The organism is Gemmatimonadota bacterium, assembly GCA_009838845.1.
Lineage (GTDB): Bacteria > Latescibacterota > UBA2968 > UBA2968 > UBA2968 > VXRD01.
On sequence record VXRD01000139.1, the window covers coordinates 1 to 57,671 of the forward strand.

Genomic DNA, 57,671 nt, shown 5'->3' on the forward strand with positions numbered 1-57,671 from the left:
TATCACAGGCTTGAAACACAAGCCCTAAACTCTCCACCGAAGCGGGGTAACTCCACTGAGTTTCCAATTACAGACGAAAGTAGTCTGGGGAAAGCCACTGGCATAGTCAAAAACCTGGCATAATACGGTGCAGAAAGGGAACAACAATGTCACTTGATACTGAAGAAATGCGTATCAGACTCAGCGAATTTCTTGAACACTCGCAGTCCAATCCCTTATCGTCTGACGATTCTCCATTACGCCAAATGTGTCTGGAAGTTGAGACTGAAATTGATTCCTACTTGACGCCAGAGTTAGTTCACTTAGCCGACGACATCTACAGATATTTGGGACAGGACGGATTGGAAAAACGCATTTCTCTTCATCGAACATATATCGATGCTGCGCCCAATGTAGAGGAGCGATTCTGGTCAAACTGGCATTTGGTTGATACGCTCGCAGTTATGAGACGGAACAGCGAAGCAATTGAGGAACAGAAAGCATTTTACAAATGGGCGCGTGCGGAACTGACCATTGGTCACATGGTAAAAACCCTATTTGATAGTACTCAAGCCAGATGCTGGGTAGTAGAAAACCAGGGCGAAGATTGGTTTAAGCTCTACTACAATGTTTTGGGAAAAACGGAATCTGCCCAAATTGACCGGCAGGATCTTTGCATATTTATACGTACAGGATCTGAGGTCGCGACAATGGCAGAGAAATTTCCTGAAGCTATGACGGAAGCCAATCGACTTGGCGAGATAAACCAGGATCCCGAATGGAAGCATTACATACAATTCTGGCTTGGAGCAATTACGACAAAACTTGAGGTTTATCGCAAGCAGAGCTTTTGGGATCAATATGACCAGCTTTCTGAGGAGACAATTTCTCTCGTTGAGAGAAATGTCATAAACCCTAAAAAGAAAATATCCGCATCTGACCTTGCCTGGATAGCCCATGATTTGGGTGCATGTCTCATGTGGGCAAAAAGATATAAACAAGCCAAACGGCTTCTGGAAATAGCTATAGAGCAAGATGATAGCGGTGGGTCACATTTTTTTCTTGCCGCCTGTATCTGGGCTTCCGAAAAAGATCGAAGTCAGACTTTGTATCACCTGAGATATGCTCAACAAACAACAAAGCGCAATGTTTTAAATCGAGGAGGATATTATAAATTCTTCCTTAACCTTCCTGAATTTGAAGACGTAAAAGATGATGCGGATTTTCTTGAGATTTTAGGACAGAGACCAGAAGATTAACCAGTTAGCCTGCGTCCTGTAAGCCTACCCAACCTATAGGGAGGATGTGATGTTCAAGAATTACTTCACAACTGCGTTGCGTAATTTCTCGCGACAGAAGACGTATTCGCTTATCAACATGGCGGGGCTTTCTGTTGGGCTGGCCTGTAGTTTTTTGATCTTTATGTGGGTAAAGCATGAGATTACGTATGACCGATTTCATGAACAGGGCACGCAGATTTATCGGGTGATGCGTAATTTTCCTACAAATGACAAAATCTATACCTGGTCTGCTATTCCCATGCCACTGGCCAACGTTTTAGTAGAAGAATACCCAGAGATTACCCACGCTATTTTAATAACCCGGCAAAAACTTCTCCTATCTAAAGACAATCAATTATTTCGAGAAACTGGTATATATGCCAGTTCTTCTTTTTTTCATGTTTTTACATTCCCACTTTTGCAAGGTGATGCTCGAACGATATTGGCAGAACCCAATGCCATTGCGATTTCAGAAAAATTGGCTGGCAAATATTTTGGACCAGATTGGGCGAGTCAATCAATTATCGGGCAAAGTTTAACGGTTGACCATCGCAAAGAATTTACCATTAAAGCAGTATTTCGAGATGTACATAGCAATTCCTCTCTGCGCTTTGAATTCGTGCTTCCAATAGAAGATTATGTCGCCGAAAACAAGTGGCTCGAGCATTGGGGCAATAGCAGTTTACGACTTTATGTGAAACTGCGAGAGGATACTGTCCTGGAAGATGTAAACGCAAAGATCGAGCGTGTTCTCTTAGACCATTACAAAGGGACAACTGCCACGATTTTTTTGCAGCCCTTGTTGAATATGCACCTGTATTCTAAGTTTGAAAATGGCAAGTCAGTTGGGGGACGTATTGAGTATGTGCATATGTTTACATTTGTTGCACTATTCATTTTATGCATTGCCTGTATTAATTTTATGAATTTGGCTACGGCGCGATCTACTCAGCGCGCACGAGAGATTGGCGTTCGTAAAACCATAGGAGCCAGTAAGCGGGAACTCATAGGTCAATTTATGGGCGAGTCGATGTTGATAACGGTTTTTGCCTCAATTTTGGCTTTGGGTTTGGTGGAAATTTTCTTGCCCGCATTTAATAGTCTAACAGACCAGGAACTTGCACTTAATTGGTTGGATACACACATTTTGCCGGTTTTTTTGGGTATTACATTAGTAACAGGTCTAATCTCAGGGAGCTATCCGGCGTTTTATTTGTCGGGTTTTAACCCAATCGGCGTATTGCGAGGTTCGTCAAAATCGGGATCGGGTGCTACTTTCTTTCGGCGAAGCCTTGTGATTTTTCAGTTTGTATTGGCGATTTTGATGATTATTGGCACACTGACGATTTATGAGCAGATACATTATATCCTCAGCAAAAATCTGGGACTGGACCGTAAGAATGTGGTGTCTATAGGTTTGGAAGGGCCAATAAAGCAACAATTAGAAACAGTTAAGCAAGAACTTCTGCGCCAACCCGGCATTCAAAGCGTGGCGGCATCCAGCCAAAATCCACTATCCGTTAGCCATTCAACGAGCGATCCCGAATGGAATGGAAAAGACCCAGAGTCCCAAATTGTATTTCACATTATCAATGCCGATTTTGATTTTGTTGAAACTATGAAAATGAAAGTAGTACATGGCAGAGCGTTTTCTGAGGCGGTTGCAACCGATTCCTCAAATTATGTTGTAAACGAACAAATGGCACAGGTGATGGGAATAGACAATCCGATTGGCGAAACGCTGAAATTTTGGGGAGATGAAGGTGAGATAATTGGCGTGGTTGAAGATTTTCATTTTCGTTCGATACATACGTCAATTGAGCCATTGATTATTCGTATTGATCCAGCCTCTTGCAACAAGCTTTATATACGCACCAGGGCAGGGCAAACAGCCGAGGCATTGGCAAATTTGGAAAGGGTTTTCAAAAAATTCAACCCCAACTATCCACTTGAATATCGATTTATGGATGGGGACTTTGAGCGAATGTATAGCAGAGAAAAAATGCTGGGACAATTGACCACCACTTTTGCTGCTTTGGCAATTTTTATTTCTTGTTTGGGGTTGTTTGGTTTGGCGTCTTTTTCAGCGGAACAGCGCACCAAAGAGATTGGAATTAGAAAGATATTGGGTGCTTCCGTTACCAATTTGATTTTACTGCTGTCCAGAGAGTTTATCAAGTTGGTGGTGATTGCGTTTGTATTGGCCATACCTTTAGCCTATTACTTTACGACAATGTGGTTGAACGCGTTTGCCTATCGCATCAATATAGGGTTAGAAGTCTTTGTTTTTGCAGGTGGGGCATCATTTATTATTGCCTGGTTGACCGTGAGCTATCAAGCGCTCAAAGTGGCCTCTGCCAATCCTGTCAATGCCCTACGCAATGAATGAAAACAGAAATAACAAGAGCCATTGTCAAATGTTATCGCTTCGTGATACCGAGTGTGCCAAGTTTCAAACAGCCATAAACTCAAAAGGAAATTTTTATGACTGGGCATTGGGACGTTAAGCTTATTATTCTTCTACGAGACGCAAGGCTTCTGCTTTTAATGCAGCGCTGATATAGAATCCTGTATCATCCAGATTTTGAAGTACAGGCTTGACGGTGGACAGAATACCTCTTTGCTTGGCGAGAATCAAAATACCTACTGTTCCTATAACCCTGAGTCCCATATCTTGACCCACACGACGCGCCTGTCGATCGTCCAGGATAATTCGACACTTCTGCGCTTGGGCCAGGGCGATAGCCTCTGCTTCGCCATCATCAATCATCATTTTTAATGTAACCACCAATGCCTGATCAGAAAGTCCTTCTACCTTCAGCCAGGGTAAGGAGATTCCAAATTCTTGTGCCACAGCCGGAGGTATTAACACAGGCTCAAAAAGGGCTGGCATAATCTCCATCTGACCGATGCGTTCAAGCGCAATTAAGCATGTGCTATCCGCTACGACGCGCTCACTCACAGATTGATCTCCTGCCGCAACTCTTCAGGAGGATAATCAAAGACAGGAACCTCGTAGTGCCCAAGAATCTCCATAAAGGCGCGTTTGGAGTGTCCAGCAATTTTCGCTGCCTGACCAAGCGACACTTTGCCAACTTCGTAGAGTTTTATGGCAAGGAAAGTTTTTGCCTCATCTCCGGAAAGATTCGAAGGTAGCTCAACTTTTAGATTAACTGCACCCATGAAAAATATCCTCAGGTTTTATGGAAGTCACAAAACATAATACGGCCCATATCCATCGCTGATTAAAAATATAAGAGACTTTTTATTAAAACGCAAAATGTTCGGGGGAAAGGCCAAAAAATTTGAATCAATGGACAATTTCGAGTGTATGCAATAGATAGAAGATTCGAAAATATTAAAGGAGAAAAACCAGTGCCAAATTTTGGAGCCAGTGCAGTCGTTGTCTCGGACGGACAAGTCCTGCTCATTAAGCGGAGGGATGTCGAGGTCTGGGCATTGCCCGGTGGTGCAATTGATTCAGGCGAATCAACTGCACAAGCAGCAGTACGCGAAGTCAAAGAGGAGACGGGAATCGACATCGATCTCGTACGCCTGGTTGGTATATACTCGAGTCCAAACTGGCGCTCTGGCGGTGATCATGCGATCGTTTACGCGGCCATTCCGAAGAATGACAAACCTGTTGCTCAAGTGAACGAGGTTTTAGATGTTGGCTATTTCAATCCAGATCAGTTGCCCGAACCGTTTACGTGGTGGCATCGTCGAAGAATTGCTGATGCCATGCGTGGGGTCACAGGCGTTTCTTGTATACAGGACAGAGTATGGACACTGGGTCCGAATCTGAGCCGTCGAGAGATATACGACCTGTTGACCCATTCAGGTTTATCGCCCAGTGACTTTTATGAACAGTATTTCACTGAAATAGGACAGGTCGGAGAGAAAATCGAAGTTGACGGCGTTTCGGTAATAAGAGAATAGCCCAAGGAACTGTGTATGAGAGTCGCCATTTTTTCTGATATTCACGGAAATATCATTGCTCTTGATGCCGTTCTCAAGGACATAGCAAACTCGGGATCATTTGATGAGTATTGGATCCTTGGGGATCTTGTAGCACTGGGTCCTTGTCCAGTCGAAGTTCTCGAATGCGTTTCCGCATTACCAAACACCAGGATCATCCGTGGCAACACGGATCGTTATGTCTTCGCTGTTGACCGTCCCCCACCGTCGATGCGGGAAGCCGCGAAAGACCCCAGCAAATTGACAGCGCTTGTAGAGTGTGCAGCAACTTTTTCGTGGACCCAAGGTGCCATAACAAATGCAGGCTGGTTGAACTGGTTGTCTAAGTTGCCTCTTGAGATAAAAGCCAATCTGCCAGACGGAACGCGAGTCCTGGCTGTTCACTCTGCACCCGGACGAGATGACGGCCTGGGTATCAAGGCAGGTCTAAGCGAAAAGGAACTCGCGCTTGTGCTGGGCGACTGCGATGCAGACTTGATCATAGGAGGCCATCACCACCGCACCTTAGATGTAATGGTCAATGGCCGTCGAGCAATTAACATCGGCTCTGTGAGTAATCCACATCCTCCAGACCTTCGTGCAAGCTATGTGATTTTGGAATCAGATGAATCAGGTTACCAGATCCATTTTCGGCGTGTGGACTACGACCATGCAGCGGTTATTGATCAACTGATCCAGCTCAGACACCCGGCGAGTGAATGGATAATCAAACACTTTCGGGAGTAGCTAACTCTAAGTGTGAGAATCAGCAATTTTTAAGTTAACACGCTGCGTTATAAGTGAACGGAGAGGCTAAGAATTCTTTGAAGATCAAGTCCCTCTACCCCAGGATGAAAGGGCTACTTTTACACATGGACAACATTCTATCTGAATCAGAACCTGAACTAATCTCGCACGCTACGGAGAACAATCTATACGATTTATATATCGAAATAGGAAAACTGGACAAAGGGGAGTTATTCGTACAGGAAGACATTGAATGGGTTATTGCCAGACCTTATTGGCCCAACTTCATTTTCAGACCACAATTTAAACCACAGTCCATATCTCTTCGTCTCTCACAGATTATCAAAAAAATTAGGGACTTAGACGCACCACCAGTCATGCAAGTAGGCAATCAGGCAAAACCAAATGATTTGGATGAATGTCTAAAAAGAAACGGCTTCCAGATGCTGGTTGAGAGATCTCGTATGGCTCTTGATCTAAAAGCAAAACACCTTAGCTCTGCAACGCCGAATAAGCTGGATATTTTTGAAATAAAGAACCAGGAAGATTTTGGAATATGGATTGACGTCGCGTTAAGATCGTTCAATTCCTACTTAGGTATATTTGATTCTTTATTGAATGGGGAAAAAGTGAAACTTTATTCTGGTGTACATAATGGCCAGGTGGTAGCTACTTCTATGACCTTCTTATCCTCGGGTGTGGCTGGGATCTATTTTGTATCTGTAATTCCAGAATTGAGGAATCGTGGCCTGGGCAAAGAGATGATGTTAAGATGCATATACGAAGCGCAAGAATTGGGATACAATTATTGCATCTTGCAAGCGACTGACATAGGTGAGCACTTATACAGAAGTCTGGGATTCAAGCTCTATGGCACATTAAAATACTTCTTCTTTCCCGATGTGAGCGTACAAGCATTTTTACAAAATAACAGGCAATGCGCCTGACTCTGTTCACAGGAAACTCCAATGCTCAAAAACTATTTAACGATCGCCATCCGAATCCTGTTTCGGTACAAGGGATATTCGCTCATCAATATATCGGGATTGGCTATCGGCATGGCGTGTGCTGCGCTGATACTGCTTTACGTTCAAGATGAACTCAATTTTGACACACATCACATCAAACGCGACCGCATTTACAGAGTACTCCGCGAACTGAAAAGCGGAGGTAACAGCATATTCAGCTATCGTACATCAGGCGCCCTGGCACCTGCTATTTTACAAGACATTCCCGCAGCTGAACAGGCCATTCGAACCTTTTGGTTTAAAACATTTGTTCGTTATGAAGACACACTGTTCGATCTCCAATATTGTATTGCCGACCCTGAAATTCTAAATATGTTCACCATTCCCTTTCTCAAAGGAGACCCAAAAACAGCTTTGCAAGGTGCAGGGACAGCGGTTTTGACAGCATCTGCCGCGACCAAAATTTTCGGTAGGGTCGATCCCATAGGCAAGCAACTTCGGATCGATGGAGATCGAGATGGCACCATCTACACCATAACGGGCATTGTCTCAGATCCCCCCACGAATAGTTCATTGCATTTTGAATTGCTCACGGCGCACGTCTCGCGCATCATACCTAATTTTCTCAGGCATTGGACAGAATGGAGCCCTGTGTCACAGTATCGCGCTGTTGAAACCTATGTTTTGTTACGTGAAAAGGCAGACCCAGTAGCATTTCAAATGCAGCTTGGTGAAATTATGAAACGCTACATGGGCGATACAGTTGCGGAAAACAATGCGTATCACTTGCAGGCAATGAACAGGATGCATTTGTATTCAGCACAGGATTTTGGCATGCGCGACCACCTCTCGCAAGACGCAGGCAGGCCAGCCTATGGCGATATCAATCAAATTTATCTGCTATCCATTATTGCCCTGATCGTACTCGTTATAGCCTGCGTTAATTTTATCAACCTGACGACATCGCGAGCGATTTCTCGGGCAACCGAAGTCGGCGTTCGCAAAGTAGTAGGCGCGCATCGAGGGTTGCTAATATTCCAGTTTTTCTTTGAAATCATGCTCTTAACACTGGTAGGCAGTATCATTGCTCTTGCTTTAATTGAACTGATACTGCCCGGGTTTAATGCTTTTGTTGCCAAAGACCTCACCCTGAACCCACAACGCAATCCAATCCCCTATGTCATCGGACCTGTAGTCGTATTGATAATAGGCATCGTGGCTGGCGGCATCCCGGCGTTTTACCTGTCTTCCTTTCAACCTATCCAGGTACTTTCGGGAAAATCTACAACTGGACTAAATCAAAAATCCAGATTTCGGCAAGGGCTTGTGGTCTTTCAATTTGGGTTGGCGGTAATTCTAATCGCATTTACCTTTATCGTTCACAAGCAACTCAAATACATGCAAATGAAAGACCTTGGATTTCTCAAAGAACAGGTGATTGAATTAGATATATTCTGGAAGGCACGAGATGTACAGGACAGAAATTTAGTGGCTCGCTACCAGGAAGTGAAACAGATCTTTTTACAACACCCAAATGTCCTATCAGCCACAGCGACGCGGTTTCCACAGGACCGTCCTGCGCCCTTAAATGCATATCAGGCCGAAGGCTTATCAGAAGAATGGCGATTTGGGGAGTTTGACATAGACGAATCGTATGTTGACTTCTTTGGGGTAGATGTCGTTCAAGGTAGGAATTTGTTCATAGGAGACCGCTATCAAGACAGAGACTTACCAGTCAAATATTTGCTGAATGAAACCGCCGTAAAAATGATAGGCTGGGACCAACCTGTCGGCAAGCGATTTGGCCGTGCAGGCAGAATAGACGGTGTAATTGTGGGCGTAATCGGTGACTTTCATTTGGGTAGCCTGCACCATCAAATCCCTCCCCTGGTCTTCCGACAGGGTTCGATAAAATTTTTGTATCTCAAAATTGCCCCTCAAAATATGCCAGAAACCCTTCAATTTATCGGACAAATGTGGAAGGAACTACTACCCGAACGGCCTTTTACCTATGCATTTTTAGACGAAAAACTGGACCGCACAAACTATGCGAAAGAAATTCAGTTGAGTCAGGTTTTCAGTGCATTCTCTGCATTGGCCATTCTCATCTCTTGTTTGGGGCTACTTGGCCTGGTCTCATTCATGGTTGAGCGACGCACAAAAGAAATCGGAATACGCAAGGTATTGGGTGCATCAGAGTACAATATCTTGCGCTTGTTCTTAAAAGAATTTTTGTTCCTGGTCGTTATATCAAATGCGATTGCTCTCCCCATCGCCTACTGGGGCATTCACCAATGGTTAGAATCATTTGCCTATCGAACACAGGCGGAAATCACCCTGTTTGCAGGCACGGGATTGTTAACCCTGTCCATTACTGGGATTACCGTGGGATTTCTCATCTTAAAAAATGCGCGCAGAAATCCGGTTGACGCGCTGCGTTATGAGTGAACGGAGAGACAAAGACTTCGAGAGCATTTTTTCTCACCTGCTTGACCAATAAAAATTATGCGTGATGTACATCCCAACACAAGAGTAATTCTCATTGGAGGCTCATCTCACTCCGGAAAGTCGGCCCTGTCCGAGTCAATAGCTGCAAACCTGGGATGGAACCGAATCTCCACAGACACACTTGCCCGTCATCCCGGCCGGCCTTGGAGACCCGCACCAGAAAAGATCCCAGACCATGTAGCGGAACACTATCTCTCCCTATCAGTTGACGAACTGATGGTAGATGTACTCCACCACTACAGGGTCAATGTATGGCCAAAAGTTGAGGAAATTGTCGCGTCTCACATCGACGGTCCTTCTCGGGCTGGATTAATCATAGAAGGGTCAGCACTATGGCCCGAACTTGTAGCAACCCTGAACTTCGACACTATCGCTGCATTATGGCTTACTGCGAGTGAGGCGGTTTTTAGGCAGAGGATTCACAATGAAAGCCAGTATCATTTGGAGTCACTTCGGGAACGAAGAATGATCGATAAGTTTCTGCAACGCACACTCGTCTATAATGCGCAGATGATCGAGCTTGCTAACCAGCAGGGGTTCATTCTCGTAGATGTTCAGCAATCCAATTTAGCAGAGCTAACCCAAAGATGTTTATCAATACTCAGCATAAACTGATATCTCAAAACCCTATTGTCGAAGATGCGTTCATACTCCATCCACAACATCTGACAATATCTCTTTGGACATAAAAACGCTTCTAAAAAAATTCAGCCTTGAAAAACGGTTATTATTGACTATTTTATAGGAAAATAGCCGTATTGCGCCGCAAACATCAAGAGGTCTATCATGAAAATCACGATGGATATTCCCGATGATCTGGCCGCGCGGTTGCGCGATAGAGAAGATCACGCCGAAATTATAGAACTTGGACTTCGCAAAATTGATGCAAATACGCATTCGACCTTTGAAGATGCTTCGGATATCTTAGAAAAGCTGATCGCCCTGCCTTCTGCCGAAGAAATTATAAAGCTTCGACCATCAGATAGCTTACAAAAACGGATTGACGTTTTGCTAAAGAAAAATCGTACTGAAGGATTACAACCAGAAGAAGAAAAAGAGTGGACGCATTATGAATACCTGGAACATCTGGTTCGCTTAGCCAAAGCCAACGCTGCCTTAAAGCTCAAGACCAAATGAGTTCATCATATATTCCCACCAATCTGCGTAGTCAAGTCATTGAACGCGCAAACGAACTATGCGAATACTGTCTCATTCCACAATCATTTTCATTTTCTACACACCAAATTGATCACATCATTGCCCAAAAACACGGTGGGCAAACAATCTCTGAAAACCTCGCGCTTTCATGTTCATTATGTAATAAATACAAGGGAAGCGACATAGCATCTATTGATCCACAAACAGGGATTATCACTTCGCTGTTCAATCCTCGCCAGGATATTTGGGATGATCATTTCGCATTGCAGGTATCTGGAAATATTCATCCGCTAACACCAAAAGGTCGCGCAACAGCTCGCCTGCTCCAATTCAATAAATCCTTTCGCATTGCAGAACGAAGACTCCTCATCCTATCAAGGGTTTAATCACCTTTACTATGGAAACGAAAATGATTCAAATTCGTGTTAGTTCTGAAGCCGCTCAAGCCTATGAAATAGCTTCCAAAGCGGAACAGCGCAAGTTGGATGCCCTACTTAGTCTCAAACGCAGTGAAGTAGGGCGAGCGAAAAGGCCTCTTGAAGTAATTATCAGTGAGATTAGTCGTAAGGCACAAGAACGAGGCATGACGCCGAAAATTTTGGAGTCCATCCTCAATGAACGGTAGTACTCGTTATGTTTTTGACACCAATGTGCTTGTCAATAAAAATATGAGTTCCCGCTGGATAGTCTTTTTAGCGGGAATCTTTTATTATTAAGAGACCTGTCGGCTAACATCTCAACAAACAAAAGGAACAGAAAATGATTTTAGAAGTTGCAATATTGGACGTTAAGCCAGGGCGCGAGAAGGAATTTGAAACTGCTTTTGGCGAGGCGCAAAAAATTATATTGCGTAAGGAGAAAGATCATGTATTCAAGATTCATTATGAGAACTCTGGGAAGTTTTTCAATTCTCTTTTTTTGTAATACACAAAATATAATGGGGAGTGAGTTGAATATCGCGGCGCAGATGGGAGATAGCACCAAAGTAAAAAACTTACTAAAAAAAGGCGTAGATATAAATGAACGAGATAACTTCGGACGAACATCCCTCATCTATGCGGCTCTGAATGGCCATAATCGCATCATAAACCTGCTACTTGAATCTCATGCGGATATTCATGCCAAAGATGATTTCGACCAAACAGCATTCATTGCAGCAGTCAATAGAGGACATGTGAACAGTGCTGAAATTTTGCTAAAAAATGGGGCTAATTCATCGGCTCCCAATGGTGAGGGTGTGCCTCCTATACTTATAGCCCTGGGACGGGAAGACTTCGAAATGGTAGATTTATTATTAAAATATGGAATCGAAATCAATAGCATAGACGAAAGAGGAAGGACAGTTCTTCAGAGAATTATTGAATCAAATGACACAGAACTCGTGCGAACAATTTTGAGACGTAGTGTAGATGAGAGATATATCGTACATCTGGCTGCTGGCGTGGGTGACACAACATTATTAAAGACACTGTTAAAAAACAAAATAGATATCAATCAAAGGGATGCTTTGAGAAGAACTCCATTGCTATTCGCGCTATTATATGACCGCACGCAATGTGCTAAAATGCTATTGGACCAGGGTGCAGACTTTTCGCTTAGCGAAATCAATATTATATACGAAAATGAAAGAACAGTTCTTCAGAAGATTATTGAATCAAATGATGCAGAACTCGTGCGAACAATTTTGAGACGTGGTGTAGATGAGAGATATATCTTACATTTGGCTGCTGGCGTGGGTGACACAACATTGCTAAAGACAGTGTTAAAAAACAAAATAGATATCAATCAAAGGGATGCATTGGGAAGAACGCCATTGTTATTCGCACTATTATATGACCACACGCAATGTGCTAAAATGTTATTGGACCAGGGTGCAGACTACTTTTCGCTTGCCAATGATCAGGGTAAAACCCTACTAATGGTAGCTGCCGAACGAAGAAATATCGAAGGCCTGAAACTCCTTCTGCATGCAGGAGCAGATGTATTTGCACAAGATCATCGGGGTTGGGTTGCTTTAACATACGCGGCATTTGGTAATCGCAATAGACAGAACCGGGATAAGTGCTTAAAACTACTCAAATCTGTTATGGAGGATAGAAGGATTAGATAGGAGAACTTGTCCAGGATAGGGAAGGGAACTGATGTATCGCGTGATCGCAGAGAGTCTGTAGTCCAGATAACTATGAGGAGTAATCAGACAATGATAAGAACCATCACATCAGAGGACCTGGAAGATTGCGCGCGTCTATATGTGAAGGTCTTCTCCGAATGGCCGTACGAGGAAGCGTGGAGCATTACCCAGGCTCACCAGTACCTCAGTCGATTCTGGAAGTTTGACCCCGAACATTGCCTCCTCGCCCTCGACAAAGATGATGTGATTGGCGCGATGTTCGGATACTGCTATCCCTGGCAAGACCGAATCAACTACTACATGCAAGAACTCTTTGTTGATCCTGATCAAAGGCGGTCGGGCCACGGACGAAGACTGGTGTGTCATCTCCTCGACAAACTCGGAGAATCCGATGTATCCATGTCCCTGATTGCCAATGAAGCAACGCCAGCAGCCGCGTTCTACGAGGAACTTGGATTGCGACAGCACAGGTACTACAAATTCTATTGTGGTACCGTAAAAACGAATGTGGAATAGCCCGTTTTAATAAGCCATGCAAATCGAGAATATCAAACATCACCTCGATGCCATTGACACATTATCAGAGGCGCAATTTGAACTGTGGGGACCTCTTACAGGTCGAAACACACTGGAAGAATATCGCGAGTTACTCCACTTCGCCGCCGAATCCGAGAGCCTGCCCACCACGCTCGTTGCCGTAGAAAACGCAACCGTCCTCGGCTCTGTAAACATACTCGAAAACGATCTGCCACTCCGTCCTGATATTGCACCCTGGTTAGCACAATTATTTGTCTTTCCAAATTTTCGACGCCGGGGTGCAGGCGCATTGCTAATTGAGGGTGCGATTGCAGAGGCGCAAAAACTTAACAGATCGATACTCTATCTGTACACGTCTGGAACGCTACCGAATTATTACGAGAGACTCGGATGGTCTCGCATGGAGGAGATCGCGTACCTGGGCAAGCTCAGAGTGATAATGGCTTACGAAATCGATTTAAGGACAGACGCGATTATTGCGAAATAGATGAGGGGATGGCTTCTTGTTTCATGGGCAATTCAAGGCAGATGTTGAACACCGTTATATGATTGTCTTTTGAGAAATTTAATCTATATTTCTTTATACAAGCAATGGGATCCTGGAGAAAGCACATGATAGAAAAAGTCGTTCGAAAACGAAACCTGACAACGCATTCCCAGGCAAAAGAAGATCTGGCCTACTGGCTCAGTCGGCCCGCAGAAGAGCGGGTTTTGGCCGTAGAATATCTCAGGCGACAACACCATGGAAGTACAGGAAGACTTCAAAGAGTTGCTCGCGTTATTAAACGCGCATGATAAAAATCGTCGATATCCTCTATAAAAAGAAAAAGCCTTGCAGAATCTTCTGTAAGGCTTTTTTCGCATTAATCTTTACTCTCCTCCCTCCCATACAATATAGAAACCATCTTGCTGATAGAACTGTCAAAAGATAAATCTCCGTTGTAAGACGCTATCTATCAGGGAGTACTCATGACCATCATACGATACCCGGGAAAAGCGGTTGGTCGCAGTGAATCTGTCGAACACAATGGCATCCTCTATACAGCTGTCATTGCGCCGGACTTATCTACAGACTTCAAGAGCCAGACCCGGCAGGCACTCGAACAGTTAGACACAAATCTCGCTGAGGCTGGAACCGATAAGACTTGTCTCCTCTCCGTCACGATCTACATCACAGATATGTCAAAAAAACCCATCCTGAACGAAATTTGGGATGCTTGGATCGGTCCCAACAACTGGCCCCAGCGCGCCTGTGTAGAAGCCAAACTCGAAGGAAATACACTTGTAGAAATGGTCGCGATTGCTGCAAAATAGCATTAAACTGAAGGAAATGGTCACAATGGATACACAGATTAGAGTCAGCACAAAAGCTCTCATTCTTCGAGACAACGCCATTCTGCTCGTAGAATACGATGACGAATCGGGACTTCACTACAACATGCCGGGAGGCGGTGTAGAGCCGGATGAGACTCTGGAAGAGACACTTAAAAGAGAGGTACAAGAAGAGACTTGCGCTGAAGTCGAAGTAGGTCAGCCACTCATCATTACGGAATACGAGCCAAAGAGAAACGCATTCTGGGGAGGAACGCGTCACTCACTCACAGTGATCTTTGAGTGCAGGCTCACAGGTGATACAGAACCCCAAATGCCACAAAAACCGGACCCCAATCAGACAGCGGTCAAATGGATTCCCCTCGTTGATCTCGAAAAAGTGGAATTGCTCCCACATGTCACAGATCACATTCTGGCCCACGCGAACAAACAGGAAAACCACTACCCGATCTATCTCTGCGAACCCATAAACCCCGACAAAGTGCAGAAATACCTTTGATGCACTCAGACAACAAAAGAACGGTTTAGACCATGGCAAAATTTGAAGAATCCAGGTGGGGCGAAACAGAATACGCCCAAGAATATCAAGACCATTCGCAACACTTTTTACCCGAACGAAATACGCATTTCGAGATACTCGCTTCATTCTACCAGCATTTTGTTCAGAAAAAACGAGTACTCGATCTTGGATGTGGCGACGGAATTATAAGCGAGAGACTATTCCTTATAGACCCTCATATCCAATTGGTAGCGGTCGATGGCTCCGAAGAAATGCTTTCAGCCGCCAAAAAGAGGCTTGATATATATGACGTAGAAAATTTCATCAAAATGCCTTTCGAACATATAATCGAAGGCAACGTAAATTTGGGCACTTTCGACTTCATTGTCTCTTGCTTTGCCATTCACCACCTGGAGAAATTACAAAGACGAGGGCTATTTGAAAAAATCCTGAATATGTTAGCACCAAATTCGTACTTTCTGAATATCGATATTGTTTTACCAACAACTAAAACCCTCGAAAACTGGTATTTCGACCTCTGGAGAGAATGGATTCAAAAACATGAAGCGCGAGAAAACCTCTCTGAATCCTTTTCACATATCCCCGATGAAGCGCGCGTTCGTCCTGAGAACTTTTATGATACTCTCGAGAGCCAACTTGAGGATTTGCAGATAGTCGGCTTTAAGAAAGTCACCTGCCATTACCGATATGGGCTTTTCGGAATATATAGTGGGAAAAAGCTATAAAAAATAAACGAGAATCCGTTTTCATTTTAATTCGGAGATATTGTCAAATATGGATCCATCCATCCTTAATTACTACGGGACCTATTATAATGAAATTGACCGATTCAATGACGGCAGCGGTCACCTGGAGTACATACGCTCAAAACAGATTTTGGATAGATACTTACCCCAAACTTCCGTCAACATCCTCGATGTCGGTGGCGGTCCAGGCGCGTACTCGTCCTGGCTCGCCGAGAAAGGACACAAAGTCCATCTGGTGGATCCCGTCCCTCGGCATCTCAAAGAGGCGGAAGAACGCGCCAGCAAGCACCCTCTAAAAAGCATAAACAAAGGCGATGCTCGCTGCTTGAGTTGGTCAGATAAAACCATGGATATCGTCTTGCTCATGGGGCCACTATATCACCTGACTGAATCCAATGATCGGAAAACGGCGCTTCGCGAAGCCAGAAGAGTCCTCAAACCCGGAGGACTCCTATTTGCAGCTGCAATCACGCGATTTGCATCTCTACTTGACGGCATAAGATCCGGGGCGATCCTCGATCCAGCCTTCCGGGCAATTGTAGCGCGTGACTTAAAGGACGGTCAACATCGCAACACCGACAAAAACAAAGATTACTTTACCACTGCCTACTTCCATCGCCCAGAGGAACTAACTGTCGAAATTACTGAATGCGGATTTACCCAATGCCAGACATTGGCTATAGAAGGTGCCGCCTGGTTGCTCGGAGATATAAAAGATCAATTGGAAGACCCTGAACGCCGCGAGATACTTCTCGATGCAATACAGAAACTTGAGGCAGAGCCTTCTCTACTCGGCGCTTCTCCGCACATTATGGCAGTGGCCAGGAAACCTTGAGTACTTTCCCTTGATGGATCATCATTTTTTCAGGAAGACCATCCCTAACATTCTTCAGGAATCAACAAAAATGCCTCCAGACAAAAGAAGCGGCGATATGGACCCTCGGCTTGCATTGGCTTTGTCCGAAATAGACGCCATTGTACAAATAACGCCCAATCTAACACTTGATGAAGACTATTTGCCCGGGTTTCCGGGAGGAACGAATACAGCTCTTTTTGGCCACCTGAACGGCAAACCCATCGTCTTTAAATATTTCCATAACAAAGACAGAAAAAACCATGAAGAAAAAGTATTGGAACTCTTCCAAAAAACTGGATATGTCCCACAAATTTATCCGATCAAAAACGACTCAGTCCTCATAATCGAACGATTGCCCGGACTACCGTTTTTCATGGTTGAAGAAAATATAAGCCTGGACGAATGGGAAGGACTTTTTAATCAACTGGGACAGGTGCTCGCGGAAATTGTCAAAATTGCCCCTGGCGCTGATTTGGCAATTCCTGGAAGACAAAATCTGCCACGCGAGCCTGGCTTTGACTACAAATTCTACTGCACTGCAAATTTAGAAACCTTCTTTGACACAGTTATAGAAATATCCGCTGGCGTCTTAGAAATGAGTGATTTACCACATCAGTCGCTCTTAGAGAATTCTCTCAGCGATCTGAAGGCGAATAGAGATGCGATTCTGGCATATCGCAGTTTTATATTCTTAGATGATTTTCATTATAGTAACATCATCGCCCAGGATTCTACTCTACAAGGATTTATAGATCTGGAGATGTCGCGCTACAGCAACGAAGTCCTGGTTCTGGGATCTGTTATGGCTTCCGTTATACCCAGCCAATTAGAACGCTGGTCCTGGGTTAAAACGGGCTATGAAGCTATCCGCGAAAATAGACTTGATCCCGAAACAATCTACCTATCAGAAATTGTTGCGCCATTCAACCGTTGGATTCGGTTTATGTGGTATTGGGGCTGTGACGAGGTACCAGACTGGGTCCGGGAAAAAAAACTCCGAATGTCCGTCGTCCAAGATATTAAGGACGTCGTGAATATCATTGAGTCGTTGAAAGCTACATCCTGATATGCTACTGGATCGCAATCCGACATGGCACGGCTTGATAGACGGGGAAATGCCCCCTTATCCCGCGGCAATTGTGCAGAATGTCCTCGCTCGTTTTGAGATTGAGAACCCAGCCAAATTAAAAGCATGGCCTTTCGGCCCATTTGACATTATAGCTGCCTTTGAATATCGCAACATCCCCTATCTCTTAAAGGGTCGCCACATCGAACAACGAGGCGTCAAATCACTGTTTCAAACACAAGACATACAAAAACAACTCCTTCAACTGGGCTTCCCCGTATCAGACTTCATAGCCAATTCTTCCGGCGAAACATTGGTACAAGGTCCCGACTGGCAAGCCGAAGAAAACATCTTCTATGAAATTCAGACCATTCTACCCGGCGTGCCATTTTCTCCTGATACGCACACAGCTCTCTTAGCGGGGAAATTGCTCGGACAACTCCACCTTATCGGACAGGAAATTCATTCGGATCTCCTGAGCAAGTTTTACTACATTGATACATTTGTAGATAGATTTCCCAATCGGTTACAGGCAGTCCTTCAAGATGGTCGGAGTTTGCAACGTGGAGAAAGCCAGGAGATCAAAGACTCCATATCGCGATTATCGGATGCTTCGACACGTTCCTCACTTACGCATCGCCTGACACACGGCGACTTCACGCCTGATAATCTCTTGATGAACCAAAACCAGCTTTTCTTGATCGATAATGATGAACTTGGATTTGGCGTTGCGGCGGTCGATATCGCGTGGGGGCTAACCTATTTGTTTGGACTGAACATCGGATTGGGACAGATCTTTCTGAATGAGTACAGAAAGCACGTTCCCGAATTTGCCGAAAGCGATCTTCTGGCTGTTAAGGACTACCTGATCGCCTTAAACATACACGCGTACAACGTGTCAGAATTGTTAGATATTCTGCATACATTGCTCTCTATTTAAAGGTTACATCACATGAGAACGAACTCGGCTGACCAATGCGGCATGTATAGTGCCCTTTTCCTCGACCTCGGTGGAACTCTCGTTCGGATAGAAGACGATGAAATCTTCACAGACGCTGCAGGAAACGTAGAAATCCTGCCAAATACCGTTGAAATTCTCATGCAAAGGGCACAGGACTTCGACGCGATATTTATTATCACGAATCAATCGGGTATAGAAAAGGGGACCTTATCAATCGAGAGCGCGAAATCCTTTATCGATCAGGTCAACACTGCAACCGGGGGCATAATCACTGATTACTGGGTGTGCCCGCGCATCGAATCGCCATATAGAAAACCAAACCCTAACATGATCACTGGCCTTGCCGACAAGCACTTTGTCGATGTCAAACAATCAGTCCTGGTTGGAGATACAGAAATTGACCAACAGGCGGCTCAAAATGCCGGTATTGGTCATTTCATCTGGGCCAGGGACTTCTTCAAAAGACAAGACTGACTGAAAACTGTCAGATAAAAAACTCAACGATCTCAAATGCCTCTCGTTAAAAATCAGGATATTCGCATCTTTTATGAAGTTGTCGGGCAAGGACAACCTCTCGTTCTGTTGCATGGGTTTGCTGGCAATTCGAAAGACTGGAAAAGAAACGGTTATGTTGAAACATTAAGCGATGACTACCAGCTCATTCTCATTGATGAAAGAGGACATGGCTTAAGCGATAAACCACATGATCCGGCAGTCTATGAAATGCAGAAGAGGGCTTCTGATATTGTTGCCGTCATGGAAGATCTCAATCTGAAAAAATCGCATGTTTGGGGTTATTCAATGGGAGGTGAAGTTTGCTTTGGCCTCGCCCAATTCTATGCAGATTGTATTGAATCTCTGATTATCGGCGGAATGGCGCCATTCCCACCTGCACACCCAGAAGTCTATGATGAGCAAATTGCCGTATTGAAAAGAGGCATTGCGACAGCAGCAGACGCCTGGGGTTATGACTCATCCGAGAGGCGAGAGGAATTTTTGAGAAATGATCCAAAGGCATTGATCGCATCTACGATTGCAGCCCGAGATTGGTCTGGATGTGAAGATATTTTAGAAACCTTAGAAATACCTTGCCTGATCTATGTTGGAGAGACCGATTCATTTATGTTCGACGCTGCGAAACGAGGTGCCAGTCAAATTCCCGAAGCAAAATTGGTCATTATTCCAGGTCTTGATCACGGACAAGCATACGCTGATAGTCGCCTGATTTTACCTCATGTGAGGGACTTCTTGCAAAAAAGAAACTGAAACAAAAGCAACTCACAAGCCGCGCCTATCTTCTGTGAAATACTGCATTCTGTACTGATGAGAGGAAAAACAAACATGTGGACACCGGTTGAGACTCAATTTTATGCCAAACAGAATCCCATTGGCATAATAAACATCGGCGACTTTCAAGAAGCTCATACAATTCGGACATTTGCTGAAGAGCTAAACCTCGCAGTCAGATTCTATAGCATCGGAACACCGGGTGATTTTCTGAAGGTCATCAGCCGTGAATCTGAATTGCCTCCTTGCATCATTATCTGCGGTCATGGGGATGAGAATGGGATTGTCTTCGGCGACTACATGGAGGGCATTGATACATCGATGCTAAGGGGCGAGAGCATGCCTCCAGAATGTATTGCAAAACATGCAAATCTGACTGATCGCGTTGTTGTGAATTCTTGTTGTGTAGGCGGGACAGACGCAATGGCAAGCGCATTCTTGAAGAGTAAGCCGAGATGCTACATTGGATCTCTGGATTACCAAAATGCCGTGTCAACGTCCATCTTCTTGACATTATTTCTCGATCAGTTATTGCGAAAAAATAAGCCAGTGCAGGAAGCGTGGAATCGGGCAGCCTCTTATGATGATGAGACACGTCACTTTGCTTTTTATGATTCCAATGGACGTCAAAAAATCGGATAGGTCTCATATTGCGTGGCACTAAAGGCTTTCCAATGATTTGTCAACGGAGGTCTCCCCATGTGGAAAAATTATCTCACCATAATCATACGAAACATCCGCAATCACAGACTTTATTCATTGATCAACGTAGTCGGACTATCGGTGGGCCTGACGAGCTGTGGTCTGATCCTCCTGTGGATACAGCATGAGACAAAATATGATCAACATCATCTCAACGGCGACCGCATTTACAGGGTATTGAGACAGGTAAAAAATAAAACGACCGGGGATTCCTACTTCAGCAATGGCACCCTGGGACCTGTAGGCCCTGCTCTCAAAGCCGACTTTCCCGAAATCAAGGCGATGACCCGAATCTTTACCGGTTCTTCCTGGGTTCAGTACAAAGATAAGGGATTCCGTGAGAAATTCTGGGTTGCCGATGGTAGTTTTTTGGATGTATTCACATTTCCTTTGCTAAAGGGCGATCGTCAGGCACTTCTGAAGCACCCTTCTTCTGTGGTTGTTACAGAAACAGTTGCACGAAAGTATTTTGGTAATGAAAATCCTATCGGCAAAGTGATTACTGTAGAAGATCGTTACACGGGAGGAGATTATGAGATTGTAGGCATCTTGAAAGATTTGCCGAGTCAATCAACACTCCGATTTGCCTTTTTGACGTTTACAGTTTCTTCTTCACCATTTATGCAACATGTTTGGGAAGTATGGCGCAAATCTTCCTTTCGTCCTGTCAAAACTTATCTATTGCTTTCTGAAGGTACTTCCTCCGCTGATTTAGAGCGTAAATTACCGGATTTTACCACCCGCTACTTTGATCCCGAAACGCGTGCGAACACAACGTATCACCTGCAACCTTTTCGTCGGATCTATCTCTACTCATATTCAGACTACGGTATAGCAGGTGGTGGAGAAATTACTTATATCTATTTATTTGCTGCAATCGGTACTCTGATTCTCCTCATCGCTTGTGCGAACTTTATGAATTTGGCAACCGCGCGTTCAGCCAAAAGAGCGAGAGAAGTAGGCATTCGCAAGACCGTCGGCGCACACAAAGGTCAATTAATCAACCAATTTTTCAGTGAATCGCTATTCATATCATTCCTATCTTTGCTATTTTCAATTTCACTGATTGAGCTTGTCCTGCCAGTATTCGAACAATTTGTGGGCATAGACTTGCATTTTGGCGTCTCTGAACTACTCATAATGATCATCCTTACCGTGCTGATGGGCTTCATCGCTGGAAGCTATCCCGCTTTCTTTTTGTCAAGTTTTCAACCCATACAGGTATTAGGTGGCAAGCACTCACACACATTAAAAGGTGTTCGCATGCGAGAAGTCCTGATCGTCTTTCAGTTCTGTGTGTCTATCGCCTTCATAATTTGTACTGGCGTGGTCTATCAGCAACTAAATTATATCAAAAACAAAAAACTTGGCTTCAACAAAGACATGGTGGTCATGATGCCGCTATTTGCAAGAGACCGTTCCCTCACAAGTAAGTATGAATTGATCAAGCAGGAATTTCTTAAACATCCCAATATTCACCGTGCAACCGCATCTCACACCAGCCTCGGATATGGTGGAGGACGTGAGCTTGTCATTCCAGAAGGATTTGATGGCGAAGAGGTCAGAATGAGATTTCTGGCAGTAGATGAGGACTTTTTGGACACATTCGAGATCGATGTGATAGCCGGAAGAAATCTGAATAAGGATATTGCAAGCGACTCGACCAACGCGTTTATTCTCAATGAGACAGCTATTAAACAACTCGGATGGAAAGATCCTATTGGAAAGCAATTTACATGGCCTCTTAGGCCTCATCATGGCACAGTAATTGGGGTCGTGCGCGATTTTCACCTGCGGTCTCTTCACGAAGAAATAGAGCCAATTTTTATATGCAAATGGCAGGAAAAATGGAATTGGCTATCAGTCAAAATTGGACGGGAGAACATCTCATCAACAATGGATTTCATGGAGTCAAAGTGGAAACAATTCATTCCAAACCGGCCTTTTGAAAGCTGGTTTCTAAGCGAAAGTCTTGAAGGATTTTATCTAAAGGAGATCAAGATCTTTAGTGTCCTCGAAATCTTCACACTACTCGCTTCTTTTGTCGCTTGTATGGGACTATTTGGCCTTGCAAATTTCAGTGTTGAACAAAGAATCAAAGAAATTGGAATCCGCAAAGTGCTGGGCGCAAACCTTGCAGATATTTTAAAATTACTTTCAAAAGAGTTCCTGAAGTTAATCGCAGTCGCTTATGTATTGGCACTTCCCCTCGCTTATTATGCAGGAGAGCAATGGCTGCAAAATTTTGCATACCGAATAAATCAGAGCATCCTTGTTTTTATTATAGGAGCAGTCTCGGGCATCATTGTCACCCTGTTAATCGTGGGCTATCAAGCTGGCAAAGCCTGGTCTGAAGACCCGGTTAAAATGCTCCGCCAAGAGTAAACGACTACCCACAATATTATTCTATTCGATGATCTCAAATGACTGTGAGAATATCATGTTAATCACTGTCCGCGCTGCACAATTGAGTGACCTGCCTCAGTTGGCTAAAATGAATAGCTGTCTCGTGGATGACCAGGGTAGCGAGAATCCGTTTTCATTGACAGAATACGAGGACCGGTTTCGCGAGTGGTTAGATACCAATATATGGACGGTAGATGTATTTCTACATGATGGACAGGTAGTAGGCTATTCTGTCTATCAAGAGCGTACTGACTACTATGACCCAAATGAGACGGTAATTTATATCCGACAGTATTACATTAAACGCTCTCATCGTCGGGTTGGCCTGGGTAAAGCAGCCTTCCAGATTCTGATAGACACGCGTTTTCCAAAGGATGTTCAATCTATAGCTCTCGATGTCATGGAAACTAACTCAGTAGGCCAGAATTTTTGGAAGAAGCTGGGCTTTAACGAATATTTTATTTCGATGAAAAAGGAACTGGAACAAAAGCAACTCACAAGCCGCGCCAGAAGGCAATCTACCGAAAAATCATGGACACAATACCCCGCATAATCAGAATAGAAGCCGATGATCCGTACTCTGCTGGCGTCCGGCTTGGCGAGAGCCTCGGCCATAGCTTTGGTCCCTACCTTGAAGATTACCTTGCTGCCCGAAGTCTGGCAGCGAAGAACTGCGCTAAACCTTCGGAAACGCATGCTGTAGCGTGGATCAGTTCTCTACCCCAGCATATAAGTGACAGATTTCGGGGTCTCTCTAAAGGGAGTGGGATACCGTTCGAGCGCATAGCACATTGGGGTTATCAGGAAATAGCACTCGGTCAGGGCTGTAGCAGCATCATCTGTCGGTCCAAAGGCAAAGTCTGGATTGGTCACAACAACGACACCTTTGTACCCGAGTTATGGGGATACATCACAGTCCTGGAGATCAAGGATCGCATCCCAACCATGTACTTCGGACTTGCGGGAGATATATGGGCGACCGCTGGAATCAACAAGGCGAAGCTCTGGCTGCACATTGACCACTTGAACACAACTGATAAGCCAGACAGCAGAAAAGTCGTCCTGCCGACGTATGGCTTCATTGTTGAAGCTCTGGAGACGTGTGAAACTATTGATGATGTGCAGGGACTCCTGAACAAAATAGACAGGACAGAAGGTATGATCCTGATAGCGACGGATGGTAGAACAGATGAAGCAGCCATCTTCGAATGCTCATGTTCGAGATGGAGACTATCGAAAGTCAAAACGGATTGGGCCGTGAGAACAAACCACGCCATGATAGGACGAGAAAGCAGCAAGAAAGGAAAGCTACTACTCGACACATGGAGCAGATACAATCGCCTGGCGCAACTTCTCGAAAACAGCTACAACAGCGGAAGATCCCCAACACCGCCGGATTTGAAGACATATCTCGCCGACGACGGCGTTGAGCGAAGAGACAATGAGTTCGCAACCGCGTATTCAGTTGTCGTGTGCCCCGCTGTCAACCGGACTGAGTTCACACTGGGCGGACAACCAGCGGCCAGTTGTGGGAACTGGTCTCATATTGCGTGGCCATGGCACTAAGGATTTGCTGGAGATTTGTCACCTTCAATCTACCCCCAATATCGCGGGCAGGTCAGTCAATGAACTAATTTCGTAATCAGCTTGGATCCCCGTATCATTTGTCAAACCTTCGCGATTTAGCCAGACCGTATGCGCTCCGGCTGCATCTGCACCTGCAACATCCTGTTCCAGGGAATCTCCGACGTGTAATAGCTGCGCCAGCGGGCAGCACGCCCTCTGTGCAGTAATCTGAAAAATTCTTCGATCAGGCTTTGCAACACGCACATCCTGGGCAAGAACAACAAAATCAAAACGTCCCGCAAGGCCACAGCGTTCCGGATAACTATTCCCATTTGACAAAAGCCCGATCTTAAAATAGGATGCCAAAATATCAAGCGCAGGTACAACATCTTTATACAACTCAATATCTTCGAAACGATGCTTCAGATATATCTTATTGAGATGCATAGCCAGATCACTGTCCGGATATCCAACATATTCAAGCGTCTTCTCAAATGCCAGCCGTCTGATCTCCTCGAGATTCCAGACCTCGCCTTTCACCTCCTCAGCAAGCCGATTGCGAATCGCAATCATATCCTCAACAGTAAGGTCTAAAGCGCGTTGAGTCGAAACATGCCTGCGCAATTCCCCCAATGTATGCATTAACGAATGTCGCATGACCTTATAGAAGTCCCACAAGGTCATATCACCATCAAAAGAAATCGCTGAAATTTGCAAAATTCCCTCCTCTTAGTGTTCATTTTCGGACACCACTGTATCAAAATCGGACACTTTTTAAAACGTCCATTTCGGGCGATTTTTCGTAACCTGTTGTAATATCAACACTTGACTTTTTCGGCACAGTTTTTGCTTTAAAAATAGGTAATCCTGAGACTTCTCTGGTTGTCTATAAGGAAATAGAAATGCAAAAACCGCCATCCTCTTCCATTTGTGGCGTATGCAAGCTGGAGGTTTTTTGCCGGGAGAATCGAACAATGGTGGAAATTAGTTTGGCATTATCAATAGTGTGAACACACCGTTTCTGAGCGATTTGATATACAGAATAAGAAGGGATTCGCAATGTTTGAAAACTATCTAAAAGTTGCAGTTCGAAACCTGATTAAATTTAAGATGTTTTCATCCCTGAATATCAGTGGTTTAGCTATTGGGATGTCCTGTTGTATTTTGGTTTTCTTATATATACAGGATGAAATAGGTTACGACCAGTTCCACGAAAAAAGCAATCGCATTTACCGGGTGCTGAGAGAAAGGGAAGCCCATAGTGGCGAAACCCACACACAGCCGGGTACTTCAGGTGCACTTGCACCGTCTCTGCTGAAAGATTTTTCAGAAATACAAAGTGCTGTCCGTACCTGGGATATTGATACCTGGATAAACTACAAAGACAAATGGTTTAAACAAAAATTTATGATGACCGATTCTAAAATCTTTGAAATCTTCTCCTTTCCTTTCGCAAAAGGCGATCCGAGGACAGCTCTGATAGACCCCTATACCATTGTTCTCACCCAGGAAATGGCGAATAAATTCTTCCCTGACGAAAATCCCATGGGCCGAACAATCACCGTTGAACACCGATATTTTAGAGGAGATTACAAAATCACAGGTGTCCTGGAAAATATACCCATAAATTCGACAATTCAATTCGATTTTCTCGCTTCGTCTGCTTCATCGGAATGGAGACAAAAATCATTTGCTGGCACTGTGTGGGAAAGGTGGCAACGCGAGAGTGGTTGGCTGCCAATAGAAACTTTTATTTTGCTACAAGAAGGGTATCCACCTTCTGAATTGGAACAAAAATTGAGCGATTTTATGCGTCGTTACATGGGAGAGGAAATCCAATCAAACAATGTCTATCACCTTCAACCGCTCAATCGTATCCACCTCTATTCTAACGTAGATTACGGTATGACCATGTATAGCGACATCTCGTATATCTACTTACTCTCTACACTTGCCTTTTTTATTTTACTCATTGCCGGTATCAATTTTGTGAATCTCGCTACAGCACGCGCCACCACCAGGGCAATGGAAGTAGGTATGCGGAAAGTGGTAGGTGCTAATCGGCGGATATTGATTGTGCAATTTTTGGGAGAATCCTTTCTGCTGTCATTACTCTCCCTCTTGTTGGCATTGAGTTTTGTCGAGCTTTTCCTGCCTACCTTTAATGCTTTTACACTTAAGGCATTGTCACTAAATATTCAGAACGAATCTCTATTGGTCGGATTATCCGGCATTACGGTATTGGTCGGCCTATTTTCTGGAATTTATCCTGCTTTTGTTTTATCTGCCTTTGAGCCTATGGATATTCTCAAAGGAGGTAAGTTAGTTTCCACTAAAAACAATGCCCGATTCCGAAAGGGATTGGTTATTTTTCAATCCTCAATTTCGGTTATATGTATCATCGGCACGATAACCATCTTTAATCAAATGAAGTATATGAGAAATAAAGACCTGGGTTTCAATAAAGATCAGGTCATGATTTTGGAGTTATACATGACAGATCGGTCATTGACGAGCAATTATCGTGCAATACACCAGGAATTTATAAAACATCCAGATATATTGGCGGCAACGGCTTCTCATACATTGCCCAATATTGGGTGGGGAGAGCGCTGGGTGGTTTATCCGGAAGGAAGTAATTCGGATGGTTGGGAGATGAATATATTGGCTGCTGATGAGGACTTTCTGAACTTTTTTGACATCAAAGTTAAAGAAGGCCGAAATTTCTCAAGCGACATTGGACGCGACACCACAAGTGCCTATATCCTGAATGAAACGGCGGTCAAACAACTGGGTTGGGAGAAGCCAATTGGCAAACAGTTTGAGTGGAATGATAGGCCCGGAGAAGTGATTGGCGTTGTCGAGGACTTTCATCTGCTATCTTTGCACGAAAAAATAGGACCTGTTTTCGTCTGCATGTGGGTTCCCAAATGGAATTATCTCTCCCTCAAAATTCGAAAAGATAATATTGCCAACACCATCCAATTTGTGGAAAACCAGTGGAAAAGACTAATCCCAAATTTTCCCTTCAATTTTCATTTTTTAGATGAAAACATAGATAAATGGAATTATGAGGCTGAGATAAAATTAGAAAAAATGCTCCGATTAGTGTCACTGCTTACAATTTTTGTAGCCTGTCTGGGCTTATTTGGGCTAACCGCATTTACCGTACAGTATCGCACCCACGAAATGAGTATCCGAAAGGTACTGGGTGCCTCTAAGTTCAACATCTGGTGGTTGCTCGTGAGGGATTTTTTAGGACTCATTTTATTGACCAACATCATTGCATGGCCCATAGCTTTTTTTGTCATGGAGGCCTGGTTACAGGATTTTCATTATCGCGTTCATGTGGATCTTATAACGCTGATCCTGGGTGGTGGGATATCCCTGATGATTGCCCTGCTTACCATCGTCTATCATACCCTGAAAACGGCTCTGTTAAACCCCATTCATCATTTGCGTTATAAATGATTACTCCAGGGTTGCTGTTGTCATTCAAACAGAAGTTTCCCGATTTAATGGTGGGAACTGATCTCATATTGCGTGGCCGTGGCACTAAAAAAATAATAAAGAAAGGTTACACAATGATCGGCAAATATTTTGTCATTGCTTTAAGGCGAACATTCAGAGATAAAACCTTCTCTTTGATCAATCTAATCGGGCTTTCTATTAGCATGGCAAGCGTAATACTCATTATGGTATTTATGTATAATGAGTTGACCTTTGACACCTTTCATCAAAACTCTGATCGCATATTCAGAGTATTGAGAGAAACTGAATCTTTAGCAGGAGCACCTCAGGTTTCACCAGGGACCTCCGGTATGTTGGGGCAGAGTTTGGTGGCAGACATTCCTGAAATTGAGAAAGTGACTCGTTTTTTTAGAATGAGCCAAAACTGGGCAACCAACGAAGATAAGGGATTTTTTGTAGCAGTTTGTGCTGTTGATCAAGAATTTTTGCAGATATTTTCTTTTCCTCTCAAAATTGGCGATCCAAAAACCGTTTTGAAAGACAAATTCTCTGTCGTTATTACGGAAGAAACTGCACAAAAATTTTTCGCCAATGAAAACCCTATTGGTAAAACAATCTCTGTCGATGGCAGGTATTTTGGCGGAGATTATTTTGTCTCTGGCGTTGTCAAAGATACACCTCGAAACTCCTCTCTGCATTTTGACATATTGACATCTACTGTTCACAATGAAATACCATTGACTGCCTGGGAGAGATGGCAACCAAATACATCCTGGCGACCAATCCAGACATTTGTCATGTTGTCCGATGCAGCCTCTCCAAAAAACATAGATACCAAACTTCAGGACCTTTTAAATCGTTATATGGGACCTGATGTAAGTGAACGCAATCGATATATTCTCCAACCCCTGGAAAGAATGTATTTATACTCTGACCTTGAATATGGAATTAGAGGCGGCGGGGACATTACATACGTCTATATTTTTTCGGCAATCGCAATATTTATTGTACTTATTGCCAGCTTTAACTTTGTAAATCTATCTATAGCGCGATCTGCTGCCAGACTAAAAGAAATAGGCGTGAGAAAAACCGTTGGTGCCCACAAGAGTAGTCTCATCTTTCAGTTTATAGCCGAAGCTGTTTTTACGGCATTTTGTTCTTCACTTCTCGCCTTTAGTATTGTAGAAATCTCTCTTCCCTATCTGGATAGCTACATAAATCAAGAAGCCAAATTGGAATTCAGCGAACATCTGTTATTTGTTATAACATTTCTTACAGCCCTTATTATCGGTACTATATCCGGACTATATCCGGCACTTTTCCTGGCATCTTTTCACCCCGCCCAAATACTAAGACGTGAACTCCAGTTTAATAACTCTGGAAAATGGCTGAGAAATGGCTCTTTAATTTTTCAATTTGCTGCTTCTGTCGTGCTTATCATCAGCACAATTGTTGTATATAAACAAATGGCATTTATTCAAAACAAGGCGTTGGGATTTGATAAAGAGCATATTGTCGTATTACCTCTTTTTACGACTGACCGCTCTCTAAATGAGCGATATCGCGTTATTAAGCAGGAATTTTTGAAACACCCCAATGTGATCTCTGCATCTGCATCCAATTCTACTATCGCCTGGTTTGGTGGCGCATTTCATACAGTCTATCCCGAAGGTTTTCAGGGTAACGAATGGCAGATGAGGATATTGGGCGTTGACGAAGACTTTATAGATCTGTATGGGATAACACTGTCAAAAGGCCGGAACTTTTCCGTGGATATTCCGGGTGATGCAACCGATGCTTATATCTTAAATGAAACAGCAGTTGAGCAACTCGGGTGGCAAAATCCGATAGGAAAACAGTTCGAATGGGCATATTGGAAGCGTAAGGGCATTGTGATTGGTGTTGTTGAGGATTTTCATAACCGATCTCTCAAAGAACCCATCAGGCCAATTGCACTATGTATGTGGCAGCCCAAGTATAATCTTCTTTCTCTAAAAATTAGAGGTGAAAATATCAAAGATACAATGGCTTTTTTGGAGGATCAATGGAGGCGATTTATTCCTGACAAACCATTCAAAGCCGCCTTTTTAGATGAACACCTGAACCAGCTATATCAAAATGACATTAATTTCGGGCGTATATTTGGTGTATTTGCATTGCTCGCCATTTTTATAGCCTGTTTGGGCATGTTGGGCATGGTATCTTATGCTTTAGAAAGAAGAACTAAAGAGATTGGAATTCGAAAAATTTTGGGCGCTTCAGCCTGGAATATTATTGTCCTGATTTTCTCCGAGTTCTTCGGAATCCTTGTTGTTGCTAATTTATTTGCGTGGTTAATTGCATTTCTTTTGATGGATAATTGGTTGCTTTCATTTGCTTACAAGATCGAACTATCACCTCATACTTTTGCCCTGGGAACGCTATTTGCAATTGCAATTACTTTTGCAACTGTAGCCTGGCATTTGATACAGGCCGCCTCAAAAAATCCCATTGACGAAATAAGGTATGAATAGACCGGGAATCAGGGAAAACGACATAATGGGATTTTGACTGTACTTTTTCAAACACAGAGGACGCACTAATGTTCAAAAACTATCTCGTCATCGCGATTCGCAATTTACTTAAATATAAAATGTACTCAGCGATCAATGTTATCGGGCTGGGCATTGGCATTGGGTGTGTCATCTTGATCGGTCTGTTTGTGCAAAACGAGTTGGCTGTTAACACCCAACATCCACATATAGATCGCTTATATCGGGTCATTGGTGAGTATCGGTCAGAAAATGGTCAGAAAACATACGACTGGCGCATTTCGGGGGCAATTGGCCCCACTTTGGCACGCGATTTCCCCGAAGTTGAAATCTCCACACGCACAATGCTTCGCCAAGCCTGGGTGCAGCATGAGGACAAAGTCTTGAATCGGGTATTTTGTCTCGCGGACCCGAATTGCCTGGATGTGTTCAACTTTCCAATAATACAGGGTGACAAGACCGCTCTTTTACAGCATGATTCTGTTTTTATCACCGAATCTATGGCACGCGATTATTTTGGCGATCAAGACCCCATAGGCAAAGTGTTTACGATCGAAAGTGGCTTTATTGGGGGCGATTATACTGTCGCAGGTGTACTTAAAGATTTGCCCAGGCGATCCTCGATTCGTTTTGATATGCTTTCAGCCTCTGTCAGGCCTGCTTTTCTGTCTCGATACTGGAATGCCTATTTGCCAACAGCACATTGGAGAGGCTCAATCACGGTCCACGTACGGTTAAAAGAAAACACGTCAGTTGAAAAATTGGCTTTAAAAATGCCCGCGATGGTGGAACAGTATATGGGACCGGAAATGGTAGCACACACGACGTATCACTTCCAGCCCATGGATGAAGTGCATTTATACTCACAACGCGATTACGGGCTTCGAGACGTATCCGACCTTGAAGGGCCAGTGACGTATGGCAATATCGCACATGTCTATGCTGCGTCTGCTACAGCCATTCTTATTTTTTTAATTGCGGGCATCAACTTCATCAATTTGACCACAGCACGATCAGCTAACCGGGCGCGTGAGGTGGGATTGCGAAAAGTGGTCGGCGCGCATCGGGGGCAACTCGCTTTGCAATTTTTGGCTGAGTCGATGATTTTCTCTGTATTGAGTTTGATTGTGGGGTTAGTTGTTGTTTCTGATTTCTTATCACATTTCAACGACTATACGGGTAATTTTTTAACATTGGATATCACGAGCAATATGGTGTTGGCTCTGGCTGGATTATCTTTGATAACAGGGCTTCTTACGGGGATTTATCCAGCATTTCTTTTATCGCGGTTTCGGCCTGTTGAAGTGCTCAAAGGCACACTCGCAGCAGGTGCCCGCGGTGGGTTATTGCGAAAAGTGCTGGTGATTTTTCAGTTTAGCACATCTATTGCACTAATTGTGATCACATTGGTTGTGTTTAATCAAATGTCGTATATCCAGAATAAAAACCTGGGATTTGACAAAGAGTACGTCATTGAGTCTCGTCTCTTGTGGGAATCTCGCAATTCTCGTTTGTATGAAGATCGCTTGTGGGAGCGGTACAATGTTGTCAAAGATGCGTTTTTGCAGCATCCCAATATTACGGCTGCAACAATTTCGCGTTCTTCACACGGACGCACTGCGCCGCAAGCGACTTTTAGTGCTTATGAACCGGGCAAAGAAGAATTGCGTATGGGCAGAAATGAAGTGGATGAAGATTTTCTGAGTTTCTTCAATATTGAACTTGTTGCGGGTCGAGACTTTTCAGAAGACGCAGCGAAAAGGTATGATTCGGAATCATTTGTGCCCCGAGATCAGTTGGATCAATTGAAAGTTCACGGTCAGGCAGAATACATTCTCAATGAAACCGCTGTTAAAATGCTGGGTTGGACAGACCCCATTGGCAAACCATTTGGTGTGAAAGGACGAAGACCGGGGCGTGTTGTAGGCGTGGTTAAAGATTTTCACTCGCGCACATTGCACGAGCCACTGGGCCCCATGGTTTTATATGCGAACAACGCGGTACCCAAGACAATTTATCTGAAGGTAAGCCCTCATAATTTCGATGAAACCGTTGCACACATGGAAAAGGTATGGAAACATTTTTTGCCGATTCGCCCTTTTGCTTACACGTTTATGGATGACAATCTGAATCAGCGATATACACAGGAGCGACAGTTGAGCCAAACGATGAGCGTTTTTGCTGCTCTGGCTATTTTTGTTGCGTGTCTGGGCCTATTGGGGCTGGTCTCATTTTTGACCGAACAGCGCAAAAAGGAAGTGGGTATTCGCAAGGTGTTGGGTGCATCTGCAGGTCTTGTTGTAGGGCTGTTTTTGAAAGAGTTTATTCGCCTGGTATTGGTATCCTGTTTATTGGCATGGCCGATTGCCTATTGGGCAACCAATGAATGGTTACAGAATTTTGCCTATCGCATTGAGATTTCGGCACTGCCGTTTTTAGTAGGTGGTGTGTGTATGGTTGTCCTGACAACAATAACAGTAGCGTATAAGGTCATCAAAACAGCTCAGGCAAATCCAATAGAGGCCTTGCGGCATGAATGATTATAAAACAGTCTGGTATAACCGTGAGGGCATCCTAATCACCCACCCCTGAAGACCGCACATACAACGCTTCAAAGCGATCCTTCGCCTCCCATCCCAACAACCGCTTCGCCTTATCGGGCCGATACTTATCGTGCGGCAACCGCGCACAAATGAAAAAATTCTCATAAGGCGACGGCATCTCGGGCGCTCGCAACCCATACAAAAACGCCGTACCCGTATCCTCCCACGACGTCGTATAAGGATGTGCGCCGCGCCCATATTCTTCGGGCAACACCTCGCCTGGCCGAAACTGCGTATAAACAAATGCAAGCACCTCCAGACCCTCGCGCTCGGCAAAAACGCGTGTCACATGCCCGCCCAGATACTTGGTCACAGCGTAGAGATCATCGCCTGGATGAAGCGGGATATCGGCATCCAATTGAAAATCATTCCAATAATCGGCATTGTGATCCAGCGAAGTGTGGAAAGGTCCCGTATGGATCAGCCGCTTAATCCCACAGGCCACACAGGCTTTAGCCACATTGTACGCACCCACCATATTCACCTGAAAAGCCAGCACCGGATGCGGCCGAATCACAGACACATTGATCGCCGCATTCATACCCTCGCACGCAGCTAGCACCTGCGCGTAATCCGTAATATCCACAACCCGATTCTCGTGCGGCGGACCCAACACCTCTGGAATCGGCGCCCGGGGACTCTGCGGCGGCGAAACCGCGATCTCTGTCATAGGCCGAAGATCGGTCACCCGCAAAGTATAATGGCCTTTAAGCGCAGAAATCGCCGCAGCACCCACCGGACCACCAGCCCCGAACAACACCACATTCCCCTCATTTACAATCGCCATAACATCCCCCTCAAGCAAAACGCCCACTCGACGCCACATGCGCCAGCGACCAGTGATGCCCCTCGCGCTCGGCTATAAGCGCATCGCGCACCGCCGCCACCGCATCCGCCGCCATCGTCTCCACACCCGGCGCACCAAGGCGCAAACAACGCACCTCGATCTGACCCGTACGCGCAATCTCTCGCCCCACCAGTTCAGCCATAAACGGTGCCAACGACCCGGCCTCAGCGCGCGGAATCGCATTCCACCGCGGATCAACGATATATTCCTCCGGATAATCCCGCACCAAATCCAGGCAACTCAACAGCACCACCTTCTCAACACCAGCGGCACAGGCCGACGTCAGCGCTACATAAGTACCCCGCGCCGCTACATCGAGCAGAACCTGTTCGCTATCCCCTATCGGATTGCTGGCCGCCGCGTACACAACAGCCTCTACGCTCGCCAGCACCGGATCTACCGATTCTCGCTGGAGCAAATCAACCTGTCGGTACCCGGCAAAATCACGGGCATCTTCCGAACCAATCGCCACCACCTCAAACCCCGCGCCCAACCCGGTCGCCAGCAGCGCACCCCAGGGACGATCCGCGCCAATCACTACCACATTCATACGTATCTCCTCCTTGATTGTCCCGCAATATACGCGATATCCTCCGCGGGACGCAACCTTCAAAAAGCGCGAACACCTATTTGGCTTGCACCTGTATCTCAAAGGCTATATTTTGCCATCAATTGAACTGCATCACCCACCTGCTATTCTTTTAAGGAGAACCCGGACATGGACCGCGAATCTATGACTAATGAAGAGAATTACTTCTTTGACACCGAAGGCTATATCATCGTCCCCGGTGCCCTCACCTCGAAAGAAGTCGATACCCTCAACAACACCCTCGACGACGCCGGACCCACCGATAATCTCTTGACACTATCCGCCCCACTGCGGGACCCCTTCCGCGACCTTCTGGTCCATCCCGTCCTGGTCTGTTACCTCAACCAGATCTGTGGCTCCGGATTTCGCCTGGACAGAGCACCTCGCCTGATCGGAGAAGCCGCTGGCGACGATCCCAATGTCCCACTACAGGGCAACAACGAACCCAGAGACACGGCCCGGGCCTACTACTTTCAGAACCACTACCGCGTCTGCCACGGCGTACGCGTCATCTGGGCACTCTGCGATGTCAACGCGGACGACGGCGGCGTGGTCCTGGTCCCAGCCAGCCACAAAAGCAATGTAGAAGCACCCGAAGACCTCCTCACAGGTGCAGACGACATGGACCTGGTCGAACAACCCGTACTCAAAGCTGGCGACCTGCTCATCATTGCCGGAACCACCCTTCAGGGCCTCCGCCCCTGGAAAGGGCGCAATCCACAGCGCCTCATCGCCTGCGAATATGCCAACCGCGCTGTCCTGCAATCCAACGGATCAGGAGCAAAAATAGAACCCAGACCGGAATGGATGGCCAATCTCCCGCCCGAACAGGTGGCCGTCCTCTCCAACCCCGGATACAAAGACACCACCGACCCGCCGCCAACCCTCAATACCGATGGCAAAAAGACCTGGCTGGAAAAATCGCCGGACATTATACACCCCTCGTTTTACAAACCCGACCCCGACGCTGGCATTGACCACAAAGAACTCTACTTCTGGGATCTCACCGGCTACCTCATCGTGCGCAATGTCATGGACGAAGAATGGCTGGAACGGGCCAACGAAGCCATCGACAAATTTTCCGATCGCATTGTCGTGGGCGAAGAACTCGCCCGGGGATCCAAAAGCCTCCGGGGCACCGGACGCCCCACGCTCAGCGGCCTTCTCCACCTGCCCGAACCCTATTGCGAACCCTTTCGCAAAATGCTCATCCACCCGGCCGTCATCGGCCGCCTCAACTGGATGATGGGCAGCGGATACCGGTGCAACGGGGCCACCGCCTTCTGTTCGGTCAAAGGCTCTACCGGGCACTCCCTCCACGGCGGCAACGAACCCCTCATACCCTCCCGAAGCTATGTCTTCCAGAACGGCCGCAGCCATGCCGAATTTGTCCGCGCTGTCTGGCAATTGCACGACACAACCCCTGGCGGCGGTGGGTTCGTCTGCGTCCCGGGAAGCCACAAAGCCTATTATCGCATGCCCGAAGGCATCCGCACCAGCGACGACGACATGGGCGCCATCCGCCAACCGGTCCCGAAAGCCGGCGACATCCTCTTCTTTATGGACACTGTCCTCACCCACGGAGCCTGGCCCTGGAAATCCGACATCAGCCGCCGGTCCATCTTCTTCAGTTACTATTCCCGCCACCACTCCTACCGCGGCGGCGTCATCGAACCCGAAGACCGCTGGGGAAAAGATATAGTCGAAGGTATGACAGAAGCCCAATTTGCCGTCATGCGCGGTTCCACCCGCGATGCCCGGAGCAGAAACACGCCGCGCCTCGTTGTAGAAAACGGCCAGCTAAGTGTCTCCTACGACGCCATGGGAGACCGTTATGAATACCCGGTTCGAAAGCCGGGCGACAAGAGAAAATAAAAACACGCGATACACCAGAATGGGGCCGTGTCTTGTGGAGACATGTTAATTGCCTGGATACCGCGCAGGAGGGAGAAGGAGAGAGTAGAATGCCAGTACTAAAAAGCCTTAAGATCAGTGGTTTTCGATCTATAAAAGAGATGTCATTGGAGCTTCGACCCCTCAATATTTTGATTGGTGCGAATGGGGCGGGTAAAAGCAATCTCATTGCTTTTTTTAAATTCGTGAATGAATTGATGGGCGGACGGCTTCAGCAACATATTGGAGCAACGGGACGGGCCACAGGCAATCTGCACTTCGGCCCTAACATAACCCCTCAATTGGAAGCGAAAATGGTATTTGAGGTGGATAATGGAACAGATACCTACCACATGAGACTGTTCCATGCTGCCGGTGATTCTCTGATTTTTGCTGAAGAAAGGCTCTCTTATCAGATAACAGGCTTTCCGACACCAAAAGCCGTGTCACTGGGAGCTGGTCATCGAGAAACGCGGATTGGGGACGCGGCAGAAGAAGGCGAACCAGCGGCAAATGTGCTCAGAAATTTACTGAATCGTTGTCGCGTCTATCACTTCCACGATACATCACCGACTTCGCGAGTCCGACAGTATTGTTACGTCAGCGATAATCGCTGGCTCATGCCCGACGCAGCGAATCTGGCGGCGATATTGTATGCGCTCAAGTCCAACAGGGAAAAGGTATATCGCCGGATTGTGGCGACAATTCGGCAAGTAGCACCATTTTTTGAGGACTTTGATCTCGAGCCGACCGATTCCAGAGACATCATTCTCAACTGGCGTCATCGCAAGTCCGATCTCATTTTCGGTCCCCATCAACTCTCGGACGGTACGCTACGGGCAATCTGTCTGATTGCGCTGCTGCTACAGCCGAAAGAAAATCTTCCATACCTGATTGTGGTGGATGAACCAGAACTCGGACTACACCCGTATGCGCTCGAGGTAATTGCGTCTCTATTTCAAGCAGCAAGTGACCAGACACAGGTTCTCGTCAGTACGCAGTCCAGTGCTTTTCTCAACGCTTTTGAACCAGAGGACATAGTGGTTGTTGAACGCAATGATGAGGCTACAGAGTTTATCAGGCCAGATGCCGAAAAACTCGACGCATGGCTGGAAGACTATTCGCTTGGAGAGATCTGGGAGAAAAACGTCATCGGTGGGGGGCCGCATTGATGGCCCGGCTCTATCTCTTCGCCGAAGGAACAACAGAGCAGACATTTGCCAATACGGTTTTGAAGCCACATCTGGCGAATTTTGGCGTTTACATGCACAACCCGGTTTTAATTGCACACGCCCGAAAGAAAGGAAGGATTCATCGCGGGGGTGGAAGAAACTTTACAGCAATGCAGAATGACATCAATCGTTTTCTCAAGCAAGAGTCGGGGCGTGATGTGTTTTTTACCACCATGATTGACCTTTATGCACTGCATTCACAATTTCCCGGCATTGAAGAAGCGGAGAAATTACGTCACGACCCGCATAAGCGAGTCGAAGCTCTCGAAAGATCATGGTTTGATGAGATCGGCGACAAGCGATTTATCCCATTTATTCAGTTACATGAATTTGAAGCTTATTTGTTTTGTGATGTATCTCTATTCGCTCACTTTTTTGAAAATGCAGATTCCCAAATCTCCGCTTTACATGATGTCCAGCCTCCAGAACTGATTGACGACGGACAAGATACAGCCCCATCAAAACGCATCGCCGCCCAATTTCCCAACTACTCAAAAGCAACAGTAAGCCCACAAATGGCCGAGATGATTGGTCTGGAAAACATCCGATCCAAATGTCCCCACTTTAATGCGTGGCTTGAACGACTTGAGAAACTCGGATCACTTGACATGTGAGCCATCAGGAGATAAAAAAATGAATAACGTAAGTAACTTACACAAGAAATGGAGCCATGACCCAGAATATCGGGCGGCATACCAAGAACTCAGCCTGGAGTTCAACCTGGCGCGCGTGCTGATTGAGGCCAGCATTGGTGCCAAGCTCACGCAAGCACAACTTGCCGAGCGCATGCAGACAACGCAATCAGTCATTGCGCGGAATACCCCATAAGCTCTTGAATCTTCTGCCGAAAATAGCAAAAACTGGGCGAATTATTGGCCTCTACATTCATATGTGGGGCGATATGCGTCGAAATAATCGCTGTACCAGAGATTACCTAATGGCAATCCCTCTGCAACCATATTATTCACAATTGGATCCTCGCTCGCCCGGCGAATCGTCGCAAAACCATCGTCACCCTTTTCCAAAATCCAGACCTCATCCGGCTCGAGCGCATTGACCAGGTATGGCTGGTGCGTGGTAATAAAAACCTGCGAGCCGCCGGGAGTATCGGCGTGTTCGCGAAACTCATTGGCCAGGGTCTCCAGAAGCTTGTGATATAAGCCATTCTCCGGCTCTTCAATACAGAGAAATGGAGGCGGACTCGGATCTTCGAGCAGCAACAGATAGGCGAACACCTTGAGCGTCCCATCGGACACTTGCTGCGCGTAAAAGGGATCCTGAAAGCCCTTGTCATTGAACCTGAGCAGTAACCGCCCATCACTGGTTCTCTCCGTATCGATCTTGTCTATCCCCGGAATTTTTCCAGCAATATTTTTCAAAATAGCCTGAAAACGATCTGGATGTTCACGCTCCATAAATTGCACGACATTGCCGAGATTATCGCCATGGATATTGAGACGGTTCTGCGGACCAGCCAGAGGCAGACTCCGCGCAGCATCCGGGGTGAAATAACTCAGATACCAACCCTCGATAAAGCGGCGAAACGCGGAAATACGCGGGTGTTGTTTCAAAGCACCGAGCGTGGCAATACCCAGCTTGCGACGGTCTTCTAATTCAACAAACTCAGCATCTTTGGGTTGTTTCCCCTCTTTTTCTAACTCAGAAATATCGAAACCTTCTGCTGTTTCATCAACTTGACCAACTGCCTCACTTCCCTTCCACACAAGGCCATAGCCTACCACAAGATAAAGAAAAAAAAGTGATCGGGCATTTCTCTGGTCCTCTCGCATTCGTTCTTGCAACACACAAGGACGCCCGAACCCGTCTGCTCCAATGGATATTTCGTAGTTAATAGGCCAAGCGTTTTCAGACTCTCTGTAATACACTTCAAACTCGATAGGACCTGTTTGCCCCTGCGTCCGCAGTTTCTCGAACCCACCGCGCCCTCGTGCGTCGCAAGCCTCCTCAACGCCGAACTTGAGCGCATCCGCAAGGAATCCAAATGCATCAAATAGGGCACTCTTTCCCACGCCATTTTTGCCGATCACCGCTGTCATAGGGGTAAGCAGTTGGGCATCCTGTTGATTCCATAAGGGACCCAGTGTAACATCCTTGAGTACCTTGAAGTTTTTTACTCTAAAGCCTTCTATCCTGGCCATTTTGCAGTCCTCTTTGGCGTTATCTGCTCCAAACTTCTATTTTAATAATCGCCGACTTCTTAAAGCTGCGTAACACAATGATTTAAGCAAAAAAACCCGTAAATGCAAGTTTTAAGGATCATCTTCATACAAAATCGGTCTTGATAAATTCCGATTCTCAATATATTCTGATTGTATCTATTACTTAACCAAAGGACCTCGCCATGCCCAGCATACCCTGGCGGCCCAGAGTCATCCTTCCCGGCCGCAACTTCCGCCTGCCTGTACAAGCCACCGACGACAACATCGCCCTCACATCCGACCACTTTGAAACCATCGCCACCCGATGGTGTGAGCGAGACACCGCGCGCTACTACTACCTGCGATCCCCCCAAAAGCAAGGCGACTACACCCTCATCGCAACACACAACGGCAACACCTCAGAAACCACCATCCAGGTTCGCACCCTCGACGACCTACGCCAGCCCCACACCTACAACGGCGCGCAATGGCCCCGCCGATGGCCTCTGGGCCAGAACTACCACCCCACCAAAAACCGACAAACGCTACAAAACGACCCCAAATCAGAACACCTCAACGAAGAAACCCTCGCCTGGTGGTCATCCCAACCCGACCATGTGCTCTGGTCTCAACTACCGCCTGCGGAACTGCCCAAAGCCCACTTTGCCAACTGCCATCAGGGCTGCCCAAACTGCGGCACCGCCATCTTCAAATACAGCGGCTTCTATCCCTGGGAACGCAACCACCTGCCCTGCGATTTCAAATCGCAATGCCCCAATTGCGCCTCCATCTATCCCAGCAACAACCTCACAAAAGAAGACTATACCTCCGGCGATCATGCAGACGACGGATACGGCTACTTCGACGCAGAGGGCCACATCTACCTCTTTGCCGCCACCTATCACCGCGACCAGTGCCGTGCCTATCACGCCGGTATCAACGCACTCACAGACAGCCTGCGCACAGGCGACCTCGACGAAGAACGCACCCGCAAACTCGGCCTCATGCTCCTGCGCTACGCCACAGAAGAACTCTACCTCGCCTCGGTCCCCCAGTTCCGCTATGGACCCTCAAAAAGCGTAGAAGAACCCTGGGATTGGGGACAGCCGGACTGGGCGGAAGAAACCGACCCCGTTGCCGCCCTGAGCAGAAAGGGCAGTATCCGCTACAGCATCGACACCCCCTACCTCATCGAAAGCCTCGCCCTGGCTTATGACACGGCCTGGCCCCTCCTGAGAGAAGACACACAACTCGTCGAACGCGCACGGGCATTCGGCCTATCCCTGCAAAAACCCGAAGACACCTGTCTGTTCATCGAAGAAATGCTCGCCGCCCTCCTGCAGGTCACCCTGGATCGAGGTGCAGGCAGCAACCTGCCGCGCGAAAGCCAGGGCGTCCTCATACTCTTGCGCTGCCTGGACCGCGCCGACGCCCGGGACGTCATGGACTGGGTCTATGAAGAAGGTCCCGACACCCTGCGCGTCTTCAGCACCAATGACATCCTGCCCGACGGCACACCCCAGGAAGCCACGGGCGGATACAACGCCATCCACAGCGACGGCCTCTTCGACCTGGAATACCACCTCCGCAATCTCCGCACCCAGCAACCCGACGCCTACCCCGAATCTCTGTACCCCTCGCTATTCAAAGACCCGCGAGGCGCGCGCGTCCCCCGGGCACTGTGCGAAATCACCATGATCGGAAAATCCTACTTCCAATTCGGCGACGGCTCTGCCCCCGGTTCTGCCGGCATCCAGGCAGAAGACTCAATCCGTCTGGAAAACGACCTCTATCACGCGCCCATGAACGCCAGCGTACTGGAACGCGCCACAACCTTCACCAACGACCCACACACCAAAGAAATCCAATCCACCGTACAGAACAAACAGCACCGCGCGCTCGGACCAACCATCCTCGACAGCGTCGGCATTGCCATCTTGCGCACACCCGAAGCCCCCGAACGAGCCGCCGTGGGCATAGCTTATGGCGACACCATGCACCATCGCCATCGAGACCTCCTGGACGTCCAGCTCTTCGCCTTTAACCGTCCCTTTCTCACAGACCTCGGCTATCCACAATCCTGGGCAAGCACATCCCCCTGGGAAGCCCATTGGGCGACCCACAACACCGTCTGGGCAGACCTGCCATCTGGCGAACCCACCAGCGCAGGCCGTGGCCACCTCGTACGCGCCCTCTTTACCGACGGCATCCAGGTCCTGGACATCGAGGCCCACCGCTGGACACTCGACCCATCGGACGGATGGCGCAAAGTCGATATCACCTTCCGCCGCCTCATCGCCCTGATCGAAACCGACGGCGAAGGCATCGCCCTCCTCGACCTCTCGCGCATCGCGGGCGGCGCAGAACACTGGCGCACCTGTCGCGGCCTGGAAGGCATATTCCAAACCGACAACGCGGACCTCAAACCTCAACCTGGCACAGTCGCTGGCCCAAACATCCCACGCACCCAAACAGACAATTTACCCCATCCAGACCACACCGCCCTCGCGTACATGGACAACGTAACAACCGCCCAGGCGCCGCAGACTTTCCATGGCACCTGGCAATCGCAAATCGAACCAGCCGCACACCTGGACCTCCATCAACTCAACATTTCTCCAAACACCCAGATCGTCAACACCCGTGCGGCACAGGCCATGGGAACCCCCGAAGAATCCAATTACCTCTACCATCCCGTAATCTGGCGTCGCACGCCCGACAACGACAGCACCTGCATCGACCTCGTCTTCGAACCCCGCCTCGGCAACCCCACCCTCGCCAGCACCACAGCCATACCATCGAACAACCCCACAGCCTCGGGCATCCACCTCACCACCGCAAAAGGCAAACAAATCGCCCTCTATTGGGCACCCAATGCCAGCCCTGACGACAAAACCCAATTCGAAAACGGCGTCGTCCTCACAGGTGCCCTCGCAGTCGTCGCAGACGGTCAAATCTCAACCATGGGCGCAACCGCCTTTCAAACCGCGGCAACAACCCTCACAAATCCCCGCGCACAACAAACTGGCCGAATCATCGCCCTCAACCGGGACACCTGCACCATCGACGTCGAGGATATAGAAGACATCGCCGCGGGCGACCGCATCACCATCAACCCGGACGGACGCGCACACAGCTACCACATCGAAGCCGCAGAACAACTCGACATCCACATCCACCGCCTCACCCTGGACGTCACCTCAATCCTGGGACGCGCAAAAATCATCGCCATCAAAGACAACAAAATCGACCTCGGCTTTCACATCATGGCAAAATCTGGCAACCTCCACGGCACGCGACTACAAACTGAAACCAGCGACTACTGGACCGTCATAGCAAACGCTCAAAACGCGAGCACCTGGCCCCCCGGAAAAATACGCACCACCATCTACCTTGACCCGAACAATAACAAACTTCAGAACCTATCCCCCGGCACCTGGGTACAGGCCGTCGATTACGCAATTGGCGACACAGTCCTCTTTGAACCCCTGTGCAGGGGATAGTGGACATTCTTCCGCCATTTTTTATATTGATAAACCACAAAAAGAAAGGAATCGCAATGGCCGTTGAAACACTACCCCTAACAGAAAATCAAATTGACCAATACCATCGAGACGGTTTCTTGCTCGCCTCGGGATTGATTCCCGAGGCTATTGCACGCACGGGTGAAGCCACAATGTGGGAAGTCATGGGCATGGACCCTCACGCCCCGGAAACCTGGAACAACTATTCAGACGAAGCGATTGCATCCACGCTACAGGCCGGATTCAAACCCCGATCGAAATTATTCCAACACTTCGACAATCAACACCCCGACCTCCTCGCCTGTTACACACCCGAAATGATGGCAGCAATGGCGCAATTAACCGGCGAAAGTGTAGATCTCTTTCATCCACCAGACGGCACACTCATACAAAACATCTTTCCCTCAGATGAAGAATGGGCGTGGCAAGGGGCGCATTTTGACGGTGGCGTAAAAGCCAAAATGCACAAAACACTCCCCGGCCCATTCATCATCAACTCCATCATATACCTCAACGACATTGAAAAACACGGCGGAGGAACAGTTGCGTGGCCTGGATCTCACAAACCCATTCGCGTACTGGCAGAGTCCGACCCCGAGAAATACGAATACATGTGGCAGCTAAAACAAGACCTGCACACCGTCGATATCGGCGGACCCGTAGAACTGGAGCCAAAATGCGGCGACATACTATTCTTCGCCCACTTCTGCGTCCACGCCGCCACCAATAACGTGCGTGACACGCCCCGCCTGGCACTGCGAAGCCGGTGGTAAATGGAGATCTCAATTGGCTCTTTCTTCTGCTCAGGAGGCAATACATCCAGCAACTGAACCGAAGCTGATATCGTGGAAAGTCGTAGTCGCGGGCCTGCTGTTAATCGTCGCATCGGACTACTACATCAACTGGTCCACCGTGATCTTGCGGGCGTCGAAGAACAACAAAGCACTATTCCCGATGGGACTGTTCTTCCCATTTGTAGTACTGGTAGGTACCAACCTGCTACTCAGATGGGTAAAACCGCGGTGGGCACTGAACCGGGGACAATTGTGCGTAGCCCTGGGCATGGGATTGATCGGATCCCTATTCCCATTCTATGGCCTGGCATCCTACGTAGTCGGCACCATTGCCGCGCCCTATTATTTTGCCACCCCGGAAAACGGCTGGGCAGAACTGCTGCACCCCAACATGGTCTCCTGGCTGATCATGAACAACGAAGACAAAGCCGTGACCTATTTCTACGACGGCTTGCCCCCGGGCCAGCCCATACCCTGGGGATCCTGGGCTGTACCTGTATTCTGGTGGATGACCTTTGTGGCCGCAGCGGCATGCGTGGCCCTCTGCCTGATGGTAATACTGCGAAAACAATGGGTGGAAAACGAACGCCTGGAATTTCCGCTCATGGAAGTGGGCATGCAGGTAGCTCAGGTAGATAAAAGCAATGGGGGAACACCCTCCTTGCTCAACCAGCCGCTCTTTCGCGTGGGTTTCTGGGTCGGGATATTTGCAGTCTTCTGGAACATCATCTCGTACTTTTACCCCTTAATACCGGGGCTGCCAACCACGCACACCGAAGGCCAGTGGTTCCGCTGGCTGGAAGGCGCCAAACCCTTCTGGGTACAAATCAGCATTTACGTCATAGGCTTTGCCTATTTTGCGCGGGTCGAAACCCTGTTCAGCTTCTGGTTATTCTTTCTCTTCACAGAAACAGAAGTCGCAACCTTTGACCGTCTGGGAATCGCGGCAGGACACGGAGGCGGCGAAGCCGTGCGGTCGCAAAATTTCGGAGTACTATGCGCCTATGTCATGTTCGGGCTATGGATGGCGCGGGGACATCTGAAAGCCGTATTTCGGAAAGTCTTCAAAGGAGCCTCCGATGTAGATGATTCTCAGGAAGTGATGTCCTACCGCACGGCGGTAATCGCCCTCATAGCCTCCCTGCTATACATGGTAGCGTGGCTACACGCAGCGGGCATGGAAATCCGGGTCGTCGTCCTGTACCTGTTTTTCACCGCGGTCGCCTACATCGGAATGGCCCGATTCGCCGCAGAACTGGGACTGCCTTATGGAGATATAGCCTACCACTCAATAACCTGGACCCCGCTCCACATCATGGGCGGGCAAACAGTAACCGCATCCACATTGACATGCCAGGGCTATCTCTGGGCCATGTTCGGAAAAACCCGGGGATTTCTGGGACCGCCAATCGCGCAAATGCTGAAATTGACCACACCATTGCGGGTCGAGCGGGGGCGTCTATTCGGCGTAATCGTCCTCGCCGTGGTAGCAGGTGCCACATTTGCAATACTCCACGCCATATACATGGGCTATTCCGGCGGCGGCTTCAACCTCAGAGCCGCGTGGAACCTGTTGATCGGACCACAGCGGTCCTACGACGCATCCGTAACCTGGATCCGCAACCCGGAAGCACCCGATGTAGAGCGCATGTTATTCATGGGATCTGGCGTATTAATCACAGCCGTACTCACCTATATGAAATACCGCTTCGTACACCTGCCTCTCCATCCCGTAGCCCTCATGCTACAGGGCACCTATATGGCGCAGAAAACCGTATTCTCGGTATTTCTCATCTGGATCTACAAAGCGACCATACTGAAAATCGGTGGCGTGCGCCTCTACAGAAAAGGACAGCCGTTTTTCATCGGCCTGCTAATCGGATATGCCATAGCGACATTCTTATCCTGCGTAATAGACAGCATCTTCTTCTTTGGACAGGGACACCTGGTACACGGATTTTAGAGGAGTCATTTAATGGCAACAGTTGACACCAGAACACATGGCTTAACCGCGGAAGAGCGCGAGGCTTACGCAAAAGACGGATTCTTCATCCGACCAAAAGCCTTCGATACGTATGAGATCGACGCACTGCGCGACAGAATTGAAGACCTCGTAGAACTCATCGAAACCTCCGACGTATTGCCAGAAAAACAGAAACAAGCAATCCTGAAACGCAATATCGGAACCAAAGCGACTTCTGGACCTGCATCATTAAACAGCATAACGCGACTTCACAGGTTCAGCGCATTGGTGCGATCCCACATCCGCGACCCGAGGCGACTGGATGCAGTCACACAGATCGTAGGATCGGATCTATTCTGTCCCAACGACCTGTACTTCTTCAAACCCCCGGGCACCGGGCGGCCCATCGCGTGGCACCAGGACTCCTGGTACTTCCGAAACACGTACGTCAGCAGCATAGGCGACGCCATAGAGCAAGCCTCCATAGGAACCTGGCTGGCACTGGATGATGCAGACGAAGAAAACGGATGCCTGTGGGTAATCCCCGGCAGCCACCGCCTGGGCGTAGTAGATCACAGCCAGGTCGAAAGCGATGAGTACTTATTGCAAAAAAGATTGACCGTATCCGACGAAATGGAAGAACGAGCAATACCAGTAGAAGTGCCAAAAGGCACCCTCGTATTTTTCAACAATGCCCTATTTCACCGCAGCACCCCCAACAGATCAGACAGGTTTCGGCGTGCCTATATCGTACACTATATGAAAGCGACCATTCAGCACACCAACACCAGGAACAGGCAAAGGATAGACGAAGAGACGAAACACTGGGGCACAACTGAGATGTACATCTGCGGCGTGCCCGGATTCATACAAACAACGCCCGAAAAAGAAAGCATGAACTGGGACAGTGCCCTGGGCCGAACACTGACAGAAGACGACATTCGGATAAAAAGGAAATAAAATGCCAGATAAACGCCCCAACATCCTCTACATCATGACAGACGACCATGGAACCGGCGCCCTGAGTTGCTACGGCAGCCAGATCAACCACACCCCCAACATGGACCGCATTGCCCACGGAGGGATGCGCCTGGACAATTGTTACGTAACCTACTCCTTGTGCTCGCCCAGCCGCGCCTCTATCTTAACCGGAAAATACGCACATCTCCACGGACAAACATCCATTGGTGGAAATATCTTTGACGGCACACAGCAAACATTCCCCCGCCTATTACAGGACGCGGGGTATCAAACCGCAATCATCGGAAAATGGCACCTGCACAGCATACCAACGGGATTTGATCACTACAGCGTCATGTGGAATCAAGGCTCTTATTTTGACCCCAGATTTATCGAACCCGGCGAACACGGTCCCGTATGGAAAGAAAGCCGGGGATATTCGACAGACCTGGTAACCGACAAATGCCTGGACTGGCTCAAAGGGCGAAACCCCGAAAAACCCTTTATGCTCCTGTGTCATTTTAAATCCCCCCATTACAACTGGGAGCCGGACGAAAAACACAAAACAATGTACCAGGATGAAACAATCCCCGAACCAGAGACATTTGACCACAACTTCGGAGACAGCCCGGTACCTCCCGAAGCATTGCAAGTCAAGCTCGAAACCGTACATGAACAATGGAATATCACGCACTGGGACGCCATGCCCGAAGGATTATCCATGCAGCAGCAAAAACACAGAAACTACCAGTACTTCATCAAAGACTACCTCCGCTGCGTGGCATCGATAGATGATAATATTGGGCGACTCCTCGACTACCTCGACGAACAGGACCTCGTCGAAAATACAATTGTAGCATATACCTCAGACAACGGGATGTTTCAGGGCGAACACGGCTGGGTAGATAAAAAAATGATGTACGAAGAAAGCCTGCGAGTTCCCTTCTTAATCCGGTACCCCAGAGAAATCGCAGCGGGAACCCACACAAATGACATGGTCATCAACCTCGACTATGCACCGACCTTCTTGGAATACGCCGGGCAGCCCATCCCCGCAGACATCCAGGGACAAAGCCTGGTCCCCCTCCTGCGAGGACATACGCCGGACGATTGGCGAACCGCGTTCTACTATCAACACTTTGACATCCATCCCGACGGCGAACTGGCAAATTGCGGCGTACGCACAAAAAACTTCAAACTCATCTGGTACAACCACAACTACGACCACTACCAGCTCTTCGACACCCAAAAAGACCCCAGCGAAACCCGGGATGTGTCCGAAGACCTTGAATACGCCTCAACAGTATCCGAAATGAGAGCACTGCTACAAGAAGAACGCGAAAAAGCGGGCCTGACAAACGAAATAGAACAACAAATCTTCAACAGCGATAACATACCTCAAACGCGCAAGCAAATGAATGCATTACTACAAACGATAGATGCCAATACCGCAAAGGAAAAACAATGAAAAACGCCAAACTCCGCTACAGACAGGTACACCTGGACTTTCACACCTCTGAACACTGTCCAAATGTCGGTGGGAAATTTGACGAAGACCAGTTCATCGGCACCCTGAAAAAAGGCCATGTAAACTCCATAACCATCTTTGCACAATGCCATCACGGCTGGTGTTATTACCCCACAAAAACGGATATGGAACATCCCAACCTGCAAACCGACCTCGTCGGACGCATGCTCGCCGCAGCCAAAAAAGCCGACATCAACATGCCCGTCTATATCACCGTACAATGGCAGGAAAAAGCTGCCCGCGAACACCCCGAATGGCGCGTCAGGCGACCCGACGGGGGCTATGTGGGACGGCCAACAATGCACCCCCATACCCCACTGCCACACGGCGGATGGTATCGCCTGTGTTGCAACACGCCCTATCTGGACGCGAGTGTCTTGCCCGTATTGACAGAAGTAATGGACATGTACAATCCCTCTGGCATATTTCTCGACATCACCGGGGAAGAAATTTGCACCTGTGATTGGTGTATCGCCAGCATGCACGAAAAAGGACTCGACCCCAATAACGCTGGAGATCGGATTATCCACTCACAAGATGTGTACAAAGACTATCTATCCAAAACCACGGACATTATCTGGAGCCGAAATCCCGACGCCACAATTTATCACAACGGAAGCGACAAAAAGGGACGCCACGACCTCTACCCCTACTGGTCGCACCACGAAATCGAATCCCTGCCAACCGGCATGTGGGGATACAACCACTTCCCGACAAACGCGCGCTACTTCACAAACCTGCCCGACTGCAACGCAATCGCACAAACGGGCAAATTCCATCGCATGTGGGGCGAATTTGGCGGCTTCAAAAATCCAGTCGCACTGGAATATGAAGTCGGACAAATCATCTCATTAAATTGCCGCTGTATGGTAGGCGATCAACTCCATCCAGAAGGTGAGATGGACGAAGAAACCTATCGCATCATAGGCGAGGCATACAAACGCGTTGAAGAACGCGAACCCTGGCTGGAAGGTGCCGAACACGTAGCAGATGTGGCGATCCTCGCACCCTCGGGAATACACAAAGACAGAGACCTGGAAGACAGCGAAGTCGGCGCCGGACTCATGCTCATGGAAAACCACATCCCATTCTTAATGCTCGACGAAACAATGGACCTATCCCCCTACCAGCTATTAATTCTACCAGACAGCGTGCGCGTGGATAACGCACTAAAAGCAAAAATCGACACATTTCTGGCAAATGGCGGAAAATTATTATCGTCCGGCGAAAGCGGCCTGGACCCCTCGGGAAAAGGTTTTGCGTATGACATCGGCGCAGAATATACCGGGATCTCGCCCAACGATATAGAATACGTAGTCGTCGGCGACGCCATCGCCGCAAATTTGGTCCGCACCCCATTCCTCGTCTATGAATCCGGCGTAACCACAAAAGTGACAGACGGCGAAATCCTCGCAGCCGCTTGGAAACCGTACTTTAACCGCACCTACGGAAAATTCTGCTCCCATCGAAACACCCCTTATGAAGGCGACGCGGGTTGGCCCTCCGTCATACGCAAAGGCAACATCATCCACATCGCACAACCCATCTTCAGAGTCTATGACGACCAGGGCATGCAATTGCACCGCGACCTGGTAAAAAATTGCATTGACCTGCTCTACGACGACCCCTTATTGCAGGTCTCCCTGCCATCGTGCGGCCGTGTAAACGTAACGCGCCAACCCCAGGAAGGAAACCGGCTAATCCTGCATCTCATGTATGCCAACCCCATCAAACGGGGCGATACAAATGTAATAGAAGACATTATCCCACTATACGACATCGCAGTCTCCCTCAAAGCAGACCGCGACATATCTCGCGTATATCTCGCCCCCGAAAACGAGGATATTGAGTTTGCAGTAGCGGACGGGCGCGTATCATTTACCGTGCCAAAAGTCGAAATGAATCAGATCGTGGTAATCGAATAAAAAAAGGAGGCTCTTATGCCAGAAACAAAAAAAATCGTCCGGTCGGAACCCTTTGTAATCAACAAAAACATGGGCAGCCCGATGGCGATATCCGCCAGAGACCTCACGCCAAAAAATGCGGATGGTCTCCCCGTAGTCTTGCCAACGGAAAAACAAAAATACGACTTTGATCGCAATGGTTGGCTCTTAATCCCCGGCGTACTCTCAAAAGACGAATGCGACGAAATGCGGACCTTTGCCGAGCGATTGGCCAAAGACCCCGAAAGCATACCCGAACACGAACGCTGTCCGCTTGGCGGACCATTGCAAAAACTGGCTGACCACCCCGTTATCGTCGGATTTATGAATGAATTCGTGGCATATCCGCCACTCGCCAACGACGAGCGATATGGATTCAGATTGGAAACATCCCACCTGTTCTACCGCGATGCCGAAACACCCGGAAGATTTAGTCCACATAATGGCAATGGCCTGTTTCGCATGCCCTGGGACTCCCACTTTTACCGGTGCATCCCCGGCAAAGCCTGGAGCGGACTAACGCGCGTCGTATGGGAATTTAACCCTGTCAAAAAAGGCCAGGGCAGCACATTATTTGTAAGCGGCAGCCACAAAGCCGCTTATCCAGCACCCGAAACCGTCCGCGACCCCGACTCAACCATGTGGGAAACCTACGACTGTCCCCCCGGATCGCTATTGTTCTTCACCGAAGCAATCACGCACAGCGCACATCCCTGGACCAACACCGAAAACAATCGCCTCGCCGTATTCAACCTCTACAACATCGTCGCGAGCCGATGGCATTCGTGGTTGCCCCCCGAAAAACTCATCGAATCCATGCCACCCCTCAGACAAACGCTCTTCAGCGAACCGTACAACGAAAAAGTGGATACATTTTTCCCGCGCACAACAGCGTATATGGACGGGTGAATAAAAAGGAGATCGACATGGACAGCAACGGAACAGTAACACCTTATATCATCGACAAAAATCTGGGCAGCCCAATGGACGACTACTCAGATACATTGCCAAAGAAAAATGGCGATGGGTTAGACATCATCGAACCGACCACAGAGCAGAAGTACCGGTTCGACAAAGACGGGTGGCTCTTAGTCCCCGGCGTACTGAGCGAACAGGACATCAAAGAAATGCGGGAATATTGTATTCAACTGCACTTCGACCCCGAATCGCTCCCCGAACACGAACGCACCCCGCTGGCAGGTCCAACACAGAAATTGATAGATCACCCTCTGGTAGTCGGCATGATGAACGAATTCATGGCCAATCCCCGCTTATCAAGCCCCAATTGTTATGGATTTAGTTTGGCCGCCAATGGACTCTGGTACAGAACCGCACCCAATCGGCGCAATGAAGGCAAAAGAGAAGCCCGTCAGTTTAGCCCACACAACGGCAATGGACTATATCGCCTGCCCGGCGACGCGCACTACTACAACGCCTTTCCCGGCAAAGCCAACAGCCCACATACGCGCGTGGTCTGGGAATTGAACCCCGTCAAACACAAACAGGGCGGCACACTCCTCGTAACGGGCAGCCACAAAGCCGTGTACACCGCGCCCGACGAAATACAAGACCCCGATTCCGGCATCTGGACAACCTATTCATGTCCGGCAGGCTCGGTCCTGTTTTTTGCAGAAGCGACAACACACAGCGCGTATCCGTGGATCAATGAAGAAAACGACCGCATTGCCATTGCCAACCTCTACAACTTCGTAGATGGCGGTCACGCCAGATTGCTGAGACCAGACCCCCGCATCCTGAAATCCATGCCCCCGATTCGCCAGACCCTGTTCAGAGAGCGATTTGCCGGTCAAAATGTCGTCAGGTGAGAACATCATGGCCGAAAATCGACCCAATATCCTGTTCATAATGACCGATGAGCAGCGATTTGACCACCTGGGAAGTGTAAACCCCGCGGTAAAAACACCGCACATAGACGCGCTGGCCAATGACGGCGTTCTATTCACCCGGGCATATACACCCAATCCATCCTGTGTACCTGCACGGGCGGGAATATTCACGGGGAAATATCCCCACCAGTGCGCGGCACCCACCTTTATCACCTACTTGCCAGCGCACGAAAAGACATTCATGAGTTATCTACAGGAAGCGGGATATTACACAGCAGTAATTGGAAAACAGCACTTTGGCGAATCGAAAATTGAACGGGGTTATAACTACGAAGATATTATAGACAGCCACAGCCCCGCACCTCAGAATCCAAATCGCAACTCCTATAACCAGTGGTTATGGGACTCTGGATTTAAGCACCGCAGTGAATTAATTCAGGGAAATCCCGACATCAGAAGATATTCGGAATGGAAAGCGGACCCAAAATACCACGTCGATCACTACGTGGGCGACCGGGGCCGCGAATGGATCGAAAGCGGCATGCCCGAAAATCGCCCCTGGTTTTGCTGGATCTCATTCCCAGGACCCCACGGACCCATTGACTGTGGCAATCTTCCCCAGGCCGACCTGTACGACCCGGCAGAAATTGACATGCCAGAAACAAATTTTGAGATGCTGGCACAAAAACCCCCGCACAACTCACTTCGAGGCGGACCCGTGCGCCAACAGCCTTTTACAAACGATGAAATTCGCAAACTGCGACACGCTTATTACGCAAACGTAACACTCATAGATGAAAAAATCGGCGCAATCGTACAGGCATTAAAAAATAGCGGCACCTATGACAACACCCTCATATTCTTCACCAGCGACCACGGCGATTTCATGGGCGACTTTCAGCTCATGGCAAAAGGGCAAAACATAATGGAAGTGCTCATGCGCATACCCTTTGTAATCAAACCCCCCAAAGGCGGCGTACGCGAAAAACAGGAATCGTCTCTCATCTCGGCAATTGATATTGCAGCCACCTGTTTAACGGTCGCTGGCGCAGAAGTGCCCGAACACATGGCATCACGCGACCTCTCGCATTATTGGTCCCATGCGGAAGACCTGGACGACCGGGACGATTTGTACATGGAAGCATCGGGCATTCGGTGTTTGCGCACTCGGCACTGGAAAATAGGGCATTATTGGAACAAACCCTATGGCGAACTCTACGACCTGAAAAACGACCCGTGGGAAAAAGAAAACCTGTGGGACCGCCAGGATTTAGCAGAGTTAAAATCCAAATTACAAAAACGCTTACTGGACAAACTGATTGAATTAAGCTCGCGGTCTTATATTGCGTGGAATCACGGCGCACCTGAATTATAAGGAACCTCGTAATGAACGGATATCGGATTGGAATTGTAGGATGTGGTGGGATAGCACATCGGCACATTGCGGGATATCGGAAAGTCGCGCACGACCTGGGAGAAGTCGTCGCAGGATGCGACATAGACAAAGAGCAACTAAATAGATATTGCGACCAATACGACATACCCAACCGCTTTACAAATGCGGCAGACATGATCGCATCGGGAGAAGTCGATGTCATCAGCCTGTTAACACCCCCTGCTGTGCGCCATGACGTAATCTTTCCCGCAATTGAAAAAGGTATCCATCTCCTCGTCGAAAAACCATTCGGCGAAACATTGTGCGATGCAGTCTCCTTTGTCGAAGCAGCGGAAAAAGCGGGCGTAACCCTGGCGGTAAACCACCAACTGGGATTCATGGAAGATGTCGTCGCAATGCGCGACATCATCAACTCGGGTGAAATTGGCGACATACGTTATATATCGCACGACGAATTAAAAAATCGGACGCGAGTGCGCGGGTGGCGAAGCCGGGAACAGCGCCTGGAAATCAGTATCTTCAGCATCCACCTCATCGACCGCATCCGCACACTGGCAGATAGCCCACCCCAAAGCGTATCAGCCGTAACCCGCCATTGGAATCCAGACGTCAAAGGCGAAACCTTTACCAGCCTGACAGTACAATTTGAAAATGGCGTCGTCGGCACCATGATCTCCAACTGGCACGGCTTAACCCTATCGGAATGTCGATTGCGCGTAGATGCCACAAAAGGCTCGGTAATATCCGTCAAAAAAGTCGTACTTGACGACACAGCCACATTGCACATCCATCCCCTGAACGGAAAAAAGGAAACACGCGAATTCCATCGCGAAGGGGCTTTCACGCACGCAATGGGTGAAAGCATGAATCACCTGATGGACTCCGCGCGGCGCGGCGCAGAACCCCTGCACAGTGGGCGAGGAAATTTATACACCATGCAAATCGTCGATGCGACCTATTTATCGGCGCAACGCGGCGGACAAATGGTAGAAGTAGCGGAAATAAAATAATACTGGAGGAATAGCAATGACCACAGACTGCCCCACAACCCCTGAAGATATCGCGCAATATCAAAAAAAGGGCTTCATCAGCTATCCCAACTTCTTCAATTCCGAAGACCTCTGGGAACTCGCAGACGCACTCGACCACGCCGTAGCAATCAACCGCGCCAGAATCAAAGGCGCAGAAAACGCGGGACGAGGCAGACCCGAATACGAACTCGTATTCAATCAAATGGTCAACCTCTGGACCGACTATGCAGGCGCGCGAAAAATCGCCCTGAACAAACGCCTCGCAGAATCCGCCCGCCGACTATCACAAGCCAAACAAATCCGCATCTATCACGACCACGCACTCATAAAACCACCCGGCGTCAAAAGCCGGGAAACCAACTGGCACCAGGACTTCCCGTACTGGTCTGGCATGGACCGTCCGGGCGCACTCTCCGCCTGGATCGCAATCGATGATGTCTATATCGAAAACGGCTGCATGCACTTCGTCCCCGGAAGCCACAAATTCGGCAAACAAGAAAGCGTGAGCCTGACCACTCAGGGCGAAAGCATCGTCCAAAAAATGCAAGAACGCGGCCACAAAGTCGCCGAACCCGAAACCATAGAACTGCCAGCCGGCGGCGTCACCTTCCACCACGGATGCAACTTCCACTATGCGGGACCAAACCTCAGCGACAAACCCCGCCGCGCATTTGCCATCATCTACATTCCCGACTACGTCCTCTTCACCGGCAAAAATGACGCAGCGGGCGCGCAAGAAGAAATGGAAATCGGCAAACCCTGGGAACACCCCCTGCATCCCGTAATCGCCGGATAGAGGAGGCTCAAAATGTTGACCCGTGAACAATGTGAATCATACCAGCGCGACGGCTATCTCTTAGTCCCCGACCTATTCTCAAAAGAGCAACTGGCACCCGCGCTCGCAGTCGCAGAACAAAATGCTTACGGCAAATCTCACGAAGAATTCAACGCCGAAATAGATGCCCATCCCGAAATCGCAGAAACACTCATCAGACCAAAAGGCCGCCGCAGCTTTGGCGGACCCCGTGCGGAGTTTCACGACATTCCTACGGGAATTGACGCCATTGACCGCACCCTTGAACACGAACCCTTTTTAGACGCCCTCTCCCAACTCTTAGACACACCCGACATGCACTACCACCACGGCTTTGTCTATGCCCGCAGCGGCCGCTTGGACCGGGGAACCCCTAAAGAACCCTGGCAGGGCTTCCACATCGACTGGGCAAAACCCATGCTACCCCCGCACCCGGAATGGCAACGCTACGGCCATATCCAGGCCTGGGTTTATCTGACCGACAACGACGCAGACTGCGCCCCGGTCCGCGTATTGCCCGGTGCACACAGCAAAATGAACAAACTCATCCGCGACCCACTCGGCACAGAACACGCATCTTATCGCTTTGACGACATCCGCAAACTCCCTTACAAATTCGAACCCGTCACCGCCACGGGAAAAACCGGAACCGTACTCTTTTACAGCTCACACACGCCCCATTCAGCACAGGCATTCACCAACCCCAGAAAACAGCGCGCAGTCCTCTTCTACGCAGTGGGCCGCAGAGACACCAGCACCTGGACACTCACGGAAAAACGGGACATACAAGAACGCGGACGACTGCGCCCCTTCTTGACAAAAACCACCGCAAGAGTACGCAGCCTCTTTGGCTGGCCCAATCCCGGCGACGACTTCTATACACCAGAAACGCTTAACCTCATCAAAAACGCCTATCCAGAAATGGACCTCAGTCCATATAAGGAATCTCGCCTATGATAGAACGCCCCAATGTAATCCTGATCTTAACCGACGATCAAGGATATGGGGACTTGAGTTGCACGGGCAATCCCGTATTGCAAACGCCACACCTGGATCAATTATACGACCAGAGCGTGCGCCTGACCGACTATCACGTAGATGCCATGTGCTCGCCCACAAGAGCCGCGCTCATGACCGGGCGATATGCCGCGCGCACCGGCGTATGGAGCACCCTGCGGGGCCGGTATATCATGCGCCGGGACGAAATCACCATCGCCGACGTATTTTCAGACTCGGGCTATCGCACCGGCATCTTTGGCAAATGGCATCTGGGCGACAACTATCCCTATCGCCCTTTTGACCGGGGATTTCGGGAATCCCTGAGCTTTGGCGGCGGCGTAGTTGGAGAAATCCCGGACTACTGGGACAACGACAACTTTACCGCAACATATCTCCGAAACGGCACACCCGAACAGCACGCCCGTTATTGCACAGACGTATGGTTCAACGAAGCCATGCAATTTATGGAGGCGGATGAAACCCCATTCTTCTGCTACATCTCCACCAACGCCCCCCATGGCCCGTTCAACGTACACGAAAAATACAGCGCACCTTATTTACAACAGGGAATACCGAAACAGCGCGCGCGATTCTACGGCATGATCGCAAACATCGACGAAAACATCGGGCGCCTTCGCCAGTGGCTCTCAGACAATGACCTGACAGAAAACACCATACTCATCTTCATGGGAGACAACGGCACATCCATGGGAACCGGAATAACCGCGGATGGATATCCAACAGATGGATATAACGCGGGCATGCGCGGCAAAAAAACGTGGGTCTATGACGGCGGCCATCGCAACGCGTGTTTCATACACTGGCCCGCCGGAAAACTGA

Annotated in this window: 52 protein-coding genes and 1 pseudogene (1 of these 53 running past the window's edge); 47 read left to right on the forward strand and 6 right to left on the reverse strand. The window is 48.1% G+C overall.

The annotated features are described in order from the left end of the window. Positions 1-146 precede the first annotated feature (146 nt). Positions 147-1,238, forward strand: coding sequence for a hypothetical protein (locus F4Y39_19290; GenBank protein ID MYC15875.1), 1,092 nt, complete (start codon positions 147-149; stop codon positions 1,236-1,238). A gap of 49 nt (positions 1,239-1,287) precedes the next feature. Beyond that, entirely contained in the window at positions 1,288-3,648 is a 2,361-nt protein-coding gene (locus tag F4Y39_19295; protein ID MYC15876.1) for an FtsX-like permease family protein, read from the forward strand. A 123-nt stretch (positions 3,649-3,771) separates the two neighbouring features. Here the strand turns inward: F4Y39_19295 and F4Y39_19300 are convergent, their stop codons facing one another. Further along, positions 3,772-4,221 (reverse strand): DUF3368 domain-containing protein, encoded by a 450-nt coding sequence (locus tag F4Y39_19300; GenBank protein ID MYC15877.1) that lies wholly within the window; start codon positions 4,219-4,221, stop codon positions 3,772-3,774. Then, the gene (locus F4Y39_19305; GenBank protein MYC15878.1) at positions 4,218-4,442 is read right to left on the reverse strand and encodes a UPF0175 family protein; all 225 of its coding nucleotides are present in this window, start codon (positions 4,440-4,442) and stop codon (positions 4,218-4,220) included. The genes F4Y39_19300 and F4Y39_19305 overlap by 4 nt, the downstream gene beginning before the upstream one ends. A 144-nt stretch (positions 4,443-4,586) precedes the next feature. Between F4Y39_19305 and F4Y39_19310 the strand changes: the two genes are divergently transcribed. From F4Y39_19310 to F4Y39_19430, 25 genes and pseudogenes are all read left to right on the forward strand, one after another. Further along, positions 4,587-5,198 (forward strand): NUDIX domain-containing protein, encoded by a 612-nt coding sequence (locus tag F4Y39_19310; GenBank protein ID MYC15879.1) that lies wholly within the window; start codon positions 4,587-4,589, stop codon positions 5,196-5,198. A 15-nt stretch (positions 5,199-5,213) separates the two neighbouring features. Then, on the forward strand, positions 5,214-5,963 hold the full coding sequence (locus F4Y39_19315) for a metallophosphoesterase family protein (GenBank protein ID MYC15880.1): 750 nt from the start codon (positions 5,214-5,216) through the stop codon (positions 5,961-5,963). Between the two features lie 53 nt (positions 5,964-6,016). After that, positions 6,017-6,910, forward strand: a complete 894-nt coding sequence (locus tag F4Y39_19320) for a GNAT family N-acetyltransferase (protein MYC15881.1) — start codon at positions 6,017-6,019, stop codon at positions 6,908-6,910. 21 nt (positions 6,911-6,931) lie between these two features. After that, positions 6,932-9,379, forward strand: coding sequence for an FtsX-like permease family protein (locus F4Y39_19325; protein MYC15882.1), 2,448 nt, complete (start codon positions 6,932-6,934; stop codon positions 9,377-9,379). 57 nt (positions 9,380-9,436) lie between these two features. Continuing rightward, complete coding sequence (locus F4Y39_19330) at positions 9,437-10,054, forward strand: 2-phosphoglycerate kinase (protein ID MYC15883.1); 618 nt, start codon at positions 9,437-9,439, stop codon at positions 10,052-10,054. A 171-nt stretch (positions 10,055-10,225) separates the two neighbouring features. After that, positions 10,226-10,576 carry a hypothetical protein gene (locus F4Y39_19335; protein MYC15884.1) on the forward strand — a complete coding sequence of 117 codons (351 nt, stop codon included), beginning with the start codon at positions 10,226-10,228 and terminating at the stop codon, positions 10,574-10,576. Continuing rightward, on the forward strand, positions 10,573-10,983 hold the full coding sequence (locus F4Y39_19340; GenBank protein ID MYC15885.1) for an HNH endonuclease: 411 nt from the start codon (positions 10,573-10,575) through the stop codon (positions 10,981-10,983). The genes F4Y39_19335 and F4Y39_19340 overlap by 4 nt, the downstream gene beginning before the upstream one ends. Positions 10,984-10,994: 11 nt before the next feature. Beyond that, a complete protein-coding gene (locus F4Y39_19345) occupies positions 10,995-11,222 on the forward strand; it encodes a hypothetical protein (protein ID MYC15886.1) in 228 nt (75 codons plus the stop codon). 134 nt (positions 11,223-11,356) lie between these two features. Further along, a pseudogene (locus F4Y39_19350) lies at positions 11,357-11,443 on the forward strand (antibiotic biosynthesis monooxygenase). Positions 11,444-11,462: 19 nt separating this feature from the next. Continuing rightward, on the forward strand, positions 11,463-12,707 hold the full coding sequence (locus F4Y39_19355; GenBank protein ID MYC15887.1) for a hypothetical protein: 1,245 nt from the start codon (positions 11,463-11,465) through the stop codon (positions 12,705-12,707). A 72-nt stretch (positions 12,708-12,779) separates the two neighbouring features. Further along, entirely contained in the window at positions 12,780-13,244 is a 465-nt protein-coding gene (locus F4Y39_19360; GenBank protein MYC15888.1) for a GNAT family N-acetyltransferase, read from the forward strand. Positions 13,245-13,260: 16 nt separating this feature from the next. Next, positions 13,261-13,752: a GNAT family N-acetyltransferase gene (locus tag F4Y39_19365; GenBank protein MYC15889.1), complete on the forward strand. Its 492-nt coding sequence runs from the start codon at positions 13,261-13,263 to the stop codon at positions 13,750-13,752. A gap of 125 nt (positions 13,753-13,877) precedes the next feature. Continuing rightward, on the forward strand, positions 13,878-14,060 hold the full coding sequence (locus F4Y39_19370; protein ID MYC15890.1) for a hypothetical protein: 183 nt from the start codon (positions 13,878-13,880) through the stop codon (positions 14,058-14,060). A 174-nt stretch (positions 14,061-14,234) separates the two neighbouring features. After that, on the forward strand, positions 14,235-14,579 hold the full coding sequence (locus F4Y39_19375; protein MYC15891.1) for a RidA family protein: 345 nt from the start codon (positions 14,235-14,237) through the stop codon (positions 14,577-14,579). A 25-nt stretch (positions 14,580-14,604) separates the two neighbouring features. After that, the gene (locus tag F4Y39_19380; GenBank protein ID MYC15892.1) at positions 14,605-15,096 is read left to right on the forward strand and encodes an NUDIX domain-containing protein; all 492 of its coding nucleotides are present in this window, start codon (positions 14,605-14,607) and stop codon (positions 15,094-15,096) included. Positions 15,097-15,128: 32 nt separating this feature from the next. Beyond that, entirely contained in the window at positions 15,129-15,842 is a 714-nt protein-coding gene (locus F4Y39_19385; GenBank protein ID MYC15893.1) for a class I SAM-dependent methyltransferase, read from the forward strand. A gap of 49 nt (positions 15,843-15,891) precedes the next feature. Beyond that, positions 15,892-16,698: a methyltransferase domain-containing protein gene (locus F4Y39_19390; protein ID MYC15894.1), complete on the forward strand. Its 807-nt coding sequence runs from the start codon at positions 15,892-15,894 to the stop codon at positions 16,696-16,698. Positions 16,699-16,711: 13 nt separating this feature from the next. Further along, positions 16,712-17,785, forward strand: coding sequence for a hypothetical protein (locus F4Y39_19395; protein ID MYC15895.1), 1,074 nt, complete (start codon positions 16,712-16,714; stop codon positions 17,783-17,785). 1 nt (position 17,786) lies between these two features. Next, on the forward strand, positions 17,787-18,725 hold the full coding sequence (locus F4Y39_19400; protein ID MYC15896.1) for a phosphotransferase: 939 nt from the start codon (positions 17,787-17,789) through the stop codon (positions 18,723-18,725). Positions 18,726-18,737: 12 nt separating this feature from the next. Continuing rightward, entirely contained in the window at positions 18,738-19,220 is a 483-nt protein-coding gene (locus tag F4Y39_19405; protein MYC15897.1) for an HAD-IIIA family hydrolase, read from the forward strand. A gap of 36 nt (positions 19,221-19,256) precedes the next feature. Next, positions 19,257-20,012 (forward strand): alpha/beta fold hydrolase, encoded by a 756-nt coding sequence (locus F4Y39_19410; protein MYC15898.1) that lies wholly within the window; start codon positions 19,257-19,259, stop codon positions 20,010-20,012. Between the two features lie 75 nt (positions 20,013-20,087). Continuing rightward, positions 20,088-20,675, forward strand: a complete 588-nt coding sequence (locus tag F4Y39_19415) for a hypothetical protein (protein ID MYC15899.1) — start codon at positions 20,088-20,090, stop codon at positions 20,673-20,675. A 57-nt stretch (positions 20,676-20,732) separates the two neighbouring features. After that, positions 20,733-23,120 carry an FtsX-like permease family protein gene (locus F4Y39_19420; GenBank protein MYC15900.1) on the forward strand — a complete coding sequence of 796 codons (2,388 nt, stop codon included), beginning with the start codon at positions 20,733-20,735 and terminating at the stop codon, positions 23,118-23,120. 28 nt (positions 23,121-23,148) lie between these two features. Continuing rightward, entirely contained in the window at positions 23,149-23,694 is a 546-nt protein-coding gene (locus tag F4Y39_19425; GenBank protein MYC15901.1) for a GNAT family N-acetyltransferase, read from the forward strand. Further along, the gene (locus tag F4Y39_19430; GenBank protein MYC15902.1) at positions 23,673-24,707 is read left to right on the forward strand and encodes a hypothetical protein; all 1,035 of its coding nucleotides are present in this window, start codon (positions 23,673-23,675) and stop codon (positions 24,705-24,707) included. The genes F4Y39_19425 and F4Y39_19430 overlap by 22 nt, the downstream gene beginning before the upstream one ends. A gap of 24 nt (positions 24,708-24,731) precedes the next feature. On the opposite strand, the gene F4Y39_19435 is transcribed toward F4Y39_19430, so the two are convergent. Next, a complete protein-coding gene (locus F4Y39_19435; GenBank protein ID MYC15903.1) occupies positions 24,732-25,424 on the reverse strand; it encodes an HAD family hydrolase in 693 nt (230 codons plus the stop codon). A gap of 342 nt (positions 25,425-25,766) precedes the next feature. Here F4Y39_19435 and F4Y39_19440 point away from each other — a divergent pair, with 342 nt between their 5' ends. The 3 genes from F4Y39_19440 (at position 25,767) to F4Y39_19450 (ending at position 33,249) form a co-directional block, all read left to right on the forward strand. After that, the gene (locus tag F4Y39_19440) at positions 25,767-28,178 is read left to right on the forward strand and encodes an FtsX-like permease family protein (protein MYC15904.1); all 2,412 of its coding nucleotides are present in this window, start codon (positions 25,767-25,769) and stop codon (positions 28,176-28,178) included. Continuing rightward, positions 28,175-30,691, forward strand: a complete 2,517-nt coding sequence (locus F4Y39_19445) for an FtsX-like permease family protein (protein ID MYC15905.1) — start codon at positions 28,175-28,177, stop codon at positions 30,689-30,691. Before F4Y39_19440 ends, F4Y39_19445 begins: the two co-directional genes overlap by 4 nt. 68 nt (positions 30,692-30,759) lie before the next feature. Continuing rightward, complete coding sequence (locus tag F4Y39_19450) at positions 30,760-33,249, forward strand: FtsX-like permease family protein (protein MYC15906.1); 2,490 nt, start codon at positions 30,760-30,762, stop codon at positions 33,247-33,249. 34 nt (positions 33,250-33,283) lie between these two features. Here the strand turns inward: F4Y39_19450 and F4Y39_19455 are convergent, their stop codons facing one another. Further along, a complete protein-coding gene (locus tag F4Y39_19455) occupies positions 33,284-34,138 on the reverse strand; it encodes an NAD-dependent epimerase/dehydratase family protein (protein MYC15907.1) in 855 nt (284 codons plus the stop codon). After that, entirely contained in the window at positions 34,110-34,709 is a 600-nt protein-coding gene (locus F4Y39_19460) for an NAD(P)-dependent oxidoreductase (GenBank protein MYC15908.1), read from the reverse strand. The genes F4Y39_19455 and F4Y39_19460 overlap by 29 nt, the downstream gene beginning before the upstream one ends. 168 nt (positions 34,710-34,877) lie before the next feature. On the opposite strand from F4Y39_19460, the gene F4Y39_19465 reads away from it, so the two are divergent. From F4Y39_19465 to F4Y39_19480, 4 genes are all read left to right on the forward strand, one after another. After that, the gene (locus F4Y39_19465; GenBank protein ID MYC15909.1) at positions 34,878-36,623 is read left to right on the forward strand and encodes a phytanoyl-CoA dioxygenase family protein; all 1,746 of its coding nucleotides are present in this window, start codon (positions 34,878-34,880) and stop codon (positions 36,621-36,623) included. Positions 36,624-36,712: 89 nt separating this feature from the next. Continuing rightward, positions 36,713-37,813 (forward strand): AAA family ATPase, encoded by a 1,101-nt coding sequence (locus F4Y39_19470; protein MYC15910.1) that lies wholly within the window; start codon positions 36,713-36,715, stop codon positions 37,811-37,813. Then, a complete protein-coding gene (locus tag F4Y39_19475) occupies positions 37,813-38,487 on the forward strand; it encodes a DUF4276 family protein (protein ID MYC15911.1) in 675 nt (224 codons plus the stop codon). The genes F4Y39_19470 and F4Y39_19475 overlap by 1 nt, the downstream gene beginning before the upstream one ends. A gap of 19 nt (positions 38,488-38,506) precedes the next feature. After that, a complete protein-coding gene (locus F4Y39_19480) occupies positions 38,507-38,701 on the forward strand; it encodes a hypothetical protein (protein ID MYC15912.1) in 195 nt (64 codons plus the stop codon). A 41-nt stretch (positions 38,702-38,742) separates the two neighbouring features. Here the strand turns inward: F4Y39_19480 and F4Y39_19485 are convergent, their stop codons facing one another. Beyond that, the gene (locus tag F4Y39_19485) at positions 38,743-40,032 is read right to left on the reverse strand and encodes an AAA family ATPase (GenBank protein MYC15913.1); all 1,290 of its coding nucleotides are present in this window, start codon (positions 40,030-40,032) and stop codon (positions 38,743-38,745) included. 203 nt (positions 40,033-40,235) lie between these two features. On the opposite strand from F4Y39_19485, the gene F4Y39_19490 reads away from it, so the two are divergent. The 13 genes in view from F4Y39_19490 to F4Y39_19550 are tightly spaced (at most 56 nt apart) and all read left to right on the forward strand, a layout consistent with a single transcriptional unit that may run on beyond the window. Then, positions 40,236-43,535, forward strand: a complete 3,300-nt coding sequence (locus tag F4Y39_19490; GenBank protein ID MYC15914.1) for a hypothetical protein — start codon at positions 40,236-40,238, stop codon at positions 43,533-43,535. A 56-nt stretch (positions 43,536-43,591) separates the two neighbouring features. After that, the gene (locus F4Y39_19495; GenBank protein MYC15915.1) at positions 43,592-44,329 is read left to right on the forward strand and encodes a hypothetical protein; all 738 of its coding nucleotides are present in this window, start codon (positions 43,592-43,594) and stop codon (positions 44,327-44,329) included. 13 nt (positions 44,330-44,342) lie between these two features. Next, positions 44,343-46,313, forward strand: coding sequence for a hypothetical protein (locus F4Y39_19500; GenBank protein ID MYC15916.1), 1,971 nt, complete (start codon positions 44,343-44,345; stop codon positions 46,311-46,313). A 12-nt stretch (positions 46,314-46,325) separates the two neighbouring features. Continuing rightward, on the forward strand, positions 46,326-47,273 hold the full coding sequence (locus tag F4Y39_19505) for a phytanoyl-CoA dioxygenase family protein (protein ID MYC15917.1): 948 nt from the start codon (positions 46,326-46,328) through the stop codon (positions 47,271-47,273). Position 47,274: 1 nt separating this feature from the next. Continuing rightward, complete coding sequence (locus tag F4Y39_19510) at positions 47,275-48,741, forward strand: sulfatase (GenBank protein ID MYC15918.1); 1,467 nt, start codon at positions 47,275-47,277, stop codon at positions 48,739-48,741. Continuing rightward, positions 48,738-50,726 (forward strand): beta-galactosidase, encoded by a 1,989-nt coding sequence (locus F4Y39_19515; protein MYC15919.1) that lies wholly within the window; start codon positions 48,738-48,740, stop codon positions 50,724-50,726. The genes F4Y39_19510 and F4Y39_19515 overlap by 4 nt, the downstream gene beginning before the upstream one ends. A 15-nt stretch (positions 50,727-50,741) precedes the next feature. Then, positions 50,742-51,653: a phytanoyl-CoA dioxygenase family protein gene (locus tag F4Y39_19520; protein ID MYC15920.1), complete on the forward strand. Its 912-nt coding sequence runs from the start codon at positions 50,742-50,744 to the stop codon at positions 51,651-51,653. Beyond that, positions 51,521-52,570, forward strand: coding sequence for a hypothetical protein (locus F4Y39_19525; GenBank protein MYC15921.1), 1,050 nt, complete (start codon positions 51,521-51,523; stop codon positions 52,568-52,570). The genes F4Y39_19520 and F4Y39_19525 overlap by 133 nt, the downstream gene beginning before the upstream one ends. Further along, complete coding sequence (locus F4Y39_19530) at positions 52,557-53,966, forward strand: sulfatase-like hydrolase/transferase (protein MYC15922.1); 1,410 nt, start codon at positions 52,557-52,559, stop codon at positions 53,964-53,966. The genes F4Y39_19525 and F4Y39_19530 overlap by 14 nt, the downstream gene beginning before the upstream one ends. Before the next feature lie 11 nt (positions 53,967-53,977). Further along, entirely contained in the window at positions 53,978-54,997 is a 1,020-nt protein-coding gene (locus tag F4Y39_19535) for a Gfo/Idh/MocA family oxidoreductase (GenBank protein MYC15923.1), read from the forward strand. Positions 54,998-55,013: 16 nt separating this feature from the next. After that, positions 55,014-55,814 (forward strand): phytanoyl-CoA dioxygenase family protein, encoded by an 801-nt coding sequence (locus F4Y39_19540; protein ID MYC15924.1) that lies wholly within the window; start codon positions 55,014-55,016, stop codon positions 55,812-55,814. Between the two features lie 12 nt (positions 55,815-55,826). Beyond that, positions 55,827-56,789: a phytanoyl-CoA dioxygenase family protein gene (locus tag F4Y39_19545; protein MYC15925.1), complete on the forward strand. Its 963-nt coding sequence runs from the start codon at positions 55,827-55,829 to the stop codon at positions 56,787-56,789. Continuing rightward, on the forward strand, positions 56,786-57,671 hold the 5' portion of the coding sequence (locus F4Y39_19550) for an arylsulfatase (protein MYC15926.1). It continues 857 nt past the right edge of the window; the window shows 886 of its 1,743 coding nt (coding positions 1-886); its start codon is at positions 56,786-56,788; its stop codon lies off the right edge, out of view. Before F4Y39_19545 ends, F4Y39_19550 begins: the two co-directional genes overlap by 4 nt.

What these genes read in the sequence shown, in the direction of transcription:
- F4Y39_19540 (MYC15924.1), top strand. Translation starts at nt 55,014, where the DNA reads ATGACCACAGACTGCCCCACAACCCCTGAAGATATCGCGCAATATCAA.
- F4Y39_19325 (MYC15882.1), top strand. Translation starts at nt 6,932, where the DNA reads ATGCTCAAAAACTATTTAACGATCGCCATCCGAATCCTGTTTCGGTAC.
- F4Y39_19330 (MYC15883.1), top strand. Translation starts at nt 9,437, where the DNA reads ATGCGTGATGTACATCCCAACACAAGAGTAATTCTCATTGGAGGCTCA.
- F4Y39_19515 (MYC15919.1), top strand. Translation starts at nt 48,738, where the DNA reads ATGAAAAACGCCAAACTCCGCTACAGACAGGTACACCTGGACTTTCAC.
- F4Y39_19495 (MYC15915.1), top strand. Translation starts at nt 43,592, where the DNA reads ATGGCCGTTGAAACACTACCCCTAACAGAAAATCAAATTGACCAATAC.
- F4Y39_19445 (MYC15905.1), top strand. Translation starts at nt 28,175, where the DNA reads ATGATTACTCCAGGGTTGCTGTTGTCATTCAAACAGAAGTTTCCCGAT.
- F4Y39_19520 (MYC15920.1), top strand. Translation starts at nt 50,742, where the DNA reads ATGCCAGAAACAAAAAAAATCGTCCGGTCGGAACCCTTTGTAATCAAC.
- F4Y39_19370 (MYC15890.1), top strand. Translation starts at nt 13,878, where the DNA reads ATGATAGAAAAAGTCGTTCGAAAACGAAACCTGACAACGCATTCCCAG.
- F4Y39_19490 (MYC15914.1), top strand. Translation starts at nt 40,236, where the DNA reads ATGCCCAGCATACCCTGGCGGCCCAGAGTCATCCTTCCCGGCCGCAAC.
- F4Y39_19305 (MYC15878.1), bottom strand. Translation starts at nt 4,442, where the DNA reads ATGGGTGCAGTTAATCTAAAAGTTGAGCTACCTTCGAATCTTTCCGGA.
- F4Y39_19430 (MYC15902.1), top strand. Translation starts at nt 23,673, where the DNA reads ATGGACACAATACCCCGCATAATCAGAATAGAAGCCGATGATCCGTAC.
- F4Y39_19395 (MYC15895.1), top strand. Translation starts at nt 16,712, where the DNA reads ATGGATCATCATTTTTTCAGGAAGACCATCCCTAACATTCTTCAGGAA.
- F4Y39_19460 (MYC15908.1), bottom strand. Translation starts at nt 34,709, where the DNA reads ATGAATGTGGTAGTGATTGGCGCGGATCGTCCCTGGGGTGCGCTGCTG.
- F4Y39_19425 (MYC15901.1), top strand. Translation starts at nt 23,149, where the DNA reads ATGATCTCAAATGACTGTGAGAATATCATGTTAATCACTGTCCGCGCT.
- F4Y39_19505 (MYC15917.1), top strand. Translation starts at nt 46,326, where the DNA reads ATGGCAACAGTTGACACCAGAACACATGGCTTAACCGCGGAAGAGCGC.
- F4Y39_19440 (MYC15904.1), top strand. Translation starts at nt 25,767, where the DNA reads ATGTTTGAAAACTATCTAAAAGTTGCAGTTCGAAACCTGATTAAATTT.
- F4Y39_19535 (MYC15923.1), top strand. Translation starts at nt 53,978, where the DNA reads ATGAACGGATATCGGATTGGAATTGTAGGATGTGGTGGGATAGCACAT.
- F4Y39_19335 (MYC15884.1), top strand. Translation starts at nt 10,226, where the DNA reads ATGAAAATCACGATGGATATTCCCGATGATCTGGCCGCGCGGTTGCGC.
- F4Y39_19450 (MYC15906.1), top strand. Translation starts at nt 30,760, where the DNA reads ATGTTCAAAAACTATCTCGTCATCGCGATTCGCAATTTACTTAAATAT.
- F4Y39_19290 (MYC15875.1), top strand. Translation starts at nt 147, where the DNA reads ATGTCACTTGATACTGAAGAAATGCGTATCAGACTCAGCGAATTTCTT.
- F4Y39_19470 (MYC15910.1), top strand. Translation starts at nt 36,713, where the DNA reads ATGCCAGTACTAAAAAGCCTTAAGATCAGTGGTTTTCGATCTATAAAA.
- F4Y39_19530 (MYC15922.1), top strand. Translation starts at nt 52,557, where the DNA reads ATGTCGTCAGGTGAGAACATCATGGCCGAAAATCGACCCAATATCCTG.
- F4Y39_19315 (MYC15880.1), top strand. Translation starts at nt 5,214, where the DNA reads ATGAGAGTCGCCATTTTTTCTGATATTCACGGAAATATCATTGCTCTT.
- F4Y39_19415 (MYC15899.1), top strand. Translation starts at nt 20,088, where the DNA reads ATGTGGACACCGGTTGAGACTCAATTTTATGCCAAACAGAATCCCATT.
- F4Y39_19455 (MYC15907.1), bottom strand. Translation starts at nt 34,138, where the DNA reads ATGTGGCGTCGAGTGGGCGTTTTGCTTGAGGGGGATGTTATGGCGATT.
- F4Y39_19480 (MYC15912.1), top strand. Translation starts at nt 38,507, where the DNA reads ATGAATAACGTAAGTAACTTACACAAGAAATGGAGCCATGACCCAGAA.
- F4Y39_19465 (MYC15909.1), top strand. Translation starts at nt 34,878, where the DNA reads ATGGACCGCGAATCTATGACTAATGAAGAGAATTACTTCTTTGACACC.
- F4Y39_19365 (MYC15889.1), top strand. Translation starts at nt 13,261, where the DNA reads ATGCAAATCGAGAATATCAAACATCACCTCGATGCCATTGACACATTA.
- F4Y39_19475 (MYC15911.1), top strand. Translation starts at nt 37,813, where the DNA reads ATGGCCCGGCTCTATCTCTTCGCCGAAGGAACAACAGAGCAGACATTT.
- F4Y39_19405 (MYC15897.1), top strand. Translation starts at nt 18,738, where the DNA reads ATGAGAACGAACTCGGCTGACCAATGCGGCATGTATAGTGCCCTTTTC.
- F4Y39_19420 (MYC15900.1), top strand. Translation starts at nt 20,733, where the DNA reads ATGTGGAAAAATTATCTCACCATAATCATACGAAACATCCGCAATCAC.
- F4Y39_19545 (MYC15925.1), top strand. Translation starts at nt 55,827, where the DNA reads ATGTTGACCCGTGAACAATGTGAATCATACCAGCGCGACGGCTATCTC.
- F4Y39_19340 (MYC15885.1), top strand. Translation starts at nt 10,573, where the DNA reads ATGAGTTCATCATATATTCCCACCAATCTGCGTAGTCAAGTCATTGAA.
- F4Y39_19485 (MYC15913.1), bottom strand. Translation starts at nt 40,032, where the DNA reads ATGGCCAGGATAGAAGGCTTTAGAGTAAAAAACTTCAAGGTACTCAAG.
- F4Y39_19375 (MYC15891.1), top strand. Translation starts at nt 14,235, where the DNA reads ATGACCATCATACGATACCCGGGAAAAGCGGTTGGTCGCAGTGAATCT.
- F4Y39_19380 (MYC15892.1), top strand. Translation starts at nt 14,605, where the DNA reads ATGGATACACAGATTAGAGTCAGCACAAAAGCTCTCATTCTTCGAGAC.
- F4Y39_19360 (MYC15888.1), top strand. Translation starts at nt 12,780, where the DNA reads ATGAGGAGTAATCAGACAATGATAAGAACCATCACATCAGAGGACCTG.
- F4Y39_19525 (MYC15921.1), top strand. Translation starts at nt 51,521, where the DNA reads ATGGCATTCGTGGTTGCCCCCCGAAAAACTCATCGAATCCATGCCACC.
- F4Y39_19385 (MYC15893.1), top strand. Translation starts at nt 15,129, where the DNA reads ATGGCAAAATTTGAAGAATCCAGGTGGGGCGAAACAGAATACGCCCAA.
- F4Y39_19410 (MYC15898.1), top strand. Translation starts at nt 19,257, where the DNA reads ATGCCTCTCGTTAAAAATCAGGATATTCGCATCTTTTATGAAGTTGTC.
- F4Y39_19295 (MYC15876.1), top strand. Translation starts at nt 1,288, where the DNA reads ATGTTCAAGAATTACTTCACAACTGCGTTGCGTAATTTCTCGCGACAG.
- F4Y39_19345 (MYC15886.1), top strand. Translation starts at nt 10,995, where the DNA reads ATGGAAACGAAAATGATTCAAATTCGTGTTAGTTCTGAAGCCGCTCAA.
- F4Y39_19390 (MYC15894.1), top strand. Translation starts at nt 15,892, where the DNA reads ATGGATCCATCCATCCTTAATTACTACGGGACCTATTATAATGAAATT.
- F4Y39_19400 (MYC15896.1), top strand. Translation starts at nt 17,787, where the DNA reads ATGCTACTGGATCGCAATCCGACATGGCACGGCTTGATAGACGGGGAA.
- F4Y39_19510 (MYC15918.1), top strand. Translation starts at nt 47,275, where the DNA reads ATGCCAGATAAACGCCCCAACATCCTCTACATCATGACAGACGACCAT.
- F4Y39_19355 (MYC15887.1), top strand. Translation starts at nt 11,463, where the DNA reads ATGTATTCAAGATTCATTATGAGAACTCTGGGAAGTTTTTCAATTCTC.